This is a genomic window from Streptomyces sp. CG 926 (assembly GCF_003148825.1).
GTDB lineage: Bacteria > Actinomycetota > Actinomycetes > Streptomycetales > Streptomycetaceae > Streptomyces.
The window spans coordinates 114,164-170,025 of the sequence record NZ_QGGZ01000009.1 but is presented as its reverse complement, the minus strand read 5'-3'; the positions used below and the strand labels follow the sequence as shown (position 1 = coordinate 170,025).

Genomic DNA, 55,862 nt, shown 5'->3' with positions numbered 1-55,862 from the left:
GGACCACCAGACTCCAGACGGCGTTCGTGACGGACCCCTTCCCTCCGGTGCGCTCCGGCACATCCTTCGGCCATGGTCAGGTCATGGCCGGGTCATGTGTCGGCCCATTGTCGCCTCCGCCCGGGCAACCCGGGAGTACGGCGGGGTGAGCGGGGCGTACGGTGTTCTCGACAGAGACCGGGCGTGGGGTGACACTTGTCCGGCCGACGAGGTGCCCAAGCCGCGCACCGGTCCTAGAGGAAGGTGTCCGAGTGTCCCGCCGCAGAATCGGCTTCTGGTACCGCCTGGCGGCGGTCATCGCGAAACCGCCGCTGGTAGTGCTCTTCAAGCGGGACTGGCGGGGAATGGAGCACATTCCGGCCGAGGGCGGGTTTATCACCGCCGTCAATCACAACTCGTATCTGGACCCGCTCTCCTACGCGCACTTCCAGTACAACACCGGCCGCGTGCCCCGATTGCTCGCCAAGGCCGCCCTCTTCAAGGTTCCGATCGTCGGGTCGATCCTGCGCGGCAGCGGACAGATCCCCGTCTACCGGGAGTCCACCAACGCCCTGGACGCATTCCGGGCCGCCGTGGACGCCATCGAACGCGGCGAATGCGTGGCCTTCTACCCGGAGGGCACCCTCACCCGCGACCCCGACATGTGGCCGATGGCCGGCAAGACCGGCGCCGCCCGCGTGGCGCTGATCACCAAGGCACCCGTCATCCCGGTGGCCCAGTGGGGCGCGAACCTCGCGATGCCGCCCTACGCCAAGGAGAACAAGGTCCGGCTCTTCCCGCGCAAGACCCTCCAGGTACTGGCCGGACCGCCGGTGGACCTCTCCGCCTTCCACGACCGGGAACCCACCCCGGAGGTCCTGCGGGAGGTCACCGAGGTCATCATGGCCGCCATCACCGCGCTGCTGGAGGAGGTGCGCGGCGAGACCGCGCCCGAGCAGCCGTACGACCATCGAAACGCCAGGGCGGAACAGCGGCGCAAGGCCGCAGGGGAGGGCAACAAGTGACACGTCCCGTGAAGGCGACCGTCTTCGGAACAGGCTCCTGGGGTACGGCCTTCGCCATCGTGCTCGCCGACGCGGGCTGCGAGGTGACGCTGTGGGGCCGCCGCCAGGAGGTGGTCGACGCCATCAACACCGGCCGGACCAACCCGGACTACTTCCCCGGTGTCGAACTCCCCGCGAACCTCCGGGCCACCACCGACCCGGCCGAGGCCGCGGCCGGCGCGGACTTCACCGTCCTCGCCGTCCCCTCCCAGACCCTGCGCGACAACCTCGCGGCGTGGACGCCCCTGCTGGCCCCCGACACCGTGCTCGTCTCCCTGATGAAGGGCATCGAACTCGGCACCGCCAAGCGGATGAGCGAGGTCATCGAAGAGGTGGCCAAGGTCCCCGCCGAGCGCATCGCGGTGGTCACCGGCCCCAATCTGGCCGCCGAGATCGCCGCCCGCAGGCCCGCCGCCTCCGTCGTCGCCTGCGTGGACGAGAGCGTGGCCCAGCGCCTCCAGGCCGCCTGCCACACCGCGTACTTCCGGCCCTACACGAGCACCGACGTCATCGGCTGCGAACTCGGCGGCGCCGTCAAGAACGTCATCGGCCTCGCCGTCGGCATCGCGGACGGGATGGGCCTGGGCGACAACACCAAGGGCTCGCTCATCACCCGCGGACTCGCCGAAGCCACCCGCCTCGGCGTGGCGATGGGCGCCGACCCGCTCACCTTCTCCGGCCTCGCGGGCCTCGGCGACCTGGTCGCCACCTGCTCCTCGCCGCTCTCCCGGAACCACACCTTCGGCACCAACCTGGGCCGCGGGATGACCCTGGAGGAGACCATCGCGGTCACCAAGCAGACCGCCGAGGGCGTCAAGTCCTGCCAGTCGGTGGCGGATCTGGCCGGCCGCTACGGGGTGGACATGCCGATCACCGACACGGTGGTGGACATCGTCCACCACGGCAAGCCGACCCTGGTCGCGCTCAAGGACCTGATGGGGCGCAGCGCCAAACCGGAACGTCGCTGACTCCATTCCGCACGCCTGAGCGGGTACTCTCGTGGCGATATGAGCAGCGAGAACCTCCCCCAGACCCCTGAGCAGCAGGGCCGCAAGCCCCGCGTGGCCGTCGTGTTCGGCGGCCGCAGCTCGGAACACGCCATCTCGGTCGTCACGGCGGGCGCCGTGCTGCGCTCCATCGACCGCTCCAAGTACGAGGTGCTGCCCATCGGCATCACCACGGACGGCCGATGGGCGCTGACCGCCGACGAGCCCGAGCGGATGGCCATCGCCGACCGCAAGCTCCCGAGTGTCGAGGAGCTCGCCGACTCCGAGGACGGCGCCGTCGTGCTCTCGGTCGACCCGGCCAGCCGCCAGGTCGTCTACACCGAACCGGGCGCCGTCCCCAAGGCCCTGGGCGAGGTCGACGTCGTCTTCCCCGTCCTGCACGGCCCGTACGGCGAGGACGGCACCCTCCAGGGCCTCCTGGAGCTCTCCGGCATCCCGTACGTCGGCTCCGGTGTCCTCGCCTCGGCCGTCGGCCAGGACAAGGACTACATGAAGCGGGTGTTCACGTCCTTCGGGCTGAACGTCGGCCCGTACGTGACCGTCCGGCCCCGCGAGTGGGAGACCGACCGGGACGCCGCCACGGGCAAGATCCTGGACTTCGCCGCCGAACACGGCTGGCCGCTGTTCGTCAAGCCCGCCCGGGCCGGCTCCTCCATCGGCATCACCAAGGTCGACGACGCCTCCGGACTGGACGCCGCGATCAGGGAAGCCCGACGCCACGACCCGAAGATCATCGTGGAGGCGCTGCTGCGCGGCCGCGAGATCGAGTGCGGGGTCCTGGAATTCGAGGACGGGCCGCGCGCGAGCGTCCCGGCCGAGATCCCGCCGGTGTCCAGCCACGACTTCTACGACTTCGAGGCGAAGTACATCGACTCCGCCTCCGGGATCGTGCCCGCCCCGCTCACCCCGGAGCAGACCGCCGAGGTGCGGCGGCTCGCGATCGAGGCCTTCGAGGCCGCGTCCTGCGAGGGCCTGGTGCGTGCCGACTTCTTCCTCACCGAGGACGGCACCTTCGTCATCAACGAGATCAACACGATGCCGGGCTTCACCCCGATCTCCATGTACCCGCTGATGTGGCAGAAGACGGGCATCGAGTACCCGGAGCTGGTGGACAGCCTGATCCAGGCGGCCCTGCGCCGCTCCACCGGCCTGCGCTGAGACCCGAGCGTCGTCCGACAAGCCGACCGCCCGCCGACCGCCTTCGAAGGCGGGCGGCGGGCGGCGGTGTGCCGGGTGCCCGGCGGCGGGTGCGCGACACTCGGTCGCGCGGCACTCAGTAGGAGGAGATGCCCTCGGGCACGGTCGCGGAGATCGCCGTGGACAGACCGACCAGCATCCCCGCATCCGTGGCATGCTCCTTGTCGACCTGGACCTCGGTGTAGGCCAACCGCAGCCCGGTGGTGAACCGGAACCCCCCGCCGGAACCGTCGTCGAGCTTCTCCAGCAGCCAGGCCACTCCGTTCACGTGGACGCCGTCCTGCTTCGGATCGAGCATCTTGGGGGGCTTGGGGATACCGCACCGCAGTACGATCGCCGAACCGCCCCACGCGGCGGTCAGATCGGATTCCGGTTCGGTTCGGGTCCGCGCCAGGCCGGCCACCGTCTCCGGGAGTTCCTTGTGCAGTGCCGCACACAGCCGCGCGACGGCGTCGGGCGGCGTGGGCGGAGGAGACACCCGGGCTTCGGATCCGCCCGGGGAGCACGCCGCGACGGCCAGGAGGGCCATCGAGGCGGGCAGGGCCGACAGGGCGCGGACACGCAGGGGCCGGTGGTGGAGGGACATCACCGGCCAAGAGTAGACGGGGGCTACAGATGGACCACCGGGCAGGTCAAGGTGCGGGTGATCCCCTCCACCTGCTGGACCTTGGCGACGACCATACGGCCGAGGTCGTCCACGGTGTCGGCCTGGGCACGCACGATCACGTCGTACGGACCCGTCACGTCCTCGGCCTGGATCACCCCCGGGATCTGGCCGATGGACTCGGCGACGAACGACGCCTTGCCCACTTCGGTCTGGATAAGGATGTACGCCTGTACCACGGAACCTCCAGGGCGGCCACGAGGATCATTTCCCCTAACCTTCGGGTGGGCCCCACACGATTGAACGGGCCGGGGGAAGAAGGGACGCCACGGTACCGCGTCGCCGTGCGTCGCGGGGAGACCCGCGGGCCCGGCGCCACGCACAGCGGGGCGTACGGAGAGCAGAAGTTGACGTATCTGTTGACGGTACCCAGAGCTGAGACGGCTCGCGACCGCAAGCGGACTGGGCAAGAAGGGGCACAGCGATGAAGGGCACTGTCGGCGAGCTGGGGGAGTTCGGGCTGATCAGGGAGCTCACCTCACGGCTCACCACCACCCCGGCGGTCCGGCTCGGACCGGGCGACGACGCCGCGGTGGTGTCCGCCCCCGACCGGCGGGTCGTGGCGAGCACCGACATCCTGCTGGAGGGCCGGCACTTCCGGCGCGACTGGTCCACGGCCTACGACGTCGGCCGCAAGGCCGCCGCGCAGAACCTCGCCGACATCGCCGCCATGGGCGCGGTGCCGACCGCGCTGCTGCTCGGCCTGGTCGTCCCCGCCGAGCTCCCGGTCACCTGGCCGACCGAGCTGATGGACGGGATCCGCGACGAGTGCCAGGTCGCCGGCGCGGCCGTGGTCGGCGGGGACGTCGTCCGCGGGGACGTCATCACCGTCGCCATCACCGCCCTCGGCGACCTGCGCAACCACGAGCCCGTCCTGCGCTCCGGCGCCCAGCCCGGCGACGTCGTCGCCGTCACCGGCTGGCTCGGCTGGTCCGCGGCCGGCTTCGCCGTGCTCTCGCGCGGCTTCCGCTCCCCGCGGGCCTTCGTCGAGGCGCACCGGCGCCCCGAACCGCCGTACCACGCGGGCCCCGCGGCGGCCGGGCTCGGCGCCACGGCCATGACCGACGTCAGCGACGGCCTGATCGCCGACCTCGGGCACATCGCCGACGCCAGCAAGGTACGGATCGACCTGCGCTCGGCGGCGGTCGACATCCCGACCCAGATGCACGACATCGGACAGGCCGTCGGCGTGGACCCGTTGCAGTGGGTGCTCACCGGGGGAGAGGACCACGCGATCGTGGCGACCTTCCCGCCCGACGTGAAGCTCCCCGCCCGTTGGAAGGTCATCGGCGAGGTGCTCAACCGCTCCGCGCTGCCCCAGGTGACCGTCGACGGCGCGCCCTGGACCAGCACCGGCGGCTGGGACCACTTCGGGACCGACCCGGCCCCCCAGGACGGCGTGCTGTGAGCACCGCCCCGCCGCTGTGCCTGACCGTCGCCGGATCCGACTCCGGCGGCGGCGCGGGCATCCAGGCCGACCTCAAGACCATGCTGGCGCTCGGGGTGCACGGCATGAGCGTGGTGACCGCCGTGACGGCGCAGAACTCGCTCGGGGTACGGGGAGTCTGGGAGCTGCCCGCCGAGGCCGTCACGGCCCAGTACCGGGCCGTCGTGGACGACATCGGCGTCCAGGCAGTGAAGACCGGGATGCTCTCCTCGGCCGACCTCGTCGAGACGGTGGCCGCGCTGCTGGCGGACACCCGGGCCCCGGCCGTCGTGGACCCCGTCGGCGTCTCCAAGCACGGGGACGCGCTGCTCGCCGCCTCGGCGCTGGACGCCGTGCGCAAGGAGCTGCTGCCCCGGGCCACCGTGGCCACCCCCAACCTGGACGAGGTGGCCCAGCTCACGGGCGTGGTGGTGGAGACCGAGGACGACATGCGGCGGGCCGCCGACGCGATCCTCGACCACGGACCGCGGTGGGCGCTGATCAAGGGCGGACATCTCGCGGCGCACGGCCACGAGGCGGTGGACCTGCTCACCGACGGCGCCGAGGAGCGGTGGCTGCGCGCCCCCCGCCACGACAACCGGCACACCCACGGCACCGGCTGCACCCTGGCTTCCGCGATCGCGGCCGGCCTGGCCAAGGGACTGAGCGTCCCGGAGGCCGTCACGGCCGCCAAGGAGTACGTCACGGGCGCCATCGCCGCCGGCTTCGCGCTCGGCGGGGGCATCGGCCCGGTGGATCACGCCTGGCAGTGGCGCTGACCTCGCCACGACCGCCCGGCCGGACCAGGGGCCGGGCGGTCGGCCCCTGGCCCGGGTCCGGGTCCGGGTCCGGACAAGGCAAAAGGCCGGTTCACCAGAGGTGAACCGGCCTTTTTGGCAACCGGAAAGGGCTGCGCTACGACGGGAGGCGTCAGCGCGAGACCTTGCCGGCCTTGATGCACGAGGTGCAGGCGTTGAGGCGCTTCGGCGTCCCATTGACCACGGCACGGACGCGCTGGATGTTCGGGTTCCAGCGACGCGAGGTGCGGCGGTGCGAGTGGGAGATGTTGTTGCCGAAGCTCGGCCCCTTGGCGCAAACGTCGCAGTTGGCAGCCACAGGTCACTCCAAGACTTCAGATGCAATTACAGTGAAACCGGCGCACCGGATTCAGAGGTCTGAAGTGGTTTGCCGGGGGAATGGCCCGACTCTCGCCGGGCAACCGGAGCAGCATACAACGACTGCGTCCGTCCAAGAAAACTACCATGGCCGCCGCCACCCCCGCCCCGCGGTCCCGACGCCCGGGCGGTCCTTCGTTACCCTGCGGTGAACCCTGGCCCGCACAAGGAGGAACGCCCGGTGCCGCACGAGCCGCAGCCGCAGCCCGCCGACGAGCTCGACGCCGAAGCGGTGCGCACCTGGAGCTCGCTGGCCCTGGCCGCACTGGGCCGGGCCCGCGAGGACATCGACGCGATCAACGTCTATCCGGTCGCCGACGCGGACACCGGAACCAACCTCTACCTCACCGCCGAATCGGCCGACCGCGGCCTCGCCGAGGCCTTCCCCGAGGTGACCGACGGCACAGCGCGGACCTCCCTGGCCGAGGCCGTACGGGCCTGGGCGCACGGGGCGCTGGTGGGAGCCCGGGGGAACTCCGGGACGATCCTGGCGCAGCTGCTGCGCGGAGTGGCCGACGTACTGGGCGACGACCCGGCGGCGCGGGTGGAACAGGCCGGGCAGGGCCCCGGCGGGCTGCTCGCCCGCGCACTCACCCGGGCCGCCGAGGAGGCGTACGCGGCCGTCGCGCACCCGGTGGAGGGCACCATGCTCACCGTCGCCGGCGCCGCAGCCCGGGCCGGCGAGGCGGCCGGAGCCGCCGCCGGGACCGCGGTCGAGGTGGCCCGAGCCGCCTACGACGGGGCCCGCGCCGCCCTGGCCGAGACCCCCGGGCAGCTCGCCGCACTGGGCCGGGCCGGCGTGGTCGACGCCGGGGGCTGCGGGCTGGTCGTCGTCTTCGGCGCCCTGTGGCAGGCGCTGTCCGGCGAGGAGCCGGCCGCCGAACCGGTACGCGGCCGCGCGGTGCCCGTGCCGCCGTCGCCGGACCCCTGCGCGCAGGAGGAGGACGGGCCCGCGTACGAGGTGATCTACCTGCTGGAGGCCTCCGAGGCGGCCGTCGGCGAACTGCGCGAACGCCTGGACGGACTCGGTGACTCGCTGGTCGTGGTCGGCGGCGACGGACTGTGGAACGTCCACGTCCACGTCGACGACCCCGGCGCCGCCGTGGAGGCCGGAGTCGTGGCGGGGCGGCCCTACCGGATACGGATCACCCACTTCGGGGACGAACGCCGCCGGGCCCGGGGCGAGCGCGCCCAGCGCGCCGTGGTCGCCGTCGTCCCCGGCGAGGGACTGGCCGGGCTGTGCGGGGAGGCGGGAGCGACCACCGTGCTCGTCCGCCCCGGGGAGCCGCCGGCCGTCGCCGAACTCCTCGACGCGGTCCGCCGCGCTCACGCCCGCGAGGTGGTGCTGCTGCAGGGCGGCGCCGACCTGCGCGCCGCCGCGGCCGCGGCGGCCGAACAGGCCCGAGCCGAGGGCGTACGGGTGGCCGTGATCCCCACCCGCTCCGCGGTCCAGGGCCTGGCGGCCCTCGCCGTGCACGACCCGGAGGGCAGCTTCGACGAGGACGTGGTCGCCATGACGGCGGCGGCCGGTGCCACCCGGTACGGAGAACTGGCCGTCGCCGAACGGCAGTCCTTCACCTCGGCCGGCATCTGCCAGGCCGGCGACGTGCTCGGCCTCATCGACGGCGACGTCGCGGTGATCGGCTCGGGACTGGCCGAGACCGCCGAGGCCGTCCTGGACCGGATGCTGGGCTCCGGCGGCGAACTCGTCACGCTGGTCCTGGGACCCGACGTGCCGGACGCCGTCGCCGAACGCCTGGAGGCCTACGTCCAGCAGGGCCACCTCGCCGTGGACACCGTCACCTACCGGGGCGGCCGGTACTCGGCGCCGCTCCTCGTCGGGGTGGAATAGCGGGCTTGTCAGCGCCATGGTGTGCAATGAACACGTGCCCGCGCTCGACGAAGACCTCAAGAAGACGCTCGGACCCGCCACCGCCAAGGTGCTGGCCGAGCAGCTCGGCCTGCACACGGCCCTGGACCTGCTGCACCACTACCCGCGGCGGTACGCCGAGCGCGGCGAGCTGACCTCGCTCGCCGAGCTCGCCGACCAGATCGACGAGCACGTGACCGTCGTCGCGCAGGTCGCCGACGCCCGGATCCTCACCTTCAACGGCGGCCGCGGCAAGCGCCTGGAGGTGACCATCACCGACGGCAACGGCCGCCTCCAGCTGGTCTTCTTCGGCGCCGGAGTCCACAAGCCGCACAAGGACCTGCTGCCGGGGACGCGCGCGATGTTCGCGGGCAAGGTCGGCATGTTCAACCGCAAGCTCCAGCTCTCCCACCCCGCCTACGAGCCGCTCGGCCAGGACGCCTCCGACCACGACGCCGCGACCGCCTTCGCCCATCAGCTCATCCCGATCTACCCGGCCTGCGCCAAGCTGGAGTCCTGGAAGATCGCCAAGTGCGTGGACGCGGTGCTGCCCAGCGCCCAGGAGGCCGTGGACCCGCTGCCGCCCGCCCTGCGCGAGGGCCGCGGGCTGGTCCCGCTCACCGAGGCACTGCTCAAGATCCACCGGCCGGGCACCAAGGCCGACATCGAGGACGCCCGCGGGCGTCTGAAGTGGGACGAGGCCTTCGTCCTCCAGGTCGCCCTGGCCCGCCGCCGGCACGCCGACTCCCAGCTCCCGGCGGTCCCGCGCCGCCCGGTCCCCGGCGGCCTGCTCGACTCCTTCGACGCGAAACTGCCCTTCACCCTCACCCAGGGCCAGCAGACCGTCTCCAAGGAGATTTTCGACGACCTGGCCACCGAACACCCCATGCACCGTCTCCTGCAGGGCGAGGTCGGAAGCGGGAAGACGATGGTTGCGCTGCGGGCCATGCTGGCCGTCGTCGACAGCGGCGGCCAGGCGGCCATGCTCGCGCCCACCGAGGTGCTCGCCCAGCAGCACCACCGCTCCATCACCGAGATGATGGGCGAACTGGCCGAGGGGGGCATGCTCGGCGGCTCCGACCAGGGCACCAAGGTCGTCCTGCTCACCGGCTCCATGGGGATGCCCGCGCGCCGGCAGGCCCTGCTCGACCTGGTCACCGGTGAGGCCGGGATCGTGATCGGCACGCACGCGCTGATCGAGGACAAGGTGCAGTTCCACGACCTCGGCCTGGTGGTCGTGGACGAACAGCACCGCTTCGGCGTCGAGCAGCGCGACGCGCTGCGCTCCAAGGGGAAGCAGCCCCCGCACCTGCTGGTCATGACGGCGACCCCGATCCCACGCACGGTCGCCATGACCGTCTTCGGCGACCTGGAGACCTCCGTCCTCGACCAGCTCCCGGCCGGACGCTCCCCGATCGCCACGCACGTGGTGCCCTCGAAGGACAAGCCGCACTTCCTCGCCCGGGCCTGGGAACGGGTCCGCGAGGAGGTCGAGAAGGGGCACCAGGCGTATGTGGTCTGCCCCCGCATCGGCGACGGGGAGGACGATCCCAAGAAGAAGGCGGCCGAGGAGGGCGGGGACAAGCGGCCGCCGCTCGCGGTCGTGGAGATCGCCGAGCAGCTCACGCGCGGTCCGCTCGCCGGGCTCTCGGTGGAGGTCCTGCACGGCCGGATGGACCCCTCCGACAAGGACGACGTCATGCGCCGGTTCGCCGCCGGCGAGGTCAAGGTGCTGGTCGCCACGACCGTCATCGAGGTCGGCGTGAACGTCCCCAACTCCACCGTCATGGTGATCATGGACGCGGACCGGTTCGGCGTCTCCCAACTCCACCAGCTGCGCGGCCGCGTCGGCCGTGGCTCCGCCCCCGGCCTGTGCCTGCTGGTCAGCGAGATGCACGAGGCCGGCCCGGCCCGGGCCCGGCTGGCCGCCGTCGCCGCCACCCTGGACGGCTTCGAACTCTCCCGGATCGACCTGGAACAGCGCCGGGAGGGCGACGTACTCGGCCAGGCCCAGTCCGGAGTCCGCTCCTCGCTGCGCATGCTCGCGGTCATCGAGGACGAGGAGATCATCGCCCAGGCACGGGAGGAGGCCACCCGCGTCGTCGCCGAGGATCCCGCGCTGGAGGGCCTGCCGGGCCTGCGCACCGCGCTGGACGCGCTGCTCGACACCGAGCGCGAGCAGTACCTGGAGAAGGGCTGAGCGGTACGACCTATCGTTGGAGTGCCGCGGCATCGCCGGGGCACTCCACCCACCGTCGTACCGAAGGACCCCAGATGACCCGCGTGATCGCCGGCAGTGCCCGCGGGCGACGGCTGGCCGTGCCCCCCGGCACCGGCACCCGGCCCACCTCGGACCGGATGCGCGAAGGCCTCTTCTCCACCTGGGAGTCGCTGCACGGCGTCGAAGGGGCCCGGGTGCTCGACCTGTACGGCGGCTCCGGCGCCGTCGGCCTCGAATCGCTCTCCCGGGGCGCGGCCCACACCCTGCTCGTCGAGGCCGACGCCAAGGCCGCCAAGGCGATCCGGGACAACATCCGGACGCTGGGCCTGCCCGGCGCCGAGTTCCGCGCCGGCAAGGCCGAGCAGATCGTCGCGGCCAAGGCCGCCGGGGACCCGTACGACATCGTCTTCCTCGACCCGCCGTACGTCGTGGACAGCGCGGACCTGCGGGAGATCCTCCTCACACTCCGGTCCAATGGCTGGATCACCGGCGATGCGCTCGTCACCGTGGAACGCAGCACCAGGAGCGGTGCCTTCCCGTGGCCCGAGGGCTTCGTGCCGCTCCGGTCCCGCAAGTACGGCGAGGGCACCCTGTGGTACGGCCGCGCCGCTCTCGCCGGCGAAGACTCATGAACGAGGGAGTTCAGTTGCGCCGCGCCGTCTGTCCGGGGTCCTTCGACCCCATCCACAACGGACACCTCGACATCATCGGACGTGCCTCCCGGTTGTACGACGTCGTGTACGTCGCCGTGGGGATCAACGAGTCGAAGCAGGGTCTGTTCACCGTCGAGGAGCGGATGGAGCTGATCCGCGAGGCGACGGCCGACTACGGCAACATCCAGGTCGAGGCCTTCCGCGGGCTGCTCGTCGACTTCTGCAAGGAGCGGGACATCCCGGCCATCGTCAAGGGCCTGCGCGCGGTCAGCGACTTCGACTACGAACTCCAGATGGCCCAGATGAACATGGGCATGTCGGGCGTCGAGACGCTGTTCGTCCCGACCATCCCCACCTACAGCTTCCTGTCCTCCTCGCTGGTCAAGGAGGTCGCGGCCTGGGGCGGTGACGTCGCCCACCTGCTGCCGGCGCACGTCCACGCCGCGCTCCTGGAGCGGCTGCGCAACCGCTGACCGACCGACAGGGCGTCAGGCGGTGTCGGGGGCGCACCCCGTGGCCTTACAGTCGTCCCGTCGTCTCAGGAACCGCCTGAGGCCGAGAGAGTGCGAGCCCCCATGGACGTGCAGAAGAAGCTCGACGAGATCGTCGCGGCCGTCGGCGGCGCCCGATCCATGCCCATGTCGGCCTCCTGCGTGATCAACCGCGCCGAGCTGCTGGAGCAGCTCGAAGAGGTGCGCCAGGCGCTGCCCGGCTCGCTCGCGCAGGCTCAGGAGCTCATCGGCGGCCGGGAGCAGGTGGTCGAGGAGGCCCGCCGCGAGGCGGAGCGGATCATCGACGCGGCCCACAACCAGCGCGGTTCGCTGATCTCCGACACCGAGATCGCGCGGCGCTCCCAGGCCGAGGCGGACCGGATCCTGGAGGAGGCCCGTCGCGAGGCGGAGGAGATCCGGGCCGAGGCCGACGACTACGTCGACAGCAAGCTCGCGAACTTCGAGGTCGTGCTGAGCAAGACCATCGGTTCGGTGGACCGGGGGCGGGAGAAGCTCCTGGGCCGCGGACCGGGTCTGGACGAGCACGGCTACCCCGACATGGACGCCCCCGAGCGCAGCCACGACCCCGAGACGCAGCGGCAGCAGGCGGACGCCTACGTGGACACCAAGCTGGCGACCTTCGAGGCGGTGCTCTCCAAGACCCTGGAGGCCGTGGGCCGCGGTCGCCAGAAGCTCCTGGGCCGGGTCCCGACGGACGACCTGGGTGTCCACATGGCCGCCCAGGACGCGGCCGGCGGACAGCAGTCCCGCTCGGCGAGCGACTCGGACTTCCTGGCGGGCCTGGCCGAGCCGGAGCCGCCGCACGGCCAGGCGCCGATCCCGGCGCAGGCGGAGCCCGCGTACGACACGTACGCCTACCAGCAGCCCGCGCAGCCCGCCGCGCAGCAGCAGGACGTGTACGCCTACCAGGACCCGTACGGCGGCTACCAGCAGCAGCAGGACCCGTACGGGGCCTACCAGCAGCAGCCCGACCCCTATGCCGCCTACCAGCAGCCGCAGCAGCCGCAGGACCCACAGCCGTCGCTCGACGAGACCAGCCTCTTCGACACGAGCATGATCAACCTGGACCAGCTGCGCCAGTACGAACAGGGGCGCTGACACCGGATTGGGCGCTGGGCCCCGCTGCGGGTATCCTGGCTGTTCGGTCGCGCGTATGCACCGCGATCCATGCTGCCCTAGTGCGGCGGAATCTTTGATCTTCAGCGATCTGTGAAAGCAGGAACGGCCCTGAATACCCGCCTCGACCACCACAACCCCCTCGTGTTCGACACGCACGAGCTGGGCCGGCGTCCTGGTGCCATGCAGCGGCTGTCCCGTGAGATCGCGGCACCGGCGGACTTCGGTCTCGCCGGCGTCATCGGAGTGCCGGAAGGCGCCCCGGTGAAGCTCAACCTCCGCCTGGAGTCGGTCATGGAAGGGGTGCTTGTCACAGGCACCGCCCGTGCGTCGGCCGTAGGGGAGTGCGTAAGGTGTCTGGAGTCCGTCGAGCGCGAGCTCAAGGCGGACTTCCAGGAGATGTTCTCGTACCCTGACGCCGACGACCGGAGCCGCTCCAAGGCGGAACCGGCCGACGACGCCGAGGACGACGAGGACACGCTCTTCCTCGAGGACGGCTTGTTCGACCTCGAACCCGTGCTGCGGGATGTGGTGGTGCTCGCACTGCCCATGCAGCCGGTGTGCCGGGAGGACTGTCTCGGACTGTGCCCCGATTGCGGGCTCAGCCTGAACGACGACCCGGACCACCACCATGACGCCGTCGACATCCGTTGGGCGGCATTGCAGGGACTCGTCGTGACCGATCAGGACGACGAGAAGGACAACATGAGCGGCACTGCCTCTGACGGAGTTCAGGGCGCCGCCGAGAAGCAGGAGAAGTAGCCGTGGCTGTTCCGAAGCGGAAGATGTCGCGCAGCAACACGCGCCACCGCCGGTCGCAGTGGAAGGCTGCGGTCCCCACCCTGGTTTCGTGCGAGCGTTGCCAGGAGCCGAAGCTCCAGCACATTGCGTGCCCGAGCTGCGGCACCTACAACAAGCGCCAGGTCCTCGAGGTCTGAGCGGCTGGTGAGAGGCGCAATGTCTGAGCTGTCCAACGCTGAGAAGCAGGCAGACAGTAACAACGCGGCCTCGTCCCACAAGCTTCTGGAAGGGCGGCTCGGGTATCAACTCGAGTCCGCCCTTCTGGTGCGTGCACTGACCCACCGCTCGTACGCGTACGAGAACGGCGGTCTGCCCACCAACGAACGGCTGGAGTTCCTCGGGGACTCCGTGCTGGGCCTGGTGGTCACGGACACGCTGTACACGACCCACCCGGATCTCCCCGAAGGCCAGCTGGCCAAGCTTCGGGCCGCGGTGGTCAACTCGCGCGCACTGGCGGAGGTCGGGCGCGGCCTCGAACTCGGCTCCTTCATCCGGCTCGGCCGGGGCGAAGAGGGCACGGGTGGCCGGGACAAGGCCTCCATCCTCGCCGACACCCTTGAAGCGGTGATCGGCGCGGTTTACCTCGATCAGGGCCTCGACGCGGCCTCGGAGCTGGTTCACCGGCTCTTCGACCCGCTCATCGAGAAGTCCTCGAACCTCGGGGCCGGCCTGGACTGGAAGACCAGTCTCCAGGAACTCACGGCGGCCGAAGGCCTTGGCGTGCCCGAGTACCTGGTCTCCGAGACCGGTCCGGACCACGAGAAGACCTTCACCGCTGCCGCTCGCGTCGGTGGTGTCTCGTACGGCACCGGCACCGGCCGCAGCAAGAAGGAAGCGGAACAGCAGGCTGCGGAGTCCGCATGGCGCGGGATCCGTGCCGCCGCGGACGAGCGGACCGCGGCAGCTGCCGCGACCACCGCTCCCGCCGAGGTCCCGGCTTCGGCAGGGACCGAGAACGGCGGGGTGCCGACGCCCGCCGACTCGGCGTCGGACGCCTGACCCTTCCTTCGGGATGTACCCGCCCGCCCCTGCCTCGCAGGGGCGGGCGGTTCCGTTTCCAGGCGGCCGGTACGCTCGCCGGGAGCGTCAGTTCCACTCCCACCGGAGGTGCCCCGTGCCCGAGTTGCCCGAAGTCGAAGTCGTGCGGCGGGGGCTGGAGCGCTGGGTGGCCGGGCGGACCGTCGAGGCCGTCGAGATCCTGCATCCGCGGGCCGTTCGACGGCATCCGGGCGGCGGGGCCGACTTCGCGGCGCGGCTGCGCGGGGAGACCTTCGGGATCCCGCGGCGGCGCGGGAAGTACCTGTGGCTGCCGCTGGCAGGCCGGGACCTGTCCGTGCTCGGGCACCTCGGGATGAGCGGGCAGTTGCTGGTGCAGCCCGAGGACGCCCCCGACGAGAAACACCTGCGGATCCGCGTGCGCTTCACCGATTCCGACAGCGGCTCCGCCGCGGGCGCCGCCGGGACGGAACTGCGCTTCGTGGACCAGCGGACCTTCGGCGGCCTCTCGCTGCACGAGGTCGCGGCCGAGAGCACCGACGGGCTGCCCGACGTGATCGCGCACATCGCGCGCGACCCGCTGGACCCGCTCTTCGACGAAGGCGCCTACCACCTCGCGCTGCGCGCCAAGCGGACCACCGTCAAGCGGGCACTGCTGGACCAGTCCCTGATCAGCGGGGTGGGCAACATCTACGCCGACGAGGCGCTGTGGCGCGCCAAGCTGCACTACGAGCGCCCCACCACGGGCCTCACACGTCTGCGGAGCGCGGAACTCCTGGGCCATGCCCGGGACGTCATGAACGCCGCCCTCGCGGTCGGCGGCACCAGCTTCGACAGCCTCTACGTCAACGTGAACGGGGAGTCGGGCTACTTCGATCGTTCGCTCGACGCCTACGGGCGCGAGGACGAACCCTGCCGACGCTGCGGTACGCCGATACGGCGCCGACCGTGGATGAACCGGTCGAGCTACTTCTGCCCGCGCTGTCAGCGACCGCCGCGCGTGGTGTCGTAGGACTCCCGGGCGCCCAGCACCACCGGCATGTTCCCCTCCAGGCAGTGGATGAGCGCGAGCAGGCGGTCCGCGACCTCGACGCCGAGCGGGGTCAGTTCGTAGTCGACGCGCGGCGGGTTCGTGGGCTGCGCCTCGCGGTTGACTATGCCGTCGCGTTCCAGCGCGTGCAGGGTCTGGGAGAGCATCTTCTCGCTCACGCCGTCCACGCGGCGGCGTAGTTCGTTGAAGCGGCACGGGCCTTCGCGCAGGGCGCCCACGGTGAGGCTGCCCCAGCGGCCGGTGACGTGTTCGAGGGTTTCCCGGGACGGGCAGGCGCGCGCAAAGACATCGAACGGTTGTTCGGTGTCGGCGGCTTCGGTACAGGCAGGGGTCTCCATACGCATCAGCGTACTCCCCGGCAGCGCTAACCCGAGGGTTGCGCTTTCCAAAAGTTAGTGGTTCTCTTTCTCTCGTCGCACCACGCCCTGTGCCGCGACGAGAGTTTTCCCGAGGGAGAGATCAGCCTTGTCCGCAATCACGCACACCCCCGTCGTCTCGATCGCCTACCACTCCGGCTACGGCCACACCGCCGTCGTCGCGGAGGCGGTCCGCAGCGGCGCCGTGGACGCCGGGGCGACCGTTCACCTGATCAAGGTCGACGAGATCGACGACGCCCAGTGGGAGCTGCTCGACGCCTCCGACGCGATCGTCTTCGGATCCCCGACGTACATGGGCACCGCCTCCGGCGCCTTCCACGTCTTCGCCGAGGCCTCCTCGAAGCGCTGGTTCGGCGACGCCTGGCAGGACAAGGTGGCGGCGGGCTTCACGAACTCCGCGTCCAAGAGCGGCGACAAGCTGCACACCCTGCAGTTCTTCCAGATCCTGGCCGCGCAGCACGGCATGAGCTGGATCAACCTGGGCCTGAAGCCGGGCTGGAACTCCAGCACCGCCTCCGAGAACGACCTGAACCGTCTCGGCTTCTTCGCCGGCGCCGCCGCCCAGTCCAACTCCGACGAGGGTGCGGACGCGGTCCACAAGGCCGACATCGCGACCGCCGAGCACCTGGGCCGCCGCGTCACCGAGCAGACCCGCATCGTCATCGCGGGCCGCGCCGCCCTGGCCGCCGCCGCGGTCTGAGCCCTCGCGGGCTCGGCTCAGAAACCGAAGTCCTGGGTCCACCAGGGGCCGCCGGCCGCGTCGTGGACGCCGACACCCAGGGTGCGGAACTCGCAGTTCAGGATGTTCGCCTTGTGGTCCGGGCTGTTCATCCATGCCTTCATCACGGCCTCGGCGTCACCCTGGCCGCGGGCTATGTTCTCGCCGCCGAGGCCTGAGATCCCGGCCTTGGTGGCGCGGTCCCACGGGGTGTTGCCCTCGGGGTCCTCGTGGCCGAAGAAGCCGCGGGTGGCCATGTCCAGGCTGAAGGCACCGGCCAGGGCCGCGAGCGGCGGGTTGGCCCGGACCGGGCCGCATCCGGCCAGCGCGCGCTCCTGGTTCACCAGCTCGACGACGGTGGCCTCCTCCGCGGAGTGGCCGTCCAGGGGCGGGCGGGGCGCGGGGGTGGCCGACTTCGAGGGGGTCGGGGCGGGGGCCTGGCTCGTGACGGGCGCCGGGGCGGCCGGTACGACCGGCGCGGCGGGGCTCGTCCGGGAGGCCTTGGGGGAGGGGGCCTTCGTCGCCGGGGCCTTGGCGGACGGCGCCTTGGTCGACGGAGCCGGTGCTGCCGAGGTGGTGGGCGCGGCGGACGGCACGGCAGAGGCGCCGGGGGAGGCGCCGGGGGAGGCGGAGGCGCTCGGCGCGGCCGAGGCGCTCGGGGAGGCGGACGCCGACGGGGCGGCCGAGGTCGACGACTTCGGGGACGCGCTGCCCGAGCCGGTAGCCGCGGAGGCGCGCCCGGACAGGTTCACGAGGCCGTTCTGCTGCCGCAGTGCCGTGTCGGGGTCGGCCTGGGCCTTGGCCTTGGCCGCCGGGGTGGCGGAATCCGTGGCGCTGACCCCCACATAGGGGAAGGAGTCGGCGACCGGGACCATGCCCGTGGTGACGGCCGCGGTGCCGAGGGCGACGACCACCGAGACGCCCAGCAGGCCGGTGCGCACGGCGGTACCGCGCTTGCCGCCGCTGTGCGGCGCGGCGGGGAGACGGTGACGGCCCATCGGAGCGTGCCTTCCTTGCCGGTTCAAGATCAACCCTTACCCACCCAAATGGGTGAGTTCATTGCTGCGCGACTGTACGCCATGGGTCCAAGGGGCGATGTGACCCGAAAGTCCCCGTCCGGTTAGCGTTCACGCATGAATGAAGACGTCCGTCTGACCGCGTGGGTGCGCGGCCGTGTGCAGGGAGTGGGCTTCCGCTGGTTCACCAGGGAGAACGCTTTGGAGATCGGCGGGGTCGTCGGCTTCGCGCTCAACCTCGACGACGGGCGAGTGCAGGTGGTCGCCGAAGGTCAACGTGAGAATTGCCACCGGCTGCTCGACTGGTTGCGCTCCCGCGACACGCCCGGGCGGGTGGACGGAGTGACAGAGATCTGGGGCACACCGCGCGGTGGCTACGACGGATTCGGGATGCGATGACCGATCGACTGATCATGCACTCATCACATCTCTGATCGTCCGCACCCGGTCGGAACTGCGCATTCGTCGTCGACGCGTTGCCGACGCGGCTGATCCGTGGAAGGCTCGAAGATGAGGATGATCTCCACATCCCTTGCGGGGACCGGGGCGCCCATGGATACGGGGCGTGATCGTGTTGACCGTCAAACTTTTTGGTGAGACGCTGGAAGCCCCGCGCACCTGAGCTGTTTGGCAGTGTTGGCAGTAGCAAGCGCAGTGACTGACAGTCGCTGCCGGACATCCGCGGGTGCGATTCCCTCACGACCCACACCGCTTCGGTCGGTCACTCAGTGTGGAGGACCATCCATCATGGCAAAGGCGCTTCTCGGTTACGTCGGCGGTTCCGACCCGCGACTCCTCGCCGAGATGCGACGGCTTCAGCAGCGCGTCCAGGACCTCGAGTCCGAGCTCGTACGGATTCAGTCCGAAAATGACGCGCTGAACGCGGCCGCCGCTCAGCACGACGGAGACTCGCTGCTCGGCAGCATCGACATCGACGTACCCCAGGCGGAGCCTGCGCTCACCTGACCCGCGCTTCACTCGACGCTCGACTCCAGCCCCGCATGATCTGCAAGGGACGCTTCGGCGTCCCTTCTTTCTTTCCTTCTCCCCTTCTCCGCCTCTTCCGCGGCCTTTTCCCGCGGGTCCCCTTCCCCGACGGCCGTGCCCGGGATTACAGGGCCAGGTGGGGGGCCTGATCCCATTGGCGTCAGTTGTGCCCAGCACCTTCATGGGTGAAACCGAACGCGAAAGGTAGAGTCCGGCGGCGTGCACCTCAAGTCCCTGACCCTGCGTGGCTTCAAATCCTTCGCGTCCGCCACCACCCTGCGCTTCGAGCCCGGAATCACCTGTGTCGTGGGCCCGAACGGATCCGGCAAGTCCAATGTGGTGGACGCGCTGTCCTGGGTCATGGGTGAGCAGGGGGCCAAGTCCCTGCGCGGCGGGAAGATGGAAGACGTCATCTTCGCCGGGACCACGGGGCGCCCGCCGCTCGGGCGCGCCGAGGTGTCCCTGACGATCGACAACTCCGACGGCGCGCTGCCCATCGACTACGCCGAAGTCACCATCACCCGGATCATGTTCCGCGGCGGCAGCAGCGAGTACCAGATCAACGGTGACACCTGCCGCCTGCTCGACATCCAGGAACTGCTCTCCGACTCGGGCATCGGCCGCGAGATGCACGTCATCGTCGGACAGGGCCGGCTGGACGGCGTCCTGCACGCCGATCCCATGGGCCGCCGCGCCTTCATCGAGGAGGCGGCCGGCGTACTCAAGCACCGCAAGCGCAAGGAGAAGGCGCTGCGGAAGCTGGACGCGATGCAGGCCAATCTCGCCCGGGTCCAGGACCTCGGCGACGAGCTGCGGCGCCAGCTCAAGCCCCTGGGACGGCAGGCGGCCGTCGCCCGGCGGGCGGCCGTGATCCAGGCGGACCTGCGCGACGCGCGGCTGCGGCTGCTCGCCGACGACCTGGTCCTCTTGCGACGCGCCCTCGACGCGGAGATCGCGGACGAGGCGGCGCTCAAGGAACGCAAGGAGGCCGCCGAGGCCCAGCTCGCGGGCGCCGTGCGGCGCGAGGCGGAGCTGGAGGAGGCGGTACGGGAACTCGCGCCGCGGCTGCAGCGGGCCCAGCAGACGTGGTACGAGCTGTCGCAGCTCGCCGAACGCGTCCGGGGGACCGCCTCCTTGGCGGACGCGCGGATCAAGAGTGCCTCGGCGCCGCCCGAGGAGGAGCGGCGCGGCCGCGATCCCGAGGAGATGGAACGGGAGGCCACGCGGATCCGCGAGCAGGAGGCGGAACTGACGGCGGCTCTGGAGGCGGCCTCGCGGGCGCTGGAGGACACCGCCGAGCATCGGGCGGAGCTGGAGCGGGAGCTGGCCGAGGAGGAACGCCGGCTACGGGACGCCGCGCGGGCCATCGCCGACCGCCGCGAGGGACTGGCCCGGCTGACCGGGCGGCTCGGCGCGGCCCGCTCCCGCGCGGGGGCGGCGCAGGCCGAGATCGACCGGCTCGTCGCGGCACGGGACGCGGCCGGGTCCCGTGCCGCCGCCGCGCAGGAGGAGTACGAGGCCCTGGCGGAGGAGGTCGGCGGCCTGGAGGACCCGTCCGCCGACACGGACCACGAGAGCGCGCGGGACGCGCTGGCCCGGGCGGAGGCGCAACTGTCCGCCGCCCGGGAGGAGCTCTCCGAGGCGGAGCGCTCCCGGGCGGCCGTCTCGGCGCGCCGCGACGCGCTGGCGCTGGGGCTGCGCCGCAAGGACGGTACGGGCGCGCTGCTCGCGGCGCGGGAGCGGCTGGCCGGGCTGCTGGGACCGGCGGCGCAGCGGCTGTCGGTGACCCCCGGGTACGAGGTCGCCGTGGCCGCCGCACTGGGCTCTGCCGCGGACGCGCTGGCGGTGGCCTCCGCCGGGGCGGCGGCCGACGCGATCCGCCACCTGCGCGAGGCGGACGCGGGCCGCGCCACCCTGCTGATCGCCCCGGCGGCACCCGCCCTCCCGGGCCAGGCCTCGGCCGGACCGGCGGACGGGGCACCGGGCGCGGCTTCCGGCGCGACGCCGGGTGGGGGAGCGTTCCCCCACCCGGCCCCCTCCCGGGACGGAAATCTTCCCGCGCCCGCCCCGCAGCCGACGGCGAGCGTGGGTACGTCGGTCCCGACCCCGACCCCGACCCCGACCCCGACCCCGGCCCCCGCCCCGCAGCCGGTCGTGGCCGGCGGACCCACGGGCGCGCCCGTACCGGCCGCCGAGCTGGTCGGTGGGGACGCGGAGGTGCGGCGGGCCGTGGAATGGGTGCTGCGGGACCACGTCGTGGTCGCGACCCTGGACGCGGCCGAGGCGCTGGTCGCGGAGCGGCCCGACGCGGTGGCCGTGACCCTCGACGGCGACGTGCTCGGAGCGCACCTCGCGCACGGCGGTTCCGCCGGTGCGCCCAGCCTGATCGAGGTGCAGGCCGCCGTCGACGAGGCCGCGGCCGAGCTGGACCGGCTCGGCGTGCGGTGCGCGGAACTCACCGAGGCCCGCACGGCCGCCCAGAACCACCGTCAGGACACGGCCGCCCTGGTCGATGAGCTCGCCGAACGACGGCGCGCCGCGGAAGCGGCCCGGGCGGGCGTCGCCCAGCAGCTCGGGCGGCTCGCCGGGCAGGCGAAGGGCGCCGCGGGCGAGGCCGAACGTAGCGCCGCCGCCGCGGCCAGGGCCCAGGACGCCCTGGAGCAGGCGCTGGCCGAGGTGGAGGAGTGCGCGGAGCGGCTGGCGACCGCCGAGGAGATGCCGATGGACGAGGAGCCGGACGGCTCCCGGCGGGATCGGCTCGCGGCCGACGGCGCCAACGCCCGGCAGACCGAGATGGAGGCCCGGCTGCAGCTGAGGACCCTGGAGGAGCGGGTCAAGGGGCTCGCCGGACGGGCGGACTCGCTGGACCGCGGGGCCCGTGCGGAACGCGAGGCGCGGGCCCGCGCCGAACGGCGCCGGGCACGGCTGCGCCACGAGGCGGAGGTGGCCCGGGCGGTGGCCGACGGCTCCCGCCAGCTCCTCGCGCACGTGGAGGTGTCGCTCGGCAGGGCCGACGAGGAGCGGGTGACGGCCGAACGGGCGAAAGGCCTGCGCGAGCGGGACCTCGGCGAGGCGCGCAACCGCGGCCGGGAACTGAAGGGGGAGCTGGACAAGCTCACCGACTCGGTCCACCGCGGCGAGGTGCTCGGCGCCGAACAGCGGCTGCGCATCGAGGCGCTGGAGGCCAGGTCGCTGGAGGAGTTCGGCATGCCGGCCGCCGGCCTGGTCGCCGAGTACGGCCCCGACCAGCCGGTACCCCCGTCCCCGCCGGCCGACGGCGAGGTGCTCGCGGAGGACCCGCAGGACCCGCGCAACCGGCCCGGCCCCTTCGTCCGGGCCCAGCAGGAGAAACGGCTCAAGGTCGCCGAGCGGGCGTACCAGCAGCTCGGCAAGGTCAACCCGCTCGCCCTGGAGGAGTTCGCCGCGCTGGAGGAGCGCCACCGGTTCCTCAGTGAGCAGCTGGAGGATCTCCGTAAGACGAGGGCGGATCTCCTTCAAGTCGTGAAGGAGGTCGACCAGCGCGTCGAGCAGGTCTTCACCGAGGCCTACCGGGACACGGCCCGGGAGTTCGAAGGCGTGTTCTCCCGCCTGTTCCCCGGCGGCGAGGGCAGGCTGATCCTCACCGACCCCGACAACATGCTGACGACCGGCATCGACGTGGAGGCCCGCCCGCCGGGCAAGAAGGTCAAGCGGCTGTCGCTGCTCTCCGGCGGCGAGCGCTCGCTGACCGCCGTGGCCATGCTGGTGTCCATCTTCAAGGCGCGCCCCAGCCCGTTCTACGTCATGGACGAGGTCGAGGCCGCGCTCGACGACACCAATCTGCAGCGGCTGATCCGGATCATGGAGGAGCTCCAGGAGAGCTCCCAGCTCATCGTGATCACGCACCAGAAGCGGACGATGGAGGTCGCGGACGCCCTCTACGGCGTTTCCATGCAGGGCGACGGCGTCTCCAAGGTGATCAGTCAGCGTCTTCGCTAAGCGCACCATTCAAATGTTGAAGACAAAGAGGGACGGCTTGCGGAGTCATTGCCTCCACTCCGGGTCTTGACTTCAGAAAGTGAAGCCATAGGCTCTGCTCTGGCGTGTTGACGTTCAGGTGGTGGTGCGCAGTTTGCTGTGCGCCACTGGAGGAACACGCGCAACGACGAATCCCCCACACAGCCCGCCGTTGCCGCCGGGCCCAGGAGCGCACCTTGACCAGCACAGCGAACGCACCCGCGTCAGGCGGTGGAAACCCGGCTCACCCCGACCACCTCGGCCACGTCATCTTCATCACCGCGGCCGCTGCCATGGGCGGTTTCCTCTTCGGCTACGACAGCTCCGTCATCAACGGCGCGGTGGAGGCCATCCGCGACCGCTTCGACGTCGGCTCTGCGGCGCTCGCCCAGGTGATCGCCGCGGCGCTGATCGGCTGCGCCATCGGCGCCGCCACCGCGGGCCGCCTCGCCGACCGGATCGGCCGGATCCGCTGCATGCAGATCGCCTCGATCCTGTTCACCGCGAGCGCCATCGGCTCGGCCCTGCCCTTCGCCCTCTGGGACCTCGCCATGTGGCGCGTCATCGGCGGCTTCGGCATCGGCATGGCCTCCGTCATCGGACCCGCCTACATCGCCGAGGTCTCCCCGCCCGCCTACCGCGGCCGGCTGGCCTCCTTCCAGCAGGCGGCCATCGTGATCGGCATCGCCGTCTCGCAGCTGGTCAACTGGGGCATCCTCAACCTCGCCGACGGTGATCAGCGCGGTGAGATCGGCGGGCTCGAAGCCTGGCAGTGGATGCTCGGCGTGATGGTCGTCCCGGCCGTGCTCTACGGCCTGCTGTCCTTCGTGATCCCGGAGTCCCCGCGCTTCCTCGTCTCGGTCGGCCGTACGGAGAAGGCCAAGGAGGTCCTGCGTGAGGTCGAGGGCTCCGGCATCGACGCCGACGCCCGCATCCGCGAGATCGACCACTCGATGCGCTCCGAGGTGAAGTCCACCTTCAAGGACCTGCTCGGCGGCCGCTTCGGCTTCCTGCCCATCGTCTGGATCGGCATCGGCCTCTCCGTCTTCCAGCAGCTGGTCGGCATCAACGTGATCTTCTACTACAGCTCCTCGCTGTGGCAGTCGGTCGGCATCGACGCGAGCTCCTCGTTCCTGTACTCCTTCGAGACCTCGGTCGTGAACATCATCGGTACGGTCATCGCGATGATCTTCGTGGACCGGCTCGGCCGCAAGCCGCTCGCCCTCATCGGCTCCGTGGGCATGGCGCTGTCGCTGGGCACGGCGGCTTGGGCGTTCTCGTACAAGACCGGAACCGGCGACGACATCTCGTTGCCGCACGCGCAGGGCATCACCGCCCTGGTCGCGGCCAACCTCTTCGTCCTCTTCTTCGCCCTCTCCTGGGGCGTCGTGGTCTGGGTGCTGCTGGGCGAGATGTTCCCCGGTCGCATCCGCGCCGCCGCCCTCGGTGTGGCCGCCTCGGCCCAGTGGATCGCCAACTGGGTCATCACCGTCACGTTCCCGTCGCTGTCCGACTGGAACCTCTCGGGTGCCTACATGATCTACACGTTCTTCGCCCTGCTCTCGATCCCCTTCATCCTCAAATGGGTGCCGGAGACCAAGGGCAAGGCGCTGGAGGAGATGGGGTAACCACCCCCGCCAACGCCCCTTCTCCTCGATACTGCCCCGGCTCAGTCCTTGAGCCGGGGCAGTACCTGTTCGCACAGCAGGTGCAGGCTGCGCCAGCCCTCGTCCAACGGCATCCCGCCGCACAGCGGGTGCAGGACCAGGTTCCCCGCCTCGCCCGCGGCCCGGCCGTAGGCGACCGCCTCGTCCGGGGTGAGGATCCGGTACACCCCCTCCGCGCGCAGCTCGGCCACCGAGCGGGCGGCCGACCGTACGGCGCTGCGGATGTCCTTGGACTGCCAGGACGCGTACATGCCCGCCTCGTGCAGGAAGTGCTCGCCGTACTCGGCCCAGACCCGGTCCGGGTCCTCCGCGATGTGCAGCAGCGGGGTCTCGGCCGCGGGCATCATGCAGAAGCCCTCCGTGCCGTACTCCGCCAGCCGCGCCGTGTAGTACGCCTCCAGCTCCGGCAGGTGCGCGCTGGGGAAGAACGGGAGCCCCAGTCGGGCGGCGCGGCGGGCCGCGGCCTCGGAGCTGCCACCGACCAGCAGCAGCGGGTGCGGCCGGGTGAACGGGGTCGGGGTGACCCGTACCGTGCGGCCGCGGAACTCGAACGGCTCACCGGTCCACGCCTTCAGCAGCGTCTCCAGCAGCTCGTCCTGGAGCCGGCCGCGCCGGCCCCACTCCACACCGTGCTGCTCGTACTCCTCGGGCCGGTAACCGATGCCCGCGACCGTCACCAGGCGGCCACCGCTCAGCAGGTCCAGGACGGCGATGTCCTCGGCGACCTTCAGCGGGTCGTACAGCGGGCCGATGATCGCCGAGACGGTGACGGCGATCCGCCGGGTGGCGCCGAAGACAGCGCCCGCGAAGGCGAAGGGGGAGGGCAGCCAGTTGTTGTCGGTGCCGTGGTGCTCCTCGGTCTGGACGGTGTCGATCCCGCGGTCGTCCGCGTACCGGGCCATCTCCAGCGCGGCCTTGTAGCGGGCGGAGAGGGACTCGGGGGTGCCGTCGGGGTCGACGAGATTGAACCGGGCCACGGTGATGGGCATGGAGAAGTCCCCCTTCGCCGGATGTGGGTGGGCGGGCGAAGGGGGACGTTAGCTGACGTTGCGTCAGTTGGACAGGGATCCGGCGGGCGCGGACTCGTCCTCGGGCGCGCGCCCGGCCCGCGCCGGGTCGGCGGCCGGATCGACCGCCGTGGTGCGCGGCAGTACGGCGTACAGCACGCCGGAGGTCACGATGCCGGCCACCCAGCCCAGGCCGTTGCGGCCGATCCAGGTCCCGGCGAGCGGCCCGGCGAACCAGTCGACCTCGGTGAACAGCAGCCCCACCAGCAGCGCGAGGGCCCAGGCGGTCATCGCCTGCCAGGCGAAGCCGCCCTTGTACCAGTAGGCGCTGGTCCGCGTGGTGTCCAGCAGCGCGGGGCCGTCGTAGCCCGTGCGGCGCAGCATGTCCACGCCGAAGACGCCGATCCACGCGGAGAAGGCCACGGCGAGCAGGGTCAGGAAGGAGATGAACGAGCCGAAGAAGCTGGTCGCGACCACCATCAGCAGGAAGCCGAAGACCAGGCTGATGAGCGCGTTGACGCTCACCGCGGCGGCCCGCGGCACCTTGATCCCCAGGGTCTGCGCGGTGAAGCCGGCCGAGTACATGGACATCGAGTTGATCAGCAGCATGCCGACGACCGCGATGAGCAGGTACGGGACCGCGATCCAGGTCGGGAGCAGCTCACCGATGAAGGACACCGGGTCCTGCGCCGAGGCCAGGTCCGGGGTACCGACGGCCATGACCGCGCCCATCAGGACCATCGGGAGCACGACCACGCCGGCGCCGCCGATCGTCGCGCCGACCATGCCCTTGGAGGAGGCGGTGCGCGGCAGGTAGCGGGTGAAGTCGGGGCCCGAGGGCACCCAGCTGATCCCGCCGGCCGCGATCGTGCCGATGCCCGCGATCATCATCGCGCTGGAGCCGGCCGGCTTGCCGAAGACGGCGGACCAGTCGGTGGTGAAGAGCAGGTACCCGAGGACGAGCACGCTGAAGGCGCCGAAGAGGTACGTGGACCACGTGGAGCAGACGCGCAGCGCGTTGATGCCCAGTCCCGAGACCACGAAGGTGCAGCCCACGAAGAACAGCAGGGTGACGACGATGAGCGGGGTGCTGCTGCGGACCCCGAACAGCAGGTCCAGCACGGTCAGCACGGCGTAGGCGCCGCTGACCGCGTTGATGGTCTCCCAGCCCCAGCGGGCCACCCAGATCAGGGCGCCGGGGAAGAGGTTGCCGCGCTGCCCGAACACCGCCCGGGAGAGGGCCATACCGGGGGCGCCGCCCCGCTTGCCCGCGATGGATATCAGGCCGACGAGCCCGTACGAGACGACCGGCGCGGTGACCGCGACGACGAGCACCTGCCAGATGTTGAGCTTGTTGAAGATCACCAGCCCCGCACCCATGGTCAGCAGCAGCACGCTGATGTTGGCGGCGACCCAGGTGGGGACGAGCTCGCGGACCCGGCCGGTGCGCTCGTCGTCCGGGACGGGTTCCAGGCCGCGGGTCTCGATCGCGGTTTCGGCCGCGGGCTCGGCGGGCTCGGCAGGCATGGGGGTGCTCCGTCGGGGAGGTTGTGAGGGGAAGTCGTTCATCATCCTGGATGTACTGCTAAAAGCACAAACGGAGGCTTACGTCCTGGTCCGCGCGCCCGGGTTCCCGGCTGCGGCCCGGCCGTGGCAGATACTGGGGGGGTTATGGACATCCTCATCCTTGCTGTAGTCATCGCCCTGGTCGCGGTCGGTGTGATCAGCGGGCTCGTGGTCAGCAGCCGCAAGAAGAAGCAGCTGCCGCCGCCGGCACCGCCGAGCACGCCGACCATCACTGCCCCGCCTGCCGAGCCGCAGGTGGGGGAGGACGCCGTAGAGACGGCGGAAGAGCCGCGCCGCACGATCGAGGAGGTCGGGCTCCCGGAGGCCGAGGCCCCCGCCCCGGCGCCGGTGATCGAGCCCGAGGCCCCGGCCGCGCCCGAGATCGAGGTGCCCGAGCCCACCGCCGGGCGCCTGGTCCGGCTGCGGGCCCGCCTCGCCCGGTCGCAGAACTCCCTCGGCAAGGGGCTGCTCACGCTGCTCTCCCGGGAGCACCTCGACGAGGACACCTGGGAGGAGATCGAGGAGACGCTCCTCGTCGCCGACGTCGGTGTCGTACCGACCCAGGAGCTCGTCGACCGGCTTCGCGAGCGGGTCAAGGTGCTCGGCACCCGGACCCCGGCGGACCTGCGCGCCCTGCTCAAGGAGGAACTGCTGACCCTGGTCGGCACCGACCTCGACCGCGTCGTGAAGACGGAGAGCGGCGAGGACACCCCCGGGGTGATCATGGTCGTCGGTGTCAACGGCACCGGTAAGACCACCACCACCGGCAAGCTGGCCCGGGTGCTCGTCGCCGACGGTCGCAGCGTGGTGCTCGGCGCGGCCGACACCTTCCGCGCCGCCGCCGCAGACCAGCTCCAGACCTGGGGCGAGCGCGTCGGCGCCCGTACCGTCCGCGGTCCCGAGGGCGGCGACCCGGCCTCGATCGCCTACGACGCGGTCAAGGAGGGCATCGCCGAGGGTGCCGACGTGGTGCTCATCGACACCGCCGGTCGTCTGCACACCAAGACCGGTCTGATGGACGAGCTCGGCAAGGTCAAGCGGGTCGTGGAGAAGCACGGTCCGCTCGACGAGATCCTGCTGGTCCTGGACGCCACCACCGGGCAGAACGGCCTGACCCAGGCCCGTGTCTTCGCCGAGGTCGTGGACATCACCGGCATCGTGCTGACCAAGCTCGACGGCACCGCCAAGGGCGGCATCGTCATCGCCGTCCAGCGCGAGCTGGGCGTACCGGTCAAGCTCATCGGCCTCGGTGAGGGTCCGGACGACCTGGCGCCCTTCGTGCCGGAGGCGTTCGTGGACGCCCTGATCGGCGACTGAGAGCGACCCCCACGGACACCCGTGCCCCCGCGTTCCGGCCGGAACGCGGGGGCACCGTCATGCGCGCCTTCGGTGCGCCGCTACCGGCGCAGGCGGTGGCAGATGTAGGCGAGGGTCCCCAGCAACAGCCTGGCCTGCGGCGGCCCACCGGCGGAGTCGAGCGCGGGCGGCCGCAGCCAGCCGACCTGGCCGAGCCCGCCGCGGTCGGAGGGCGGGGCCGTCACGAAGGCGCCGTGGCCCAGGGCGCGCAGGTCGAGATCGGCGTCGTCCCAGCCCATCCGGTACAGCAGCTGCGGCAGTTCGGCCGCGGCCCCCGGCGCCACGAAGAACTGCGCGCGGCCGTCGGCGGTGACGATGACCGGGCCGAGCGGCAGGCCCATCCGCTCCAGCCGCACCAGCGCGCGTCGGCCGGCCTCCGCGGAGACCTCGATGACGTCGAAGGAACGGCCCACGGGGAGCAGCACGGCGGCGCCCGGGTACTCGCTCCAGGCCGCGGTGACCTCGTCCAGGGTGGCCCCGGCCGGGACCGTGGGGGCGAACGCCAGGGGGTGTGCCCCGGGTTCGGGACACTCGCCGTCCCCGCAGGAACAGTCACGGGCGGGCGCCGCGGCGCGGGCGCCTGGGACCACGTCCCAGCCCCACAGCCCGGTGCACTCCGCCACCGCCGTGCACTCCGAGGTCCGGCCGCGACGCCGGGTGCCGGAGCGGAACTCCTTGGTGCTGCGGCTGCCGCCGATCGTGAAGCCCATGCCCATGCCCCCTCCAACGGGTCGGACGTGCCGGTGGTTACGAAGCCGGTGCGACGAGCTCGGCGGGACCTCTGCCGGCAGCCCCGCCGCGGGGTGTCCTCCGAGGCTGCCCGGCGCACTCCTCGCCGCGCGCGCCCCGAACGCACTCCAGTCCAACCGATCCGTTTTCACCTCGTGTCAAGTGAATCGCGCCTGGCGGGTGGCTAGTTCATTCGAAGGGGTGGCGAATGGTGGCGTTTCTGGAAACGGCCTCGCCGCAGGGGTGATCGTAGGATTACTTTCGGTACACGAAACCGAAGGCGACCCATCCGTGGGTATGCCGGAGGCAATATGTGAAGGACCTGTGAAGGTCCCTGGCGGCGCCCGGCGTCCCGGCCAAGGTTTCGTGTGGAAGATGCTGAGCGGATGGGGGCGTTCCAGTGAGCGGCAACGGCGCAAGCGGAACGATCGAGGATGCTGCTGCGCGCAACGACCAGCTGACCTCGTGGTTCGTCCGCAGCGGCTGGTCCAAGGGCGAGCTCGCCCGGCAGGTCAACCGCCGGGCGCGCCAGATGGGTGCCCACCACATCAGTACGGACACCTCCCGGGTGCGCCGCTGGCTCGACGGTGAACAGCCCCGCGAGCCCGTTCCGCGCATCCTGTCCGAGCTGTTCTCCGAGCGCTTCGGCTCCGTCGTCGCCATCGAGCAGCTCGGCCTGCGCACCGCCCACCAGACCCCGTCCGTCTCCGGGGTCGACCTGCCCTGGGCGGGTCCGCAGACCGTCGAACTCCTCGGCGAGTTCTCCCGCAGCGACCTGATGCTGGCGCGCCGCGGCTTCCTCGGGACCTCGCTCGCCCTCTCCGCCGGCCCCGCCCTCATCGAGCCCATGCAGCGCTGGCTCGTCCCGGCCCCGGCCGCCGACCCGGGACCGCGCGGGGCGGGGCCGACGGGGGCCCTCGGCGGCCACCGCCCGCCCCGGCTCTCCGAACCGGAGCTCGACCTCCTCGACGCCACCACCGTCATGTTCCGCCAGTGGGACGCCCAGTGCGGCGGCGGACTGCGCCGCAAGGCTGTCGTGGGCCAGCTCCACGAGGTCACCGACCTGCTCCAGGAGAACCACCCGGCCCCGGTCATGAAGCGGCTCTTCAAGGTCGCCGCCGAACTGGCCGAACTGGCCGGCTGGATGAGCTACGACATCGGCCTGCACCCCACCGCGCAGAAGTACTTCGTACTCGCGCTGCACGCCGCCAAGGAGGCCGGCGACAAGCCCCTCGGCTCGTACATCCTCTCCGGCATGAGCCGCCAGATGATCCACCTGGGACGGCCCGAGGACGCGCTGGAACTGGTCCACCTCGCGCAGTACGGCAGCCGCGACTGCGCCGGCCCGCGCACCCAGGCCATGCTGTATGCGATGGAGGCCCGCGCCTACGCCAACATGGGCCAGCCCAGCCGCTGCAAGCGGGCCGTGCGGATGGCCGAGGACACCTTCTCCGACGTCGGTTTCGCGGGCGAGCCCGAACCCGACTGGATCCGCTTCTTCTCCGAGGCCGAGCTCAACGGCGAGAACTCCCACTCGTACCGGGACCTGGCCTACGTGGCCGGGCGCAGCCCCATGTACGCCTCCCTCGCCGAGCCCGTCATGGAGCGGGCCGTCGAGCTCTTCGAGAAGGACGAGGAGCACCAGCGTTCCTACGCCCTCAACCTCATCGGCATGGCCACCGTGCACCTGCTCCAGCGCGAGCCCGAGCAGGCCGCGACCCTCGTCGACCGAGCCCTCGACGTGGCGGGAAAGGTGCGGTCCGAACGGGTGAACACCCGCTTGCGCAAGACCGTGGACACCGCCGCCCGTGAGTACGGCGACGTCGCCGAGGTGGTCCGGCTCACCGACCACCTCGCCTCCCGGCTCCCCGAAGCGGCGGAGGCCGTCTGACGGCCCGAGCGGCCGCCCCCAAGGCCCCGGCCGCGGCAGTCACCCCGTGAAGCCCGATCAGGCTCCCCCAGCCAGGACATCCGGGTCACTGCCGCGGCCGGCCCCTCTACGTCGCTGAACCGCGGCCGCTCTCGCGGCTGTGGTCGATCGCCGTCGTGGTTCCTCGATCGACGGCCCGGGCGTTCATCGCGTCGTAACAACCCGGACGCCTTCGTCATCGTGGCGAAACACCGAGCGGCGCCGCCGGAAACCGGCCTGCGCGAATCTCAGGGTCATTAACCGGCCGGCCTCCCCAGCCGGGCCGGACCCCCCTTTTACGCCGCTCAGGTTTTCACGATCGCCCGCACGCGACCGTACCGACGACGAGGAGACGCCGATGGCATCAGCCATCACGACCCTCGCGGCAGACGCCCCGACGCTGTCTGCCGCGAACACCGGGTTCATGCTCATCTGCTCCGCCCTGGTCATGCTGATGACCCCGGGACTCGCCTTCTTCTACGGAGGCATGGTCCGCGTCAAGAGCAGCCTCAACATGCTGATGATGAGCTTCATCAGCCTCGGGATCGTCACGATCCTGTGGGTCCTCTACGGCTTCAGCCTCGCCTTCGGCACCGACTCCGGCTCCCTCATCGGCTGGAACTCCGACTACGTCGGCCTCAGCGGCATCGGGATCACCGAGCTCTGGGACGGCTACACCATCCCGGTCTACGTCTTCGCCGTCTTCCAGCTCATGTTCGCCGTGATCACCCCGGCCCTGATCAGCGGTGCGCTCGCCGACCGCGTGAAGTTCGGCGCCTGGGTCCTGTTCACCGCCCTGTGGGTCACCGTCGTCTACTTCCCCGTCGCCCACTGGGTCTGGGGCGCCGGCGGCTGGCTCTTCGAGCTCGGCGTCATCGACTTCGCGGGCGGTACCGCCGTCCACATCAACGCCGGCGCCGCCGCCCTCGGCGTGATCCTGGTCATCGGCAAGCGCGTCGGCTTCAAGAAGGACCCGATGCGCCCGCACAGCCTCCCGCTCGTGATGCTCGGCGCCGGCCTCCTGTGGTTCGGCTGGTTCGGCTTCAACGCGGGCTCCTGGCTCGGCAACGACGACGGCGTCGGCGCGGTCATGTTCGTCAACACCCAGGTCGCCACCGCCGCCGCCATGCTCGCCTGGCTCGGCTACGAGAAGCTGCGCCACGGCTCCTTCACCACCCTGGGCGCCGCCTCCGGCGCGGTCGCCGGCCTGGTCGCGATCACCCCCTCGGGCGGTGCGGTCAGCCCGCTCGGCGCGATCGCCGTCGGCGCCATCGCCGGTCTGCTGTGCGCCATGGCCGTCGGCCTGAAGTACAAGTTCGGCTACGACGACTCCCTCGACGTGATCGGCGTCCACCTGGTCGGCGGTGTCGTCGGCTCCCTGCTCGTCGGCCTCTTCGCCACCGGCGGGGTCCAGTCCGACGCGGCCGGCCTCTTCTACGGCGGCGGTCTGGAACAGCTCGGCAAGCAGGCCATCGGCGTCTTCGCCGTCCTCGCCTACTCTCTGGTGGCATCGGCGCTGCTCGCCTTCCTCCTCGACAAGACGATCGGGATGCGGGTGTCCGAGGACGACGAGGTCGCCGGCATCGACCAGGTCGAGCACGCCGAGACGGCCTACGACTTCAGCGGAGCCGGCGGCGGAGCCGCCTCGCGGAGCACCGCTGCCCCCACCCCCTCCGCCGCGAGCAAGAAGGTTGACGCATGAAGCTGATCACCGCGATCGTCAAGCCGCACAAGCTGGACGAGATCAAGGAAGCCCTCCAGGCCTTCGGAGTACAGGGACTCACCGTCACCGAGGCCAGCGGCTACGGCCGCCAGCGCGGCCACACCGAGGTCTACCGCGGTGCCGAGTACCAGGTCGACCTCGTCCCCAAGATCCGCATCGAGGTACTGGTCGACGACTCCGACGCCGAGGAACTGATCCGGGTGATCGTCAGCGCGGCGGCCACCGGCAAGATCGGTGACGGCAAGGTGTGGAGCGTCCCCGTGGACTCGGTCGTACGGGTCCGCACCGGCGAGCGCGGCGCCGACGCGCTCTAGCGGACAGGAGCTCCCGGGTGACGAGCGTCGAAGAGAACACCGACCACACGGCCGACTCGGGACCCGGCGGATACGCCGCGGCCCGGCTGCGACTCCTCCAGGAGGAGTCGCGGTCCGGGCCTTCGCGCCGTTCCGCCCTCGCCGGGCTGACCGACGAATGGCTGAACGCCCTGTTCACGACCGCCGTACGGGAGACGGGTGTGCGCGGTGCCACGCTCGTGGCCGTCGGCGGTTACGGGCGCGCCGAACTCTCCCCACGCAGCGACCTCGACCTGGTGCTGCTGCACGACGGCAAGGCCGAGCCGCAGGCGCTGAGCGCGCTCGCCGACCGCCTCTGGTACCCCGTGTGGGACCTCGGCCTGGCCCTCGACCACTCCGTACGGACCCCCGGCGAGGCCCGCCGGACCGCCGCTGAGGACCTCAAGGTCCACCTCGGCCTGCTGGACGCCCGCACCGTCGCCGGTGACGCCGGACTCCTCGCCGGCCTGCGCACCTCCGTACTGGCCGACTGGCGCAACCAGGCGGCCGAAAGGCTTCCGGAACTGCACTCCCTGTGCCGCGAGCGGGCCGAGCGGGCCGGGGAACTGCGCTTCCTCCTCGAACCCGACCTCAAGGAGGCCCGCGGGGGCCTGCGCGACGCCACCGCGCTGCGCGCGGTCGCCGCGTCCTGGCTGGCCGACGCCCCGCGCGAGGGCCTCGCCGAGGCCCGGCGGCGCCTGCTCGACACCCGGGACGCCCTGCACCTGGTCACCGGCCGGGCCACCGACCGGCTCTCCCTCCAGGAACAGGACCAGGTCGCCGCCCGGCTCGGACTCCTCGACGCGGACGCGCTGCTGCGCGAGGTGTACGAGGCCGCGCGCGTCGTCGCCTACGCCGGCGACGTGACCTGGCGGGAGGTCGGCCGCGTCCTACGGGCCCGCGCCGCCCGGCCCAGGCTCCGCGGACTGCTGGGCAGCCGCGGCGACCGGGTGCCGCCGCGGGCCCCCCTGGCCGAAGGCGTGGTCGAGTCCGACGGCGAGGCCGTACTGGCCCTGGCCGCACGCCCCGACCGCGATCCCGTCCTCGCCCTGCGGTTCGCCGCGGCCGCCGCGCAGGCGGGTCTGCCCGTCTCCCTGCACGCCGTACGCCGACTCGCGGCGCAGGGCAAACCGCTCCCGGTGCCCTGGCCGGCCGAGGCCCGCGAGCAGCTGCTCACCTTGCTGGGGTCGGGGGAGCCGACGGTGGCCGTGTGGGAGGCCCTGGAGGCCGAGGGCCTGATCACCCGGCTGCTCCCGGACTGGGAGCGGGTGCGCTGCCGCCCCCAGCGCAATCCCGTGCACACCTGGACCGTGGACCGGCACCTGATCGAGACGGCGGTACGGGCCTCCGCCCTCACCCGCCGGGTCGGCCGCCCCGACCTGCTGCTGATGGCCGCGCTCCTGCACGACATCGGCAAGGGCTGGCCGGGCGACCACTCGGTGGCCGGCGAGACCATCGCCCGCGACGTCGCCGCCCGCGTCGGCTTCGACCCGCACGACGTCGCCGTCCTCGGGGCGCTCGTACGGCACCACCTGCTGCTGATCGACACCGCCACCCGGCGCGACCTGGACGACCCGGCCACGGTCCGCTCGGTCGCCGAGGCCGTGGGCTCGGTGGGGACCCTGGAGATACTGCACGCCCTGACCGAGGCGGACGCCCTCGCCACCGGGCCGGCCGCGTGGAGCGCCTGGCGGGGATCGCTCGTGGCGGACCTCGTCGGGCGGGTTGCCGCCGTCCTGCGCGGCACGACCCCGGCGGCCGGCGAACCGGAGATCCCGACCACCGAACAGGAACGCCTGGCCGTGGAGGCCCTGCGCACCGGGGAGCCGGTCCTGGCGCTCCAGACCCGCCAGGAGGAGGACGCGGTCGGCGTGGACCTCGTCGTCGCCGTCCCCGACCAGCCGGGGGTCCTGCCGGCGGTGGCCGGGGTCCTGGCTCTGCACCGGCTCACCGTACGGGCGGCCGACCTGCGCTCCACGGAGCTCCCGGACCGGCTGGGCGAGGCCTTGGTGCTGAGCTGGCGGGTGGCCGCGGAGTACGGCGCGCTGCCGGAGGCCGCCCGGCTCCGTACCGACCTGGTCCGCGCCCTGGACGGCTCGCTGGACGTCCCGGCGAAACTGGCCGACCGCGAGGCGGCCTACCCGCGCCGGCGCGGGGTGGTCCCGCCGCCGCCCCGGGTCACGGTGGTCCCGGACGTCTCCGCCCTGGCCACGGTCCTGGAAGTACGCGCGCCGGACGCCGTGGGCCTGCTGCACCGGATCGGCCGGGCGCTGGAGTCCCGGGGCGTCCGGGTCCGTAGCGCGCACGTCTCCACGCTGGGTGCGAACGCGGTGGACACGCTGTACGTGACCACCCCCGAGGGCAAGCCCCTGGACCCCACGGAGGCGACGGCGCTGGCCACCGCGGTGGCGGCCGCCCTGTCCTAGGCCGTCTCTTTCGGATCTTGCCGGGCGTCGCGGGCCCGACAAGATCCGGAAGAGACGGCCTAGGCCGGATCGGGCCGGGCCGCCCCGGCGGGGGAGGCCGCCGCGGACGGTGGTCGGAGCACCGATGCCGGGCAGGTCCCCGGATGGGGGAAGGGGCGGATACCCTGGGGGACGACCACAACGCCCCCGACCCGAGGAATCGCGACCACCGTGTTCGATACGCTCTCCGACCGCTTGGCGAATACCTTCAAGGGCCTGCGCGGCAAAGGCCGGCTGTCCGAGGCTGACATCGACTCCGCGGCCCGGGAAATCCGTATCGCGCTCCTCGAGGCCGACGTCGCCCTTCCGGTCGTCCGCTCCTTCATCGCGAACGTCAAGGAACGCGCGCGCGGTGAAGAGGTCAGCAAGGCCCTGAACCCGGGCCAGCAGGTCCTGAAGATCGTCAACGACGAACTCGTCACGATCCTCGGCGGCGAGACCCGGCGGCTGCGGTTCGCCAAGACCGCCCCCACCGTGATCATGCTGGCCGGTCTCCAGGGTGCCGGTAAGACCACCCTCGCCGGAAAGCTCGGTCTCTGGCTGAAGGGGCAGGGCCACGCCCCGCTGCTGGTCGCGTGCGACCTCCAGCGCCCCAACGCCGTCAACCAGCTGAGCGTCGTCGCCGAGCGCGCCGGCGTGGCCGTGTACGCGCCCCAGCCCGGCAACGGCGTCGGCGACCCGGTCCAGGTCGCGAAGGACTCCGTCGAGTACGCGCGGACCAAGCAGTTCGACATCGTCATCGTCGACACCGCCGGCCGCCTCGGTATCGACTCCGAGCTGATGCAGCAGGCCGCGGACATCCGCGACGCCGTCAGCCCCGACGAGATCCTCTTCGTCGTCGACGCCATGATCGGCCAGGACGCGGTCAACACCGCGGAGGCCTTCCGCGACGGCGTCGGCTTCGACGGCGTCGTGCTCTCCAAGCTCGACGGTGACGCCCGAGGCGGTGCCGCGCTCTCCATCGCGCACGTCACCGGCAAGCAGATCATGTTCGCCTCGAACGGCGAGAAGCTCGACGAGTTCGACGCGTTCCACCCCGACCGCATGGCGGGCCGGATCCTCGACATGGGTGACATGCTCACCCTCATCGAGCAGGCCGAGAAGACCTTCTCGCAGGCCGAGGCCGAGAAGATGGCGGCCAAGCTCGCCAAGGGTCCCAAGGAATTCACGCTCGACGACTTCCTGGCCCAGATGGAGCAGGTCCGCAAGATGGGCTCCATCTCCAAGCTGCTCGGCATGCTGCCCGGCATGGGGCAGATCAAGGACCAGATCAACAACATCGACGAGCGTGACGTCGACCGCATGGCCGCGATCATCAAGTCGATGACCCCGGGCGAGCGCCAGGACCCGACGATCATCAACGGCTCGCGCCGTGCCCGTATCGCCAAGGGTTCCGGTGCCGAGGTCAGCGCGGTCAAGTCGCTGGTCGAGCGGTTCTTCGACGCCCGCAAGATGATGTCCCGCATGGCCCAGGGCGGCGGCATGCCGGGCATGCCCGGCATCCCCGGGATGGGCGGCGGCCCCGGCCGGCAGAAGAAGCAGGTCAAGCAGGCCAAGGGCAAGCGCAAGAGCGGTAACCCGATGAAGCGCAAGGAAGAGGAGGCCGCGGCCGCGGCCCGCCGCGAGCAGGGCCCGCAGGCGATCGAGCCCGCACCCGGCGGCAACCCCTTCGGCCTTCCGGCGGGCGGCCAGAACGGCGGGGACTTCGACCTGCCGGACGAGTTCAAGAAGTTCATGAAGTAGCACCCGCGCAGGTGGGTGAGGAGGGCCCCGGCCGTGTTCGCACGGTCGGGGCCCGCTGCTTTCTGCTGGAGCGGGCGTCCGATTCATCCCTTATGGTCGGCCGGGAGGATGGCAGAAGGAGGCGCCCCGTGCCCAGCCCCACCCCCGTACCTCCCCGCGACAGGGCCGACACGCCGTGGCGCTCGGAAGGCGCACCGCCCGCCGCTCCGCCGAAGCGGCGGATGCCCGGCGGCTGGCGGGGGCTGATCCTCACCGCGCTGATCGTCTACCTGCTGGCCAACCTGGTGCTCTCCTTCTTCAACGAGGGGGACGGGCCGACGATCTCGTACACCGAGTTCAGCAAGCAGGTCGCCGCCGGCAACGTCTCGAAGATCTACTCCAAGGGCGACGCCATCCAGGGCGAGCTCAAGGCGAAGCAGCCGCTGCCCGACGGCGACAAGGGCGACTACACCCAATTCGTCACCCAGCGACCGGCCTTCGCCGACGACGCGCTGTGGGCCGAGCTCACCAAGCAGAACGTCACCGTCACCGCCTCCCCGGTCGTCGTACAGCGCAGCTTCCTCGCCAACCTGCTGCTCTCCCTCGCCCCGATGCTGCTGCTGGTCCTCCTGTGGGTGGTCATCGCCCGCCGGATGGGCTCCGGGGCGGGCGGCATGGGGGCGCTGGGTCGCAAGGCCCCGCCCAAGCCGGTGGAGCTGGAGACGGGGTCCCGCCGCACCACCTTCGAGGACGTGGCGGGGATCGACGAGGTCGAGGGGGAGCTCAACGACGTCGTCGACTTCCTCAAGAATCCGCAGGAGTACCGGAAGATGGGCGCCCGGATGCCCGGCGGAGTACTGCTCTCCGGTCCACCCGGCACCGGCAAGACCCTGCTGGCGCGGGCGGTCGCGGGCGAGGCCGGGGTGCCCTTCTTCTCCGCGTCCGCCTCCGAGTTCATCGAGATGATCGTCGGGGTCGGCGCCTCCCGGGTGCGCGAACTGTTCGCCGAGGCTCGCAAGGTGGCCCCCGCCATCATCTTCATCGACGAGATCGACACCATCGGGCGGGCCCGCGGCGGCGGCAACGCCATGGGCGGCCACGACGAACGCGAACAGACCCTCAACCAGATCCTCACCGAGATGGACGGCTTCTCCGGCTCGGAGGGCGTGATCGTCCTCGCGGCCACCAACCGCGCCGACGTGCTGGACCCGGCGCTCACCCGCCCCGGCCGGTTCGACCGCATGGTGGTCGTCTCCCCGCCCGACCGGATCGGCCGCGAGGCCATCCTGCGCATCCACACCCGCGAGATCCCGCTCGCCGAGGGCGTCGACCTGGGACACGTGGCCCGCACCACCCCCGGGATGACCGGAGCGGACCTGGCCAACCTCGCGAACGAGGCCGCGCTGCTGGCCGTCAAACGCCGGCAGACGCAGGTGACCCGGGCGGACCTGTCGGACGCCCTGGAGAAGGTCCAACTGGGCGCCGAGCGCCCCCTGGTCATGCCGGAGGAGGAGCGCCGCCGCACCGCCTACCACGAGAGCGGCCACGCCCTGCTGGGCATGCTCCAGCCGGGCGCCGACCCGGTACGCAAGATCACGATCGTGCCGCGCGGCCGCGCGCTGGGCGTCACCCTCTCGACCCCGGACGCGGACCGGTACGCCTACACCGAGCCGTACCTGCGCGGCCGCATCATCGGCGCGCTCGGCGGCATGGCGGCGGAGCACGTCGTCTACGACGTCATCACCACCGGCGCCGAGAACGACCTGGAGCAGGTGACCAACATCGTCCGCGGCATGGTCGGCCGCTGGGGCATGAGCGAACGGATCGGCCGCCTCACCGCGATCCCCTCCGACGGACAGGGCCCCTACGGACTCTCCGCCGCCCCCGCCACCCTCGACGCGGTCGACCACGAGATGCGACGCATCGTGGACGAGTGCTACCTGGAGGCCTGCCGCCTGCTGCGCGATCACCGGCCTCAGCTGGACGCCCTCGCGCAGGCCCTCCTCGCCAACGAGACCTTGGACGAACCGGCCGCCTACGCCGCCGCCGGCATCGCGCGGCTGACGAAGGGGCACGGCACCGACTGAGGACCGGCGGCGACCGTCAGTCCGTCCGGGCGATCACGTACCGGAAGATGTTCGGCAGCCACACGGCGCCGTCCGGTCGCTCGAACGGGTGAAGCGCCTCGGCCAGCTCCTTCTCCGCCAGCACGGAATCGACCGGCTCGAAAGGCGCGGCGCCGGCCGCCCCGGTGGAGCCGGTGCCCGCAGCGGGGTAGAGCCCGGTCGACAGCAATCCGCGCACCGCGCTGTCCACGTCCGCGTACCCGAACGGGCAGAACACCCGCCCGGAACCGTCCGGTCGGAGCCCGGCCCGCTCCACCAGCGCGTCCAGGTCCCGCGGCGCGGGTCCGCCGCCGAGCACCGAAGGCACCGTGCAGCGCTCCGCCGGGCCCCAGTCGGCCAGCACCACCGCCCCACCGCGGCGGACCGCGGGCAGGGCCGCGGCCAGCGCCTCGGGGGCGGGGGAGAAGGCGAACAGGGCGTCGTACGGACGCGGCGGTGGCGGCGGTCCCGGCGGGGACGCCAAGACCTCCAGCAGCCGCTCACGGGCCAGGGCCCGCCGGGCCGGATCCGCCTCCACGCCGGTGGCCACGGCTCCCCGCCCGGCCGCCAGCAGCAGGGCCAGGCCGGCCCCGCAGTCCAGGCCGAGCAGCCGGTCTCCCGGCCCGACCTCCAACCGGTCGTAGACCGCCTCGTACAGCGGTACCAGCATCCGTTCCTGGATTTCCGCCCAGTCCCGGGCGACGAGCGTCGCCGTCGGCGTCGGTGTCATCGAAAGAGCGCTCCTGATTCCGTCTCGCCCCCTTGCCCCCGTTGCCAGAGAACTCCCCATTCGCCCCCGCGTCCAGAGGAGCGCGGCACCCGATTCACGCATCGTGTGCCGGGCGCCGTACGATTCGCGGCATGGCAAAGGCACCCGTTCTCACCCCGCAGGCGGAGGATTTCCCCCGCTGGTACCAGGATCTGATCAACAAGGCCGAGCTGGCCGACAACGGTCCGGTCCGAGGCACCATGGTCATCCGACCGTACGGCTACGGCCTGTGGGAGCGGATGCAGCAGGAGATGGACGCGCGCATCAAGGACGCGGGCGCCCAGAACGCGTACTTCCCGCTGTTCATCCCGCAGTCGTACCTGACGAAGGAAGCCGAGCACGTCGAGGGCTTCGCCCCCGAGCTCGCGGTCGTCACGCACGGCGGCGGCAAGGAGCTGGAAGAGCCGGTCGTCGTCCGGCCCACCTCCGAGACGATCATCAACGACTACTTCTCCAAGTGGGTCCAGAGCTACCGCGACCTGCCCCTGCTGATCAACCAGTGGGCCAACGTGGTCCGCTGGGAGATGCGCCCGCGCGTGTTCCTCCGTACGAGCGAGTTCCTCTGGCAGGAGGGCCACACCGCCCACGCCACCTACGAGGACGCCCGCGACTACGCCGCCCGCATCCACACGGACGTCTACGGCGACTTCATGACGAACGTGCTCGGCATCGACGTCGTGCTCGGCCGCAAGACCGCCAAGGAGCGCTTCGCCGGCGCCATCAACACCCTCACCCTCGAGGGCATGATGGGCGACGGCAAGGCCCTGCAGCTGGGTACGAGCCACGAGCTCGGCACCAACTTCGCCAAGGCCTTCAACACCCAGTACCTGTCGAAGGAAGGCAAGCAGGAGCTTGTCTGGCAGACCTCGTGGGGCGTCTCGACCCGCATGGTCGGTGGCCTGATCATGTCCCACGGCGACGACAACGGCCTGCGGGTTCCGCCGCGCCTCGCGCACGTCCAGGTGGTCGTCATGGCGATCAAGGGCGACGAGGCCGTGGCCAAGGTCCGCGAGCTGGGCGCCCAGCTGAAGGCCGCCGGCCTGCGGGTGCAGGTCGACGACCGCGTCGACACCCCCTTCGGCCGCCGCGCCGTGGACTGGGAGCTCAAGGGCGTACCGGTCCGCATCGAGATCGGCCCCCGCGACCTGGAGGCCGGCACCGCGATGCTGGCCCGCCGGATCCCGGGCGGCAAGACCCCCGTGCAGATCGACGCCCTCGCCGACCTGCTGCCCAAGGTGCTGGACGAGGACCAGGCGCAGCTGCTGCGCGAGTCCCGCGAGCGCCGGCTGGCCCGTACGTCCGACGTCGTGACCATCGGGGAGGCCGCCGAGGCCGCCATCGCCGGTGGCTGGGCGCGGATCCCGTGGGCGGACCTCGGTCCCGAGGGCGAGGCGAAGCTGGCCGAGCAGGCCGTCTCCGTGCGCTGCCTGATCGCCGAGGACGGGTCGGTCCCGGAGGCGGACGACGCCCCCGGTACGCTCGCGATCGTCGCGCGTTCGTACTGATCGGGCCCACCGGCTCGGGTGCCCCGGCGTGCGGCTCGTGCCGCGCGCCGGGGCCGGTTCATATCGGCCGCCCGGCTCCACCTGGTCGACTTGGTCGACGTTACGTACCGACTCCTCCTGAGATCGGCGCACCCGTCCTCGTCGGGACGCATGAGTGTGAACTGACTGGTACGTGCAAAAAATTTGGAATGGCCCGGAATCGGAACACCCGGGCACCTCGGCTCGTTGTCACGACGTGAGCACGACACCACCTGTTCTCGCCGCAGAGCTGGCGCAGGCGTGGGCCGATATTCAGCGGTACCACCCCGAGCTGCCTGACCTTGCCGCGCCCGAGTCCCTGATCGGAGAGTCCTCGTCCGCCTGCGGCGCCGAGCTCTCCTTCGAGCGACTGCTGCACGAGGCAGTCCACGGCATCGCCGCCGCCCGCGGTGTCCGTGACACCTCGCGCGCCGGCCGCTACCACAACCGTAGATTCCTCGCGATCGCCGAGGAAATGGGGCTGGACCACGCCGAGGAGCCACACGCGAGCAGCGGCTTCTCCCTGGTCACGCTCAATCCGGAGGCGAAGCGGCGCTACCGGCCCACCATCGAGCGGCTGCAGCGCGCGCTGAAGGCACACACGGCCGCGACCACGGCCGACACCAAGCGCAGCTTCCGCGGACCGGCCGCCCGGCACGGTTCCTCCGGCGGCGGCGTGCGCGTCAAGGCGGTCTGCGACTGCGGGCGCAACGTCCGGGTCGTCCCCTCCGTGCTGGCCCAGGCGCCGATCGTGTGCGGCGGCTGCATGAAGCCCTTCCGGATCCCCGACGTGGCCATCGCGGCGGCCTCCTGACCGCCTTCCCCGTCGCCGCCGGGGCCACCGCCCCGCGGCGAACCGGGCGCCGGGCCGTCGCCCCCACCGGGGCGGCCGCGGCGCACGCGCGGGGACCCCGCCCGCCTTCCTGGGTGAGCCCGGGTCCTACCCGCCCGGCCGAGCGCGCCACAGGCGTATGGCACAATGGCTAGCTGTACTCGACAGTCGCATAGGACCCCTCTCTCCTCCGGCTGACGCGTCCATCGGGCACCCGAGTACCGCAACCCCACGTGGCATCTCATGTGCCCAACCACGTCAAGTTCAGGAGACACCACTCCAGTGGCAGTCAAGATCAAGCTCAAGCGCCTCGGCAAGATTCGCCAGCCGCACTACCGCATCGTCGTCGCCGACGCCCGCACCCGCCGGGACGGTCGCGCGATCGAAGAGATCGGTATCTACCACCCGACCTACAACCCGTCGCGCATCGAGGTCAACGCCGAGCGTGCGCAGTACTGGCTGTCCGTCGGCGCCCAGCCCACCGAGGCTGTGCTCGCCATCCTGAAGCTGACCGGTGACTGGCAGGCCCACAAGGGTCTCCCCGCCCCCGCGCCGCTCCTGCAGCCGGCGACGAAGGAGAGCAAGCGTCGCTCCTTCGACGAGTTCGCCAAGGCCCTCGAGGGCATCGGCGAGGGCAAGGGCGAGGCCATCACGCAGAAGGCGAAGAAGGCCGACAAGAAGGCGGACGAGGCTGAGGCCACCGCCGAGTCGACCGAGGCCTGAGCATGCTCGAGGAGGCTCTTGAGCACCTCGTGAAGGGCATTGTGGACAACCCCGACGAAGTGCAGGTCGCCTCGCGCAACCTGCGCCGCGGGCAGGTGCTCGAGGTCCGGGTCCACCCGGATGACCTCGGCAAGGTGATCGGCCGTAACGGCCGCACCGCACGTGCCCTGCGTACCGTCGTGGGCGCCATCGGCGGCCGGGGGATCCGCGTCGACCTCGTCGACGTGGACCAGGTCCGCTGAGCAGTTTGATTCACCGGCACGGGCCGGGGAGGGCGTTGGTTGCCCGCCCCGGCCCGTGCTGTTTCTGCCCCTGGGTTCTGCCCCCGGGCAGGAGCGACCATCGATGTGAGCAACCACGCCGCAGTAAGGGAAGAGCACAGTGGAGTTGGTAGTCGCGCGGATCGGCCGCGCCCACGGCATCAAGGGTGAGGTCACCGTCGAGGTGCGCACCGACGAGCCGGAGCTGCGACTGAGTCCCGGCGCCGTGCTCAAGACGGAGCCCGCGACGGCGGGACCGCTGACGATCGAGACCGGCCGCGTGCACAGCGGACGGCTGCTGCTCCGCTTCGCGGGCGTCAAGGACCGCACCGGGGCCGAGGCGCTGCGCAACATCCTCCTGATCGCCGAGGTGGACCCGACGGAGCTCCCGGAGGAGCCCGACGAGTACTACGACCACCAGCTGATGGACCTGGACGTGGTGCTGGAGGACGGCACCGAGATCGGCCGGATCACCGAGATCTCCCACCTGCCCTCGCAGGACCTCTTCATCGTCGAGCGGCCGGACGGCACCGAGGTGATGATCCCCTTCGTGGAGGACATCGTCGCCGAGATCGACCTGGAGGAGCAGCGGTGCGTCATCACCCCGCCGCCGGGTCTGATCGACGAGCGTGACGCCGTCGTCGTCTCCGCCCGGGACGAGGACGCCGCGGCGTCCGGCGACGCCAAGGACGCCACGGACTCCGAGGGCGACGCCTGATGCGTCTGGACGTCGTCACGATCTTCCCCGAGTACCTGGAGCCGTTGAACGTCTCCCTCGTCGGCAAGGCCCGCGCCCGCGGGCAGCTCGACGTACACGTGCACGACCTGCGGGAGTGGACGTACGACCGGCACAACACGGTGGACGACACCCCGTACGGCGGCGGTCCCGGCATGGTCATGAAGACCGAGCCGTGGGGCGAGGCCCTGGACTCCGCGCTGGCCGACGGCTACGAGGCGGGCGCGCACGGCCCCGTCATGGTCGTCCCCACCCCCAGCGGCCGGCCCTTCACCCAGGAACTGGCCGTCGAGCTCTCCGAGCGGCCCTGGCTGATCTTCACCCCGGCCCGGTACGAGGGCATCGACCGCCGGGTCATGGACGAGTACGCCACGCGGATGCCGGTGTACGAGGTCTCCATCGGCGACTACGTGCTGGCGGGCGGCGAGGCCGCCGTACTGGTGGTCACCGAGGCCGTGGCCCGGCTGCTGCCCGGGGTGCTGGGCAATGCCGAGTCGCACCGCGACGACTCCTTCGCGCCGGGCGAGATGGCGAACCTCCTGGAGGGGCCCGTCTACACCAAGCCCCCGGTGTGGCGTGGCCGGGACATCCCCGAGGTGCTGCTCAGCGGGCACCACGGGAAGATCGCCCGCTGGCGCCGGGACGAGGCCTTCCGCCGGACCGCGCAGAACCGCCCCGACCTGATCGAGCGCTGCGAGGCCGCCGGCTTCGACAAGAAGGACCGGGAGATCCTCTCCGTCCTGGGCTGGCAGCCGTCCGCGGACGGCCGATTTTGGCGCAGGGCCGAGGCCGTGGAAGAATAGGCGGCTGCTGTGTGCTCGCGGGCGCCCCTGCCACAGGGGGACCGTCGTCCGCCGGGTCCCGCAGCTCCCGAATTCTCTACGGAAACCCGCATCGGCGACCTGTGGCGTCATGCGAAGAAAGCAGACGAAGAACATGTCTCACCTGCTCGACGGCGTCAACGCCGCCACGCTCCGCTCGGACGTCCCGGCCTTCCGCCCGGGTGACACGATCAACGTGCACGTCCGCGTGATCGAGGGCAACCGCTCCCGTATCCAGCAGTTCAAGGGCGTAGTCATCCGCCGCCAGGGTGCCGGTGTCTCCGAGACCTTCACCGTGCGCAAGGTCTCCTTCAGCGTCGGCGTGGAGCGTACCTTCCCGGTCCACTCCCCGATCTTCGAGAAGATCGAGCTCGTCACCCGCGGTGACGTTCGCCGCGCCAAGCTGTACTACCTCCGTGAGCTCCGCGGCAAGGCCGCGAAGATCAAGGAGAAGCGCGACCGCTGAGGTAACTCCCGGAGTCCGGAGGCGGCCGGATAGGCTCGCCCTTGATGGACACCGAAGCACCTCACAAGCAGCGCGGCCACTCGTCCCCCGAACAGGGGGACGGGCGGCCGCGTTTTGCGTTCCCCCGGCGAGGCCGAACGGCCGGTGGGCGACCCCTGACCTGGCGCCGCGCCGGGGTGCTCGGTGTGCTCTGCACCGTCTTCCTGTTGCTGTTCAGCAATTTCGTGGTGCAGCCCTTCCTGATCCCGAGCCGCTCGATGGAGCCGACGCTCCAGGTCGGGGACCGGGTACTGGTCAACAAGCTGGCGTACCGGTTCGGCGAACAGCCGCGCCGCGGGGACGTGGTGGTCTTCGACGGCACGGGCTCCTTCGTACGCGAACGCCCCGACGGCAACCCGGTCGGCACGGTGCTGCACGGCGCGGCCTCGGCACTCGGGCTGGCCGAGCCGTCCGACACCGACTTCGTGAAGCGGGTCGTGGGGGTCGGCGGTGACGACGTGGTGTGCTGCGACGCCGGCGGGCGGGTCGCGGTCAACGGCGTGCCGCTGACGGAGCCGTACCTGCACTCCGGAGACGCGCCCTCGGCGGTGCCCTTCCGGATCGTCGTACCTCTTGGGACCCTGTGGGTCATGGGTGATCATCGTTCCCAGTCCCGGGACTCCCGGGACCACCTGGGGGAGCCGGGCGGGGGGATGGTGCCGGTGGACAAGGTGATCGGGCGGGCCGACTGGATCGGCTGGCCGCTCTCGCGCTGGGAACCCGTAGGCGGCGGCCATGGGTAGCCGCGGGCGTTCCAAGGGCGGACGGGACTGGGATTTCGAGCCCGAACCCGAGCCGGAGCCCGCACCGAGGCCGATCTCCCTCGGCAGGGTGGAGGGCGGCCGGGCCGAACGGCGCCGGACGGCCCGCAAGGTGCGCCGGCGCCGCCGCACGCGCCGGGCCGGCGAGGTGCCGCTGCTGGTGGTCGTGGCGCTGTGCATAGCCCTGCTCCTCAAGACCTTCATGGTGCAGGCCTTCTTCATCCCGTCGGGCTCGATGGAGCAGACGATCCGGATCGGTGACCGGGTCCTGGTGGACAAGTTGACGCCGTGGTTCGGCTCCGAGGTCGAGCGCGGCGACATCGTCGTGTTCAAGGACCCCGGCGGCTGGCTCAAGGGCGAGGCGGCCCGTCCGCCCAAGGACCCGATCGTGGTCAAGCAGATCAAGCAGGCCCTGACCTTCATCGGACTGCTGCCCTCGGCCGACGAGCAGGACCTGATCAAGCGGGTCATCGGCGTCGGCGGGGACACCGTCAAGTGCTGTGACAGCCGTGGCCGGGTCACCGTCAACGGAGCGCCCCTCGATGAGCCGTACGTGAACCCGGGCAACACGCCTTCGGACATCCCGTTCGAGGTACAGGTGCCGGAGGGCCGGCTCTTCGTGATGGGTGACCACCGGGCGAACTCGTCCGATTCCCGCTTCCACCTCGACGAGGGCTTCCAGGGCACGATCCCCCTGAGTGGGGTGGTCGGAGAGGCTGTCGTGATCGCCTGGCCGCACGGGCACTGGACCCGGCTGGAGCAGCCGGCGACCTTCCGGATGGTTCCCGATCAGGCGCGGCGCGAGGGACGCGGTCGACGACGGCGCCGTCGGGGCTCACCGTTCGCATAGTGTGTCCTCGGTCTCCCGCGCCTTAGGGAACTCCCGCTCGTTAAGGGAGGGGAGGGCCTGTGTCGCATTCGGCGCGGGCGGCAATCGCGAGTGAGGAGTGGATGTGGGGGACGTGGCGGTAGGCGCACGGTCCGGACGCGACGAAGGCGAGGAGCGGCCGGACGACGCCGTCAAGCGCGAGACCGAGGAGGACGGCGATGCCAAGGAGCACGCGCAGCGGTCCTTCTGGAAGGAGCTGCCGCTCCTCATCGGTATCGCCCTGCTGCTGGCCCTGCTGATCAAGACGTTCCTGCTCCAGGCGTTCTCGATCCCGTCCGCGTCTATGCAGAACACCCTGCAGATGGGCGACCGGGTACTGGTCGACAAGCTGACCCCGTGGTTCGGTTCCGAGCCGGAGCGCGGTGAGGTCGTCGTCTTCCACGACCCCGCGGACTGGCTGTCCGGGCAGCCCACTCCCGAGCCGAACATCTTCCAGCAGGTGCTCAGCAAGATCGGCCTGATGCCGGACGCCTCCGAGAAGGACCTGATCAAGCGGGTCATCGCGATCGGCGGGGACACGGTCGAGTGCAAGAAGGGGGGACCGGTCGTCGTCAACGGCAAGGAGCTGGACGAGCCGTACATCTACCCCGGCAACACCCCCTGCGACGACCTCCCGTTCGGCCCGATCACCGTGCCCAAGGGCAAAGTTTGGGTCATGGGTGACCACCGGCAGAACTCCGAGGACTCCCGCTACCACCAGCAGGACTCCACCAAGGGCTTCGTCCCGGTGGACAAGGTCGTCGGGCGGGCCGTGGTGGTCGCGTGGCCGGTCACCCGCTGGGCCACCCTGCCGGTTCCGGACACCTTCGACCAGCCGGGCATCGGCAACCAGGCCGCGGCGACCGCGCTCGGTCTCGGTGCCGCCGGGCTGGCCCCGGTCGGGCTCGGCCCGGCCGCGCTGGGGCTCGTGGGAGCGGTCCCGCTGGTCATGTGGCGCAGGCGGAAGCTGACCAGCGGCCGTACCGACGGGTAGGGTGCCGCCCAGGTCGACGATCCCGAAGTGTGTGGGGGCGCTGCAATGGGCGGAACAGAAGCAATACGCGGTGGCAAGGATGGCCGCGGCGGTCTCGGCAACGTGCTGTCGGGAATCGCCGTGGCCATCGGCTTTGCGCTCTTCCTGGGCGGCTTCGTGTGGGGGGCGGTCGTCTACCGGCCCTACACGGTCCCCACCGATTCGATGATGCCCACGGTGCGACCCGGGGACCGGGTGCTGGCGGAGCGCATCGACGGCGCCGACGTGCGCCGCGGGGACGTGGTCATCTTCACCGATTCCCAATGGAGCGACTCCCCCATGGTCAAGAGGGTCGTCGGCATTGGCGGCGACGTCGTGAAGTGCTGCGGCGCGGCTGGCGAGCTGACGGTCGACGGCGTCCCGCTGGACGAGCCCTACGCCGACACCAGCAAGCCGGAATCGGGCCTGGAGATGCCCCCCGGACAGGCCGCGCCCTCCGGGACCCCCTTCGAGGTGACCGTCCCCGAGGGCAACCTCTTCCTGCTGGGTGACCGGCGGGCCTCCTCCCTGGACTCCCGGGCCCATCTGCAGGAGGCCGGGCAGGGGACCGTGTCCCGGTCGGCCGTCGGCGCCCGCGTCGACGCCCTGGCCTGGCCCGACATGACGATGCTGGAGCGGCCGGCCACGTACGAGGCCCTGCCCGGCGGGATCTCGCGGCCCGGGCCGCTGCGGCTCCAGCTGCTGGCCGTGCTGGTCGGAGCCGTCCTGGTGGCCGTGGGCGGCGTGTACGGTCCGGTGGCCCGGGTCCTGGGGCGCGGACGACGGCGGGAGCCGACCGGTGTCCGCTGACCCGGCCGCAGGGCCCGGCCGCCGGAAGGTGTCGCGGGTGATCCTGCTGGACCCGGCGGACCGGATCCTGCTGCTGCACGGCTTCGAGCCGGCCGACCCGAGCGACGACTGGTGGTTCACCCCCGGCGGCGGACTGGAGGGGAGCGAGAGCCGGGAGCAGGCCGCACTGCGCGAGCTGGCGGAGGAGACCGGGATCACCGAGGTGGAGCTCGGCCCGGTGCTCTGGCACCGCTACTGCTCCTTCCCCTTCGACGGGCGCCGCTGGGAACAGGACGAGTGGTACTTCCTCGCCCGGACCACCCGCACCGAGACCGAGATGAGCGGCCTCACCGAGCTGGAACGGCGCAGCGTCACCGGAGCGCGGTGGTGGACCTCCGAGGAACTTCTGGCGGCCCATGAGACGGTGTACCCGACCAGACTCGCCGAGCTGCTCCGTACGCTGCTCGACGACGGTCCTCCGGGTGAGCCGGTGGTCCTGGCCCCGGAAATCGTTTAGGGGCGCAGGGGCCTGGCGCACAATAGGGGGACGCACGGCTGAAGGGGAACATGCCATGAGTGCCGAGGACCTCGAAAAGTACGAGACCGAGATGGAGCTGAAGCTCTATCGGGAGTACCGCGACGTCGTCGGGCTGTTCAAGTATGTGATCGAGACGGAACGCCGTTTCTACCTCACGAACGACTACGAGATGCAGGTGCATTCGGTTCAGGGAGAGGTGTTCTTCGAGGTCTCCATGGCCGATGCCTGGGTCTGGGACATGTACCGGCCGGCCCGCTTCGTGAAGCAGGTCCGAGTACTGACCTTCAAGGACGTGAACATCGAGGAGCTCAACAAGAGCGACCTCGAACTGCCCGGCAGCTGAGGGCCGCCGTCGGCCGGACCGCCTCACCCGCGAGGGTGAGGCGGTTTTCCACAACGGCCGGTCCGTCCACCAAGATCCACAAGGTGGGCGGGGGTGCGGGACCGTCGGTGCCGGAGGTGGTGCCGGATGAACGCGAAGGGCGTGGCACAGCAGGCATTGGGGCGGTACGGCGAGGACCTCGCGGCCCGGCGACTGACCGAAGCCGGGATGACCGTCGTCGCACGGAACTGGCGGTGCCGCGGCGGCGAGATCGACATCGTCGCCCGAGACGGGGACGCCCTCGTCGTCTGCGAGGTCAAGACCCGCCGGGCGGGTGAGTTCGAACATCCCATGGCCGCCGTGCGGCCCGCCAAGGTCGAGCGCCTACGCACGCTCGCCGGGCGCTGGCTCGCCGACCACGGCGGACCACCCCCGGGCGGGGTGCGCATCGACCTCGTCGGGGTGCTGTTGCCACGACGCGGCGCCCCCCTGGTGGAACACGTGCGGGGGGTGGCCTGATGGGGTTCGCGCGAGCCTGCTCGGTGGCCCTGGTCGGCGTCGACGGCGTGGTGGTCGAGGTACAGGCCGACCTGGAGCCCGGCGTGGCCGCCTTCACCCTGGTGGGGCTGCCGGACAAGACCCTGGTCGAGAGCCGGGACCGGGTGCGGGCCGCCGTGGTCAACTCGGGGGCGGCCTGGCCGCAGAAGAAGCTCACGGTCGGGCTGAGCCCGGCCTCCGTACCGAAATCAGGCGCCGGCTTCGACATGGCTGTCGCGGCAGCGGTGCTCGGCGCGGCCGAGGTGGTCGACCCGGGCGCGATCGCCGACCTCGTCCTGATCGGCGAACTGGGGCTGGACGGCCGGGTGCGCCCGGTCCGCGGGATCCTGCCCGCTGTCCTCGCCGCGGCCGAGGCTGGCTACCGGCAGGTGGTGGTGCCGCAGCAGTGCGCGGCCGAGGCCGCGCTCGTCCCCGACGTCTCGGTCCTCGGCGTACGCAGCCTTCGTCAACTGATCGCCGTCCTGACCGGTGGTGAGGTTCCCGAGGAGGAACCCTGCGAGCCGCCCGGCAGGCCGGACCCGATGCTCGCCGGGCTCCTCGTCCCGGGGGCGGGACTGGGCACGGGCCTCGCCCGGGGCCGGCCCGGCCGGGCGGAGGGCGCGGACTTCCCCGACCTCGCGGACGTGGCGGGGCAGCACACGGCGCGCCGCGCCCTGGAGGTGGCGGCCGCCGGGGGACACCACCTCTTCCTCAGCGGACCGCCCGGGGCGGGCAAGACCATGCTGGCCGAGCGGCTGCCCTGGCTGCTGCCGCCGCTCACCCGTCAGGACTCCCTGGAGGTCACGGCCGTCCACTCGGTCGCGGGAATCCTCCCGCCCGGCGAACCCCTGGTCGCCAGGCCGCCGTACTGCGCACCGCACCATTCGGCGACCATGCAGTCCCTGGTGGGCGGGGGGACCGGGATCCCCAGGCCCGGGGCGGTCTCCCTGGCCCACCGGGGCGTGCTCTTCCTGGACGAGGCCGCGGAGTTCCACAGCCGGGCCCTGGACGCGCTGCGCCAACCCCTCGAATCGGGGCATGTGGTCATCGCCCGCGCCGCGGGAGTGGTGAGGCTGCCCGCCCGGTTCCTGATGGTGCTCGCCGCCAACCCGTGCCCCTGCGGACGCCACACGCTGCACGGAGCCGGGTGCGAATGCCCGCCCTCGGTGATCCGGCGTTACCAGGCGCGGCTGTCCGGGCCGTTGCTCGACCGGGTGGACCTGCGGGTGGAGGTCGAGCCGGTGACCCGCGGCGATCTGATGGGACAGGGCGGCCGCGGGGAATCCACCGCGGCGGTCGCCGACCGGGTGAGACAGGCCAGGGAGCGCGCCGCGGCCCGGCTCGCCGACACCCCGTGGCGGCTCAACTCCGAGGTGCCCGGGCAGGAACTGCGCACCCGGTGGCAGGCCGGACCCGGCGCGCTGGCCCCGGCCGAGCGCGATCTGGAACGGGGCCTGCTCACCGCGCGCGGGCTGGACCGGGTGCTGCGGGTCGCCTGGACCGTGGCCGACCTGCGGGAACGGGACCGGCCCGAGGCGCTCGACGTGGCCGTGGCGCTGGAGCTGCGGACCGGGATCGCCCGCGGGGCGATGTCACTGCCGGGGGCGGGGACATGACCGGCTCCGGGGACGCGGAACTGCTGGCGCGGGCGGCGCTCACCCGGGTGCTGGAGCCCGGGGACGCGCACGGCGGGCGGTGGCTGAGGGAGTTCGGCGCGGTGCGGCTGATACGGCTGCTGACCGCCCCCGGAACGGAGCCGGCAACGGCGTCCGGGGTAGGGCCCGAGCGGCTCGCCGGGTACCGCAGACGGGCCGCGCTGGCCGACCCCGGGCGGGACCTCGCGGACGCCGCCCAGGCGGGCGTCCGGTTCGTCTTCCCCGGATCGGCGGAGTGGCCGACCCAGCTCGACGACCTGGGCGACGAGAGGCCCGTCGGGCTGTGGCTGCGGGGCCGGCCGAACCTGCGTACCTGGGCGCTGCGTTCGGTCTCCGTGGTCGGCGCCCGCGCCTGCACCCCGTACGGCGCGCACATGGCCCAGACCCTGGCCGCCGGACTCGCCGAGCGGGGTTGGGTCGTGGTGTCCGGCGCCGCGTTCGGGATCGACGGCGCCGCCCACCGAGGGGCCCTCGCCTCGGGCGGCGCGACCGCCGCGGTGCTCGCCTGCGGGGTGGACGTCGCCTACCCGCGCGGACACGCCGGGCTGCTCGGCCGGATCGCCGGGCAGGGGCTGATCCTCGGGGAGCTGCCACCGGGCAGCCACCCGACCCCCAGCCGGTTCGTCCTGCGCAACCGGGTCATCGCCGCCCTCACCCGGGGCACGGTCGTCGTGGAGGCCGCGCACCGCAGCGGCTCCCTGGTCACGGCCCGCCGCGCGCAGCGCCTGGGGCGGTTCACGATGGGCGTCCCCGGGCCCATTCCCGGGAGTGCCACTCTGGCTCCGATCAGGTTCCGCCTGGACCACGCCGCCGCGTAGCCTCCCGCCCATGAAGCTGTTAGAGATCCAGGTCTGTGTCGGCGCCGAGTGGCAGCGGGTCCGGCGGTTGCAGGGCACCACGACCTACGAACCGCCCGGCGGCGGGGCGTGGGAAGAGCACTTGTCGGACGAGCTTGAAAGATTCCTCGTGGACAACGCGGTGCGAAGTGTCTGGGTCGAGACCGACCGCGAGCCTGACGGGATCCTGTTCGGCCCCGGGGGCGCCGGCCCCTTCCGATTGCGCCCGGTCGGGTAGCCCTGCCGGCCCCGAGGCCTCCGGACGTATCTCCGGAGGCCTCTCGCATGTGCGCCGGGCCCGGGGGGCCAGGGCGGGGTCTTGTGCGCTCCGGGGGGCCGTCCCGGGCCGGGACGACCTATGCGGCCACGGGGGGCTCCTGCTCCTGGGCGGGCGGAGCGGCCACGGAGGGCTCCTGGCCCTGCTGCTCCGGCGGGGGAGTGGCTGCGGGGGGCTTCTTGAAGCGGGTCCAGGCGTCTCGGGCGCGACCGGCGGAGTCGATGACGTCGGGGACCTGGTCCAACAGTCCCTTGAGCGCGAACAGCAAAATGGCGATCACGCCAGCAATGCCGAGAATGATGATGATGAGGGTGTCGCCCACCGATCCTGACCTCCGTTGATAGGGGTCGGATCTGGGCGTAGGCAGCCTCGATCCGAACCCTTCGATTCGGGTCGAGACACCTACGCAGATGCGGCGCGCAGTTGTTCTCGTTTTGGGCCGTTGCTCGCGGCCCGGGGTGGTGCAGGTCTAGCTATCGTTCCGTAGCCACCGCCTAGATCGCTGACTCACATCAATCAGGTCGGTTGCCCCAATCGCACCAGACCCAGCCAGCTAAGGCGGTTTGTCCTGACTTCCTCTGTCGTTCAAGGGCGCACAGGGACGCGGAGCCTGGGGGCTCACTGCTGAAGATGCTAGCGCAAACCGGGGCGCCGGACATGCAACAACGCCCCAACACGGTCGAGTTGACCGGTGGGGCGCTGAGGGTGTGCAGGTCAGCGGGCGATCCACGCGAGGAACGGGCGCCACGCACTGTCGCTGACCTCGACTATCGGGCCGTCGACGTCCTTGGAGTCGAGAACGGCTACGCCTCCGGCTGCGGGGGCGGCGACTCCAAGGCAGTCATCGTTGGTGTAGCTGGAGAACTCGAACCGGGCTCCAGCGTGGGTTCGGGTGACGTTCGGCTTTGTACTGCGCGCCATGATGCGAGTACCTCCCTGATGAATGTCCGGGAGTCCTCGGCTGACATGGCTTCCCGGATCATGTCGGAGAACCCGGAGTGCATCCGGGCCATGTCGTCCAAGCGGGTCGAGTACCACCCGCCCATGATCGTCTCAATGTAACCCATGCGCTGTGGCGGGATCTTGGGCCCGTCCGGGTCCGAGGTCTCCTCTTCCAAGCCCCACAGGAGGAAGTGGTCGGACAGGGCCGGCGGGATCTTGTGGCTCGGCAGGACCTGGATCATGACCTTCTCGTGGGCGCTCATCATGAGCAGGTGCCGGAGCTGCATCGCATGGGCGTTCGTGTCTTGGGTCGAGTGAATGATGCCCTCTTCACCGACGAGGAAGCATGCAAGGCGAAGGTCACCGGCCAGAGTCCGGCGCATGAACGCTTGAGTGCGGGCCGATTTGAGCAGGGTCCGCCGCCGGACCTCCATCATCGGCAGATGCGGGTTGATCGCCTGGGTGAGCGCCATGGCGTACTCGGGGGTCTGGAGCAGGCCGGGGATGCAGCGGCTGTTCCACGACCGGATCGTCCGGGCCGCGTTGTCGATCCGGGTCAGCCGCTCGACGTTCGGGACGCCGTACTCGGCCTCCTCGATCCGCCCCATGCCACGCTGGTCGGGTGCGCGAAGTTGCCTGATCAGATCCTCGGTTGAGCTCATATGACGCTCCCGTCGTGGCCGCTGACTCCCTGTCATCACGATCGTAGTGGCCCGCGTCACACCGCATAATCCACTTCGTCGTTGCCGTCTCAGAGCGCTACTTCTTGGCCTTCTTGAACTCGGCTTCACGCTTGATGGCATCGGCCAGCACCGTGTCGGAGTCGTCGGCGAGCTTGGCCAAGATTTCGACCTGCTCCCACATGTCGCCCGCGCCAAGCTCGCCGTCCGGGACCACTGACGCAACCGTCGTTAGGCCGTGCCAGTCGATCAAGGCCATCGTCCACATTCTGGTGTCGCGGTGAGACCTGTCGCTGAGCTTGAGGACCTCGTCCGTGCCGAACATTTTCAGCTTGGCTTCGGTGAGAGCCCACGTCTTCCTGTCGTGGTCGGGGTCGAGCCGTTCCTCAAACACGTTCTTGGTGCGTAGGACGTCGCGACGCGTCCGGGCTATCGCGTCGCGAGACCTGAGCACTTCCGCGTACGTGTCCATGCGGCGGTCCCAGATCTTGTGGCGGCGTTCGCGCCCCCGAGCAAGCAAGTGGGTGGCCACGACGGCGGCGACGGACACGACGGCACCGACGGACCCGACGAGCAGGGTCGCGTGTACTGGTTGCAGCGGCATGGGGTCATGTTGCCAACCTCAACACCCCCGCCGGCCCAACTTCCCGTAACTGCTGATCACGACTCGTGAGCTTGCTCCAACCGCAACCCGCGCTGGTACTTCCGCCGGGCCGAAATGGTGTGGTGGAGTGGGATCAGAACGGGCTCACAGCCGTCCGGCCCCCGCCTTATGGGTGGGTGATTGGCACCGGGGAGCGGGGAGACAGCCTAGGAGCGAAGCCGCAGTGTGACGGCTCGCGGGGTGTGGACCGGATCGGGGCCACGCCTGCAACCCACCGAGGTGCGAACAGTCCCTGACGGGAACTGCCATGCCCGCTCGCACATTCAACCCTGACGCGCTCCGCCGCATCCGGCGGGAGCGTGGCATCAGTCAGCGCAAGCTTGCCGAAGAGATCGGCCGCGTCCACAACACCGTCTCTATGTACGAGTCCGGGCGCTACGTGCCGACTGTGGGAGTGCTCGCCAC

Annotated in this window: 55 protein-coding genes and 3 pseudogenes (2 of these 58 running past the window's edge); 44 read left to right on the top strand and 14 right to left on the bottom strand. The window is 71.4% G+C overall.

Annotated features, from left to right (window positions below; translation table 11 throughout):
* Positions 1–61, bottom strand: a pseudogene (cofC, locus tag BCL76_RS24170) (2-phospho-L-lactate guanylyltransferase); its annotated part reaches 590 nt to the left of the window's first position; the annotation flags it as partial.
* Positions 62–251: 190 nt separating this feature from the next.
* On the opposite strand from cofC, the gene BCL76_RS24165 reads away from it, so the two are divergent.
* From BCL76_RS24165 to BCL76_RS24155, 3 genes are read left to right on the top strand one after another with little or no spacing between them, the layout of a single operon-like run.
* The gene (locus BCL76_RS24165; RefSeq protein WP_030773501.1) at positions 252–1,004 is read left to right on the top strand and encodes a lysophospholipid acyltransferase family protein; all 753 of its coding nucleotides are present in this window, start codon (positions 252–254) and stop codon (positions 1,002–1,004) included.
* The gene (locus BCL76_RS24160) at positions 1,001–2,011 is read left to right on the top strand and encodes an NAD(P)H-dependent glycerol-3-phosphate dehydrogenase (protein WP_109781518.1); all 1,011 of its coding nucleotides are present in this window, start codon (positions 1,001–1,003) and stop codon (positions 2,009–2,011) included. Before BCL76_RS24165 ends, BCL76_RS24160 begins: the two co-directional genes overlap by 4 nt.
* A 39-nt stretch (positions 2,012–2,050) precedes the next feature.
* Complete coding sequence (locus tag BCL76_RS24155; RefSeq protein WP_109781517.1) at positions 2,051–3,208, top strand: D-alanine--D-alanine ligase family protein; 1,158 nt, start codon at positions 2,051–2,053, stop codon at positions 3,206–3,208.
* A gap of 115 nt (positions 3,209–3,323) precedes the next feature.
* Here the strand turns inward: BCL76_RS24155 and BCL76_RS24150 are convergent, their stop codons facing one another.
* Positions 3,324–3,833: a DUF3515 domain-containing protein gene (locus tag BCL76_RS24150; protein ID WP_109781516.1), complete on the bottom strand. Its 510-nt coding sequence runs from the start codon at positions 3,831–3,833 to the stop codon at positions 3,324–3,326.
* A 23-nt stretch (positions 3,834–3,856) separates the two neighbouring features.
* Positions 3,857–4,090: an Lrp/AsnC family transcriptional regulator gene (locus tag BCL76_RS24145; protein WP_030011290.1), complete on the bottom strand. Its 234-nt coding sequence runs from the start codon at positions 4,088–4,090 to the stop codon at positions 3,857–3,859.
* A gap of 245 nt (positions 4,091–4,335) precedes the next feature.
* Between BCL76_RS24145 and BCL76_RS24140 the strand changes: the two genes are divergently transcribed.
* The gene (locus BCL76_RS24140; RefSeq protein ID WP_033222867.1) at positions 4,336–5,319 is read left to right on the top strand and encodes a thiamine-phosphate kinase; all 984 of its coding nucleotides are present in this window, start codon (positions 4,336–4,338) and stop codon (positions 5,317–5,319) included.
* Positions 5,316–6,116 (top strand): bifunctional hydroxymethylpyrimidine kinase/phosphomethylpyrimidine kinase, encoded by an 801-nt coding sequence (thiD, locus tag BCL76_RS24135; RefSeq protein WP_109781515.1) that lies wholly within the window; start codon positions 5,316–5,318, stop codon positions 6,114–6,116. Before BCL76_RS24140 ends, thiD begins: the two co-directional genes overlap by 4 nt.
* A 151-nt stretch (positions 6,117–6,267) precedes the next feature.
* Here the strand turns inward: thiD and rpmB are convergent, their stop codons facing one another.
* A complete protein-coding gene (gene rpmB / locus BCL76_RS24130; protein ID WP_007266795.1) occupies positions 6,268–6,453 on the bottom strand; it encodes a 50S ribosomal protein L28 in 186 nt (61 codons plus the stop codon).
* Between the two features lie 240 nt (positions 6,454–6,693).
* On the opposite strand from rpmB, the gene BCL76_RS24125 reads away from it, so the two are divergent.
* From BCL76_RS24125 to mutM, 9 genes are all read left to right on the top strand, one after another.
* Positions 6,694–8,364 carry a DAK2 domain-containing protein gene (locus BCL76_RS24125; RefSeq protein ID WP_109781514.1) on the top strand — a complete coding sequence of 557 codons (1,671 nt, stop codon included), beginning with the start codon at positions 6,694–6,696 and terminating at the stop codon, positions 8,362–8,364.
* 16 nt (positions 8,365–8,380) lie between these two features.
* Positions 8,381–10,582 carry an ATP-dependent DNA helicase RecG gene (recG, locus tag BCL76_RS24120; RefSeq protein ID WP_181382695.1) on the top strand — a complete coding sequence of 734 codons (2,202 nt, stop codon included), beginning with the start codon at positions 8,381–8,383 and terminating at the stop codon, positions 10,580–10,582.
* 74 nt (positions 10,583–10,656) lie between these two features.
* Positions 10,657–11,235 carry a 16S rRNA (guanine(966)-N(2))-methyltransferase RsmD gene (rsmD, locus tag BCL76_RS24115; RefSeq protein WP_109781512.1) on the top strand — a complete coding sequence of 193 codons (579 nt, stop codon included), beginning with the start codon at positions 10,657–10,659 and terminating at the stop codon, positions 11,233–11,235.
* A 14-nt stretch (positions 11,236–11,249) separates the two neighbouring features.
* Positions 11,250–11,729 (top strand): pantetheine-phosphate adenylyltransferase, encoded by a 480-nt coding sequence (coaD, locus tag BCL76_RS24110; protein WP_181382719.1) that lies wholly within the window; start codon positions 11,250–11,252, stop codon positions 11,727–11,729.
* A gap of 102 nt (positions 11,730–11,831) precedes the next feature.
* Entirely contained in the window at positions 11,832–12,866 is a 1,035-nt protein-coding gene (locus BCL76_RS24105) for a cell division initiation protein (protein WP_109781510.1), read from the top strand.
* A gap of 129 nt (positions 12,867–12,995) precedes the next feature.
* Positions 12,996–13,646: a YceD family protein gene (locus tag BCL76_RS24100; protein ID WP_258309881.1), complete on the top strand. Its 651-nt coding sequence runs from the start codon at positions 12,996–12,998 to the stop codon at positions 13,644–13,646.
* Positions 13,647–13,648: 2 nt separating this feature from the next.
* Complete coding sequence (rpmF, locus tag BCL76_RS24095; protein ID WP_003965982.1) at positions 13,649–13,822, top strand: 50S ribosomal protein L32; 174 nt, start codon at positions 13,649–13,651, stop codon at positions 13,820–13,822.
* Between the two features lie 19 nt (positions 13,823–13,841).
* Positions 13,842–14,684, top strand: coding sequence for a ribonuclease III (gene rnc, locus BCL76_RS24090; RefSeq protein WP_109781508.1), 843 nt, complete (start codon positions 13,842–13,844; stop codon positions 14,682–14,684).
* Positions 14,685–14,799: 115 nt separating this feature from the next.
* The gene (mutM, locus tag BCL76_RS24085; RefSeq protein ID WP_109781507.1) at positions 14,800–15,693 is read left to right on the top strand and encodes a bifunctional DNA-formamidopyrimidine glycosylase/DNA-(apurinic or apyrimidinic site) lyase; all 894 of its coding nucleotides are present in this window, start codon (positions 14,800–14,802) and stop codon (positions 15,691–15,693) included.
* Here the strand turns inward: mutM and BCL76_RS24080 are convergent.
* A complete protein-coding gene (locus BCL76_RS24080; RefSeq protein WP_109781506.1) occupies positions 15,666–16,070 on the bottom strand; it encodes a winged helix-turn-helix transcriptional regulator in 405 nt (134 codons plus the stop codon). The two genes, mutM and BCL76_RS24080, sit on opposite strands and share 28 nt — an antisense overlap.
* Before the next feature lie 127 nt (positions 16,071–16,197).
* Here BCL76_RS24080 and BCL76_RS24075 point away from each other — a divergent pair, with 127 nt between their 5' ends.
* A complete protein-coding gene (locus BCL76_RS24075) occupies positions 16,198–16,809 on the top strand; it encodes a flavodoxin family protein (RefSeq protein ID WP_030773542.1) in 612 nt (203 codons plus the stop codon).
* Between the two features lie 17 nt (positions 16,810–16,826).
* Here the strand turns inward: BCL76_RS24075 and BCL76_RS24070 are convergent, their stop codons facing one another.
* Complete coding sequence (locus BCL76_RS24070) at positions 16,827–17,825, bottom strand: CAP domain-containing protein (protein WP_109781505.1); 999 nt, start codon at positions 17,823–17,825, stop codon at positions 16,827–16,829.
* A 135-nt stretch (positions 17,826–17,960) separates the two neighbouring features.
* Between BCL76_RS24070 and BCL76_RS24065 the strand changes: the two genes are divergently transcribed.
* The 4 genes from BCL76_RS24065 to BCL76_RS24050 all read left to right on the top strand — a co-directional run bounded on the left by BCL76_RS24065 (position 17,961) and on the right by BCL76_RS24050 (position 24,454).
* The gene (locus BCL76_RS24065; protein WP_109781504.1) at positions 17,961–18,242 is read left to right on the top strand and encodes an acylphosphatase; all 282 of its coding nucleotides are present in this window, start codon (positions 17,961–17,963) and stop codon (positions 18,240–18,242) included.
* A gap of 348 nt (positions 18,243–18,590) precedes the next feature.
* Positions 18,591–18,809: a hypothetical protein gene (locus BCL76_RS24060; protein WP_030012524.1), complete on the top strand. Its 219-nt coding sequence runs from the start codon at positions 18,591–18,593 to the stop codon at positions 18,807–18,809.
* Positions 18,810–19,049: 240 nt separating this feature from the next.
* The gene (locus BCL76_RS24055; protein ID WP_109781503.1) at positions 19,050–22,808 is read left to right on the top strand and encodes an AAA family ATPase; all 3,759 of its coding nucleotides are present in this window, start codon (positions 19,050–19,052) and stop codon (positions 22,806–22,808) included.
* A 215-nt stretch (positions 22,809–23,023) separates the two neighbouring features.
* On the top strand, positions 23,024–24,454 hold the full coding sequence (locus BCL76_RS24050) for a sugar porter family MFS transporter (protein WP_030767227.1): 1,431 nt from the start codon (positions 23,024–23,026) through the stop codon (positions 24,452–24,454).
* A 41-nt stretch (positions 24,455–24,495) separates the two neighbouring features.
* On the opposite strand, the gene BCL76_RS24045 is transcribed toward BCL76_RS24050, so the two are convergent.
* Together BCL76_RS24045 and BCL76_RS24040 are read right to left on the bottom strand one after the other, a co-directional pair.
* Complete coding sequence (locus BCL76_RS24045; protein ID WP_109781502.1) at positions 24,496–25,482, bottom strand: LLM class flavin-dependent oxidoreductase; 987 nt, start codon at positions 25,480–25,482, stop codon at positions 24,496–24,498.
* A 63-nt stretch (positions 25,483–25,545) separates the two neighbouring features.
* On the bottom strand, positions 25,546–27,027 hold the full coding sequence (locus tag BCL76_RS24040; RefSeq protein ID WP_109781501.1) for a cytosine permease: 1,482 nt from the start codon (positions 27,025–27,027) through the stop codon (positions 25,546–25,548).
* 144 nt (positions 27,028–27,171) lie between these two features.
* Between BCL76_RS24040 and ftsY the strand changes: the two genes are divergently transcribed.
* A complete protein-coding gene (ftsY, locus tag BCL76_RS24035) occupies positions 27,172–28,383 on the top strand; it encodes a signal recognition particle-docking protein FtsY (RefSeq protein ID WP_030767221.1) in 1,212 nt (403 codons plus the stop codon).
* Positions 28,384–28,463: 80 nt separating this feature from the next.
* Here ftsY and BCL76_RS24030 read toward each other — a convergent pair whose 3' ends face one another.
* Complete coding sequence (locus BCL76_RS24030; RefSeq protein ID WP_109781656.1) at positions 28,464–29,132, bottom strand: bifunctional DNA primase/polymerase; 669 nt, start codon at positions 29,130–29,132, stop codon at positions 28,464–28,466.
* A gap of 419 nt (positions 29,133–29,551) precedes the next feature.
* On the opposite strand from BCL76_RS24030, the gene nsdA reads away from it, so the two are divergent.
* The 6 genes from nsdA (at position 29,552) to ftsH (ending at position 39,389) form a co-directional block, all read left to right on the top strand.
* Entirely contained in the window at positions 29,552–31,042 is a 1,491-nt protein-coding gene (gene nsdA / locus BCL76_RS24025) for a transcriptional repressor NsdA (protein ID WP_030767216.1), read from the top strand.
* 376 nt (positions 31,043–31,418) lie between these two features.
* Positions 31,419–32,762 (top strand): ammonium transporter, encoded by a 1,344-nt coding sequence (locus BCL76_RS24020; RefSeq protein WP_109781500.1) that lies wholly within the window; start codon positions 31,419–31,421, stop codon positions 32,760–32,762.
* Positions 32,759–33,097, top strand: coding sequence for a P-II family nitrogen regulator (locus BCL76_RS24015; RefSeq protein WP_030009357.1), 339 nt, complete (start codon positions 32,759–32,761; stop codon positions 33,095–33,097). The genes BCL76_RS24020 and BCL76_RS24015 overlap by 4 nt, the downstream gene beginning before the upstream one ends.
* A 17-nt stretch (positions 33,098–33,114) precedes the next feature.
* Positions 33,115–35,541: a [protein-PII] uridylyltransferase gene (locus tag BCL76_RS24010; protein WP_109781499.1), complete on the top strand. Its 2,427-nt coding sequence runs from the start codon at positions 33,115–33,117 to the stop codon at positions 35,539–35,541.
* Positions 35,542–35,751: 210 nt separating this feature from the next.
* Positions 35,752–37,323 carry a signal recognition particle protein gene (gene ffh, locus BCL76_RS24005; protein WP_109781498.1) on the top strand — a complete coding sequence of 524 codons (1,572 nt, stop codon included), beginning with the start codon at positions 35,752–35,754 and terminating at the stop codon, positions 37,321–37,323.
* A gap of 92 nt (positions 37,324–37,415) precedes the next feature.
* Positions 37,416–39,389: an ATP-dependent zinc metalloprotease FtsH gene (gene ftsH, locus BCL76_RS24000; RefSeq protein WP_109781497.1), complete on the top strand. Its 1,974-nt coding sequence runs from the start codon at positions 37,416–37,418 to the stop codon at positions 39,387–39,389.
* A 16-nt stretch (positions 39,390–39,405) separates the two neighbouring features.
* Here the strand turns inward: ftsH and BCL76_RS23995 are convergent, their stop codons facing one another.
* Positions 39,406–40,137 carry a methyltransferase type 11 gene (locus BCL76_RS23995; protein WP_109781496.1) on the bottom strand — a complete coding sequence of 244 codons (732 nt, stop codon included), beginning with the start codon at positions 40,135–40,137 and terminating at the stop codon, positions 39,406–39,408.
* A gap of 131 nt (positions 40,138–40,268) precedes the next feature.
* Here BCL76_RS23995 and proS point away from each other — a divergent pair, with 131 nt between their 5' ends.
* The 17 genes and pseudogenes from proS (at position 40,269) to BCL76_RS23910 (ending at position 53,132) form a co-directional block, all read left to right on the top strand.
* Positions 40,269–41,681: a proline--tRNA ligase gene (gene proS / locus BCL76_RS23990; protein WP_109781495.1), complete on the top strand. Its 1,413-nt coding sequence runs from the start codon at positions 40,269–40,271 to the stop codon at positions 41,679–41,681.
* 235 nt (positions 41,682–41,916) lie between these two features.
* Positions 41,917–42,513, top strand: coding sequence for a hypothetical protein (locus BCL76_RS23985; protein ID WP_109781494.1), 597 nt, complete (start codon positions 41,917–41,919; stop codon positions 42,511–42,513).
* 300 nt (positions 42,514–42,813) lie between these two features.
* Positions 42,814–43,254 carry a 30S ribosomal protein S16 gene (gene rpsP, locus BCL76_RS23980; protein ID WP_030718491.1) on the top strand — a complete coding sequence of 147 codons (441 nt, stop codon included), beginning with the start codon at positions 42,814–42,816 and terminating at the stop codon, positions 43,252–43,254.
* Between the two features lie 2 nt (positions 43,255–43,256).
* A complete protein-coding gene (locus tag BCL76_RS23975; RefSeq protein WP_030011889.1) occupies positions 43,257–43,496 on the top strand; it encodes an RNA-binding protein in 240 nt (79 codons plus the stop codon).
* A 139-nt stretch (positions 43,497–43,635) separates the two neighbouring features.
* Positions 43,636–44,232: a ribosome maturation factor RimM gene (rimM, locus tag BCL76_RS23970; protein ID WP_109781493.1), complete on the top strand. Its 597-nt coding sequence runs from the start codon at positions 43,636–43,638 to the stop codon at positions 44,230–44,232.
* On the top strand, positions 44,232–45,053 hold the full coding sequence (gene trmD, locus BCL76_RS23965) for a tRNA (guanosine(37)-N1)-methyltransferase TrmD (RefSeq protein WP_109781492.1): 822 nt from the start codon (positions 44,232–44,234) through the stop codon (positions 45,051–45,053). Before rimM ends, trmD begins: the two co-directional genes overlap by 1 nt.
* 133 nt (positions 45,054–45,186) lie before the next feature.
* A complete protein-coding gene (rplS, locus tag BCL76_RS23960; protein ID WP_030011886.1) occupies positions 45,187–45,537 on the top strand; it encodes a 50S ribosomal protein L19 in 351 nt (116 codons plus the stop codon).
* A 44-nt stretch (positions 45,538–45,581) separates the two neighbouring features.
* Positions 45,582–46,319: a signal peptidase I gene (lepB, locus tag BCL76_RS23955; protein ID WP_109781491.1), complete on the top strand. Its 738-nt coding sequence runs from the start codon at positions 45,582–45,584 to the stop codon at positions 46,317–46,319.
* Positions 46,312–47,187, top strand: a complete 876-nt coding sequence (gene lepB / locus BCL76_RS23950) for a signal peptidase I (protein WP_109781490.1) — start codon at positions 46,312–46,314, stop codon at positions 47,185–47,187. The genes lepB (BCL76_RS23955) and lepB (BCL76_RS23950) overlap by 8 nt, the downstream gene beginning before the upstream one ends.
* A gap of 112 nt (positions 47,188–47,299) precedes the next feature.
* Entirely contained in the window at positions 47,300–48,199 is a 900-nt protein-coding gene (gene lepB / locus BCL76_RS23945; protein ID WP_109781655.1) for a signal peptidase I, read from the top strand.
* A gap of 45 nt (positions 48,200–48,244) precedes the next feature.
* On the top strand, positions 48,245–49,027 hold the full coding sequence (lepB, locus tag BCL76_RS23940) for a signal peptidase I (protein ID WP_109781489.1): 783 nt from the start codon (positions 48,245–48,247) through the stop codon (positions 49,025–49,027).
* Positions 49,017–49,523: an NUDIX hydrolase gene (locus BCL76_RS23935; protein ID WP_109781488.1), complete on the top strand. Its 507-nt coding sequence runs from the start codon at positions 49,017–49,019 to the stop codon at positions 49,521–49,523. The genes lepB (BCL76_RS23940) and BCL76_RS23935 overlap by 11 nt, the downstream gene beginning before the upstream one ends.
* Before the next feature lie 55 nt (positions 49,524–49,578).
* Complete coding sequence (locus tag BCL76_RS23930; protein ID WP_005311352.1) at positions 49,579–49,887, top strand: DUF2469 domain-containing protein; 309 nt, start codon at positions 49,579–49,581, stop codon at positions 49,885–49,887.
* A 126-nt stretch (positions 49,888–50,013) separates the two neighbouring features.
* Positions 50,014–50,385, top strand: coding sequence for a YraN family protein (locus BCL76_RS23925; protein ID WP_109781487.1), 372 nt, complete (start codon positions 50,014–50,016; stop codon positions 50,383–50,385).
* Positions 50,385–52,019, top strand: a complete 1,635-nt coding sequence (locus BCL76_RS23920) for a YifB family Mg chelatase-like AAA ATPase (RefSeq protein ID WP_109781486.1) — start codon at positions 50,385–50,387, stop codon at positions 52,017–52,019. Before BCL76_RS23925 ends, BCL76_RS23920 begins: the two co-directional genes overlap by 1 nt.
* Positions 52,016–52,816 (top strand): annotated as a pseudogene (locus BCL76_RS23915) (DNA-processing protein DprA); the annotation flags it as partial. The gene BCL76_RS23920 and the pseudogene BCL76_RS23915, both read left to right, overlap by 4 nt.
* Before the next feature lie 70 nt (positions 52,817–52,886).
* Positions 52,887–53,132 carry a hypothetical protein gene (locus tag BCL76_RS23910; RefSeq protein ID WP_109781484.1) on the top strand — a complete coding sequence of 82 codons (246 nt, stop codon included), beginning with the start codon at positions 52,887–52,889 and terminating at the stop codon, positions 53,130–53,132.
* A 118-nt stretch (positions 53,133–53,250) separates the two neighbouring features.
* On the opposite strand, the gene BCL76_RS23905 is transcribed toward BCL76_RS23910, so the two are convergent.
* From BCL76_RS23905 to BCL76_RS23885, 4 genes and pseudogenes are all read right to left on the bottom strand, one after another.
* Positions 53,251–53,451 carry a hypothetical protein gene (locus BCL76_RS23905; RefSeq protein ID WP_258309868.1) on the bottom strand — a complete coding sequence of 67 codons (201 nt, stop codon included), beginning with the start codon at positions 53,449–53,451 and terminating at the stop codon, positions 53,251–53,253.
* A gap of 434 nt (positions 53,452–53,885) precedes the next feature.
* Positions 53,886–53,972, bottom strand: a pseudogene (locus BCL76_RS39900) (DUF397 domain-containing protein); the annotation flags it as partial.
* A 2-nt stretch (positions 53,973–53,974) separates the two neighbouring features.
* Positions 53,975–54,775, bottom strand: a complete 801-nt coding sequence (locus BCL76_RS39895; protein ID WP_258309867.1) for a DUF5753 domain-containing protein — start codon at positions 54,773–54,775, stop codon at positions 53,975–53,977.
* A gap of 97 nt (positions 54,776–54,872) precedes the next feature.
* Positions 54,873–55,397: a hypothetical protein gene (locus BCL76_RS23885; RefSeq protein WP_109781479.1), complete on the bottom strand. Its 525-nt coding sequence runs from the start codon at positions 55,395–55,397 to the stop codon at positions 54,873–54,875.
* Positions 55,398–55,704: 307 nt separating this feature from the next.
* On the opposite strand from BCL76_RS23885, the gene BCL76_RS23880 reads away from it, so the two are divergent.
* Positions 55,705–55,862, top strand: partial view of a helix-turn-helix domain-containing protein gene (locus tag BCL76_RS23880; protein ID WP_109781478.1) — the 5' portion only. 55 nt of this gene lie beyond the right edge of the window; 158 of the gene's 213 nt are visible here — the first part of the coding sequence; the start codon lies at positions 55,705–55,707; its stop codon lies beyond the right edge, outside the window.

What these genes read in the sequence shown, in the direction of transcription:
- ftsY (WP_030767221.1), top strand. Translation starts at nt 27,172, where the DNA reads ATGGACATCCTCATCCTTGCTGTAGTCATCGCCCTGGTCGCGGTCGGT.
- BCL76_RS24070 (WP_109781505.1), bottom strand. Translation starts at nt 17,825, where the DNA reads ATGGGCCGTCACCGTCTCCCCGCCGCGCCGCACAGCGGCGGCAAGCGC.
- BCL76_RS24015 (WP_030009357.1), top strand. Translation starts at nt 32,759, where the DNA reads ATGAAGCTGATCACCGCGATCGTCAAGCCGCACAAGCTGGACGAGATC.
- BCL76_RS24065 (WP_109781504.1), top strand. Translation starts at nt 17,961, where the DNA reads ATGAATGAAGACGTCCGTCTGACCGCGTGGGTGCGCGGCCGTGTGCAG.
- BCL76_RS39895 (WP_258309867.1), bottom strand. Translation starts at nt 54,775, where the DNA reads ATGAGCTCAACCGAGGATCTGATCAGGCAACTTCGCGCACCCGACCAG.
- BCL76_RS23995 (WP_109781496.1), bottom strand. Translation starts at nt 40,137, where the DNA reads ATGACACCGACGCCGACGGCGACGCTCGTCGCCCGGGACTGGGCGGAA.
- BCL76_RS23920 (WP_109781486.1), top strand. Translation starts at nt 50,385, where the DNA reads ATGGGGTTCGCGCGAGCCTGCTCGGTGGCCCTGGTCGGCGTCGACGGC.
- BCL76_RS24040 (WP_109781501.1), bottom strand. Translation starts at nt 27,027, where the DNA reads ATGCCTGCCGAGCCCGCCGAGCCCGCGGCCGAAACCGCGATCGAGACC.
- BCL76_RS24045 (WP_109781502.1), bottom strand. Translation starts at nt 25,482, where the DNA reads ATGCCCATCACCGTGGCCCGGTTCAATCTCGTCGACCCCGACGGCACC.
- BCL76_RS24105 (WP_109781510.1), top strand. Translation starts at nt 11,832, where the DNA reads ATGGACGTGCAGAAGAAGCTCGACGAGATCGTCGCGGCCGTCGGCGGC.
- BCL76_RS24030 (WP_109781656.1), bottom strand. Translation starts at nt 29,132, where the DNA reads ATGGGCTTCACGATCGGCGGCAGCCGCAGCACCAAGGAGTTCCGCTCC.
- BCL76_RS23910 (WP_109781484.1), top strand. Translation starts at nt 52,887, where the DNA reads ATGAAGCTGTTAGAGATCCAGGTCTGTGTCGGCGCCGAGTGGCAGCGG.
- BCL76_RS24080 (WP_109781506.1), bottom strand. Translation starts at nt 16,070, where the DNA reads ATGGAGACCCCTGCCTGTACCGAAGCCGCCGACACCGAACAACCGTTC.
- lepB (WP_109781490.1), top strand. Translation starts at nt 46,312, where the DNA reads ATGGGTAGCCGCGGGCGTTCCAAGGGCGGACGGGACTGGGATTTCGAG.
- BCL76_RS23930 (WP_005311352.1), top strand. Translation starts at nt 49,579, where the DNA reads ATGAGTGCCGAGGACCTCGAAAAGTACGAGACCGAGATGGAGCTGAAG.
- lepB (WP_109781491.1), top strand. Translation starts at nt 45,582, where the DNA reads ATGGACACCGAAGCACCTCACAAGCAGCGCGGCCACTCGTCCCCCGAA.
- trmD (WP_109781492.1), top strand. Translation starts at nt 44,232, where the DNA reads ATGCGTCTGGACGTCGTCACGATCTTCCCCGAGTACCTGGAGCCGTTG.
- BCL76_RS23925 (WP_109781487.1), top strand. Translation starts at nt 50,014, where the DNA reads ATGAACGCGAAGGGCGTGGCACAGCAGGCATTGGGGCGGTACGGCGAG.
- BCL76_RS24060 (WP_030012524.1), top strand. Translation starts at nt 18,591, where the DNA reads ATGGCAAAGGCGCTTCTCGGTTACGTCGGCGGTTCCGACCCGCGACTC.
- rnc (WP_109781508.1), top strand. Translation starts at nt 13,842, where the DNA reads ATGTCTGAGCTGTCCAACGCTGAGAAGCAGGCAGACAGTAACAACGCG.
- recG (WP_181382695.1), top strand. Translation starts at nt 8,381, where the DNA reads ATGGTGTGCAATGAACACGTGCCCGCGCTCGACGAAGACCTCAAGAAG.
- rplS (WP_030011886.1), top strand. Translation starts at nt 45,187, where the DNA reads ATGTCTCACCTGCTCGACGGCGTCAACGCCGCCACGCTCCGCTCGGAC.
- BCL76_RS23885 (WP_109781479.1), bottom strand. Translation starts at nt 55,397, where the DNA reads ATGCCGCTGCAACCAGTACACGCGACCCTGCTCGTCGGGTCCGTCGGT.
- lepB (WP_109781489.1), top strand. Translation starts at nt 48,245, where the DNA reads ATGGGCGGAACAGAAGCAATACGCGGTGGCAAGGATGGCCGCGGCGGT.
- rsmD (WP_109781512.1), top strand. Translation starts at nt 10,657, where the DNA reads ATGACCCGCGTGATCGCCGGCAGTGCCCGCGGGCGACGGCTGGCCGTG.
- BCL76_RS24020 (WP_109781500.1), top strand. Translation starts at nt 31,419, where the DNA reads ATGGCATCAGCCATCACGACCCTCGCGGCAGACGCCCCGACGCTGTCT.
- BCL76_RS24155 (WP_109781517.1), top strand. Translation starts at nt 2,051, where the DNA reads ATGAGCAGCGAGAACCTCCCCCAGACCCCTGAGCAGCAGGGCCGCAAG.
- BCL76_RS24140 (WP_033222867.1), top strand. Translation starts at nt 4,336, where the DNA reads ATGAAGGGCACTGTCGGCGAGCTGGGGGAGTTCGGGCTGATCAGGGAG.
- proS (WP_109781495.1), top strand. Translation starts at nt 40,269, where the DNA reads ATGGCAAAGGCACCCGTTCTCACCCCGCAGGCGGAGGATTTCCCCCGC.
- BCL76_RS23975 (WP_030011889.1), top strand. Translation starts at nt 43,257, where the DNA reads ATGCTCGAGGAGGCTCTTGAGCACCTCGTGAAGGGCATTGTGGACAAC.
- ftsH (WP_109781497.1), top strand. Translation starts at nt 37,416, where the DNA reads ATGGTCGGCCGGGAGGATGGCAGAAGGAGGCGCCCCGTGCCCAGCCCC.
- BCL76_RS24150 (WP_109781516.1), bottom strand. Translation starts at nt 3,833, where the DNA reads ATGTCCCTCCACCACCGGCCCCTGCGTGTCCGCGCCCTGTCGGCCCTG.